We start from the raw sequence: 55,351 nt of genomic DNA, 5'->3' as shown, positions 1-55,351 counted from the left end.
GTGCGGGCGCCGAAGAGCATGGAACAGGACCGTTATCAGTGGTTCGCGAAAAAGGGCGAGGGTGCCTATGACGGTGACACCTCGGACCTGAAGGCCAGCGGCCAGGTGCTGCTGGACTTCATCGACAAGGCTCGGGCCAAGTACTCGACCGACGCGAGCAAGGTCTACCTGGTAGGGTTCAGCCAGGGCGCGATGATGAGTTACGAAGTGGCCTTGCGACACCCAGAAGCCGTCGGTGGCATTGCCGCGATGGGCGGGCGGGTCCTGTCGGTGTTGCGGGCGGAACTGGCCCCCGATGAATCGCGCCGGACACTGGCGGTGTTCATCGGCCATGGCACGGCAGACCCGATCATTCCCTACCACGATGGCACCGAGGCCAACAGCTTCCTGAAGACCCTGGCGCTGGAACCGGAATTCCATGCCTACCCGGGCGTCGGCCACAGCATCAGCGCCCTGGAAGTACAGGACCTGCGGGCCTGGCTGGAGCGGCTCAATCCCTGACCACCGCAAGTCCCTGTGGGCGAAACCCTGTGGGAGCTGAGCTTGCTCGCGATAGCGGTGTATCAGCTTGCATCAAGGTTGGGTGTGCCGACGCCATCGTCGGATCGCCGCCCGGAGCAAGCTCGGCTCCCACATGTTCCGGGGCGCTTATTTACCGCTGGCGATCTGTTTCACCAACGCTTCATGACCGGCCTTGTCGCTGGCCCGGGAGATGACCTGCACCACCGCCATGCGCGTGCCGGAGGCGCCCAGCAAGGTGGTGTCGAGGGTTGGTCCGCCGCCCTGGGTCGCGCTGGTGTCGAGCTGGCGCAGGCCCAGGCCGGTGCCTTTTTGCTTCAGGCTTTTTTCGCTGAGGATCTTGGCGTCCGGCAGGGCCTTGATGCGTTGGGCGGCGAAGTCGGCCATGGTGGTGTCGAGGAATGCACCATCGTCGTCCTTCACATTCGTACCGTTGACGATGGTGTTCTCAGCGGCAATCACCACGGTTCTGCTGGTGGCATTGCTGTACATCGTCCCTGTCGCCCCAGCGGTGCCCTGGGCCACTTCACCGGCGGGTAGCGGCGTCGCCGTGAAGCCCTTGGGCAAGGTGAAGGTGAACTTGCCGCCGAGCATCGACACCTTCTGCGCCGGTGCATCGCCGGCAGGTTTGGCCGGCGCCGCCTGGGCGGGTACCACGATGAGGCTGGCGATGGCCGTCAGCAACAGGGCGGCGGCTTGTTTACTCAGCAATGACATTGAAACGCTCCACAGATGGTCGTGCCTGGAGGCCGATCATCCCATGGGCGTCGCACCTGACTCCAGCGCCCGTGCAGAAGAGACCGTCATTTTGGCGAAAGGTGTGCGGTGTCGCCGGGCGGAGGCCGCACCAGCAGCCGTCGGGTCACCAGCAGCATGGCCATCGACACCGCGACGCCCAAGACAAAAGCCGGCATGCCCAGCAACGGCAGGGCGAGGGCCAGGGTCAGGCAGAAGGCGGCGAAGCAATACATGCCGGTGGCCGTTGCCCGCAGCAGCGCGGCGGTGAAGGCCGGCCCCCGGGTTTGTTGGGAGAACACCGCCATGACACTGCCCAGCACCGGGAACACCGCCAGCAGCCCGCTCCAGCGTTCGCCCACGGTGCTGGCCAGCAGCGTCACCGCCAGGGTCAACAGCGCGCCAGCGATCATGCGCAGCAGCAGTTTGTCGGATTTAGCCGCCGGCCCGTTCATCACCGGCCGGACCGTCGGGAACAGATACGGCGCCGCCAGCAGCGCGGCCAGGGCGATCAGGCTCGACAACGGCAGCGAAGCCGGTAGCCAGGACAGGATCAACGCCACCAAGGCCCAGACGCCTAGCGCGATGCCCAGCGCCCAGGGCCAGTTGCGATGCTGGGCGACCTGGGCGTACACCACGCAGAAGGCAATCATCGCGAACATCGCTGCCAACGCCGCGGTCGCCGACTGTGCGGCAAACAGCTCGCCTTGTTCTATGGCCAGGAACAGCAGAATCGGCCCCACCACGACTGGCAACCCCGAGAGCCAGCCGGCCACACTCGGTCCCCAACGCCTGCCCGCCTGGGAAATCAGCAGCAGGAACGCGGGAATCACCAGCAATTTGAGCAGCAGCACGCGGTCATCCTTGTCAGTCGTCGAGGCGCCACGTTAGCACCGTCCGCATCGCAAACCCACTGTGGAACAAGCTTGCTCGCGATGGTGATCGTACATTTTTCGCGAATATGCCCGCGCACACTTGAACTAGCAGCCGATCGCCTGTGGCGAGGGAGCTTGCTCCCGCTCGGCTGCGCAGCAGTCGCCAAACCGGGCAATGCGGTCTGCCTGAAGGAATGCCGGGGCCTGCTTCGCAGGCCAGCGGGAGCAAGCTCCCTCGCCACGGGGGTGGGGTGTCTGGGCTGACGTCATCGCGAGCGCGGGCACGAAGGATTCCAGGGTTCAACCCCGCGCAGCACTGAAACGCTGCGCCAATCCCTCACGCTCGAAGTGTTCGGTGATGAAGTCGATAAAGGCGCGAGTCTTGGCCGGGATCAGCGTGCGGCTGGGGTAATAGAGGGAAATCACGCCAAGGTCCATGTACCAGTCCGGCAGCAGCCGTACCAGTTCGCCGCGCTCCAGCCAGGGCAGCACGTCCGGCACGGTCAGCAGCGAAATGCCCAGGCCCAGCAAGGTGGCTTCGCGCATGGCGACCGGGTCGTTGAGAATGATGGATTCAGGCAGCCGCAACGCCGACTCGAACCCGGCGGCGTTGCGCATCGTGGCCTGGCGTACCCGCCCGGTGAGGCTGGAGCGCAGCACGATGTTATCGAAGTGGGCCAGGTCTTCCGGGTGTTCGGGGCAGGCGCGTGCGGCCAGGTAGGCCGGGCTGGCTACCGCGACCAGATGTGCCGGCGCCAAGGTTCGCGAGATCACGCCAGGTGTCAGTTCGAAGCCGCCGCCAATCGCCGCGTCGAAACCTTCGGCGATCAGGTCTACCCGTCGGTTCTCGAAATGCCATTGCGGGCGGATCAACGGGTGGAGGGCCAGAAATTGCGGCAGCAACGGCAGCACATGGCCGATGCCGAAGCTTGGCGACAGGCTGAGGCGCAATACCCCGGCCGGCTCGCCACGCTCAGTGGTCACGGCGCCGATGGCGGCCTGCAAGGCTTCGAGATGCGTGCCGATACTGGCCAGGAAGTGTTCGCCGTTCTCGGTCAAGGACAGCTTGCGGGTCGAGCGCTGGAAAAGCCGCACCCCCAGGTTACGCTCCAGCATCGCCACATTGCGGCTCACCGCGGCAGGCGTCAGGGCCAGCAACCTGGCGGCCGCCGAGAAACTGCCGGTTTCGGCGCTGCGGGCAAAGCATTCGAGATTGGCGAGGCTTTCCATCAAAGTGACCTGATAGTAATGCTTGAAAATGATTCAACGTATTACTGGCTAATCATGACGTAATAGCAAGGGCAATATGCACCTCAACGGCGGACATCACCGCCCAGGTTTATCCAACTTTGAGGACATACGACATGAGCAGCATCGACACCATCGACACCATCGACACCATCGACACCATCGACACCATCGGCATCATTGGCGCTGGCGCCATTGGCAGTGCATTTGCCCGGGCCTTGGCCCGCCAGAACATCAACGTCGTGATTGCCAACAGCCGCGGCCCCGAAAGCCTCGCCGAGTTGGTCGCCGAGCTCGGCTCCAACGTACGCGCCGGCACCGTGCAGCAAGCCGCTGCCCAACCCATGGTGCTGGTGGCCGTCAACTGGCCGAAGTTGCCCCAGGCGCTGAATGGCTTGCCGGACTTTGCCGGACGAATCGTGATCGATGCCAACAACGCAATCAAAGTCCCGGAGTTCGAGGCGATTGATCTGCAGGGCCGGGCTTCTACCGAGGTGTTCAGCGAATGGGTGCCGGGGGCACGGGTGGTCAAGGCATTCAACCACATGTTGGCGCGCCTGCTGGAGGCTGATCCGGCGTCCGAAGGCGGCAAGCGCGTGCTATTTCTGACTGGCGACGATGAGCAGGCCCGTGGGGAAGTCGCGCAGTTGATCTATCGGCTGGGATTCTTCGGCGTGGACCTGGGCCCATTGAGCGTTGGCGCACGCTTGACTCAATTCCCGGGCGGGCCATTGCCGGTGCTGAACCTGGTCAAGTTCGACTGAGTACTTCGCGACATACGTAAGGAAGCGCTTGATCAGCGTGGGAACCCGGCCTGAAGCACTCAGTCGGGTTCCACGTCCAATTGCAGGCTGTCATCGGCCAGGCGTTTGGCTCGCCGGACAATGCCGCTGATGCGTCGGCCTTCGGCATTGAATACCACGAGCTGGGCCTTGTGCAGGTCCTTCGGCAGCGGAGGTCGCACGTGCAGCGTGAACCATGGCGGTCTGCCGTCGTCGAGGCGTTTGACGTCGAACTCGCAGCTGACACTTGTGGTATTGCGACCAAACATCGTGTCGAGAGCGTAATCAAGATGAGTGCTGTCGGCAGCAGGGTCGAGGGACATCGGCGGTCTCCTGGGTGGGTACGCACGGCTGATGTTCAAGTGATTCTTCCTGCAATGGAAAATTCCATTGGGTGATCTGTAGAGATTAGCCTCAACCGTCGTGACTCAACATCCCTGTGGCGAGGGAGCTTGCTCCCGCTGGGGCGCGTAGCGGCCCCGGCTTTTTGCGGCTGCTTCGCAGCCGAGCGGGAGCAAGCTCCCTCGCCACAGGAGGCCATTCCAAACAGGAACTCGTCAGATCAAGCGCCAGGCACGCCGTCTTTCCACACCGACCAGTTCTTCACAATGTCCTGCACCAGCGGGTTGCCGGTGCGGAACAGGTTTTCCAGTGCCGGGACGAACGCGCCCTGGTCGGCGTATTTGAGCAGGTTGTCCACTTCGTTGCCGCCGGGCTCGGGGCGGTCGAAGTCGGACCCGGCCCGCAGCACGGCCAGCCGGTTGATGTCCACCCGGCCTTCGCGACTGGCCCGGAGCAAGGCCTCGTAGGTGGAGTTATCTTCCTGTTGGGTGGTGCAGTAGACGCCTTTGTTATCGGTGAGCAGGCGGGTCCAGACTTCGGCGCGCTCGCTCAGGCGCGTTCCGGAAAACCAGGTGTTGCCGGCCAGGGTGTCGCAGCGGGTCACCACCGGCGGCTGGTTGGCCGGGGCGTACGGATACTTCAAGCGCCAGGCCGCCGATTCCTTGCTTTCCGCCAGGGTCACCTTCTGGCTGAGGGCAAAGGCCTTGGCTTGCAGAGCCGGGTTGAGTTCGAAGACTTCCGTTTTGTAGTCCAGCGGCGGCTTTTCATTCGGCCCCTTGGTGTTGATGCCCAGGTAGCCGGTGGGCCAATCCTTGGGCGCATCCCGTGAATCCAACTCCCATTGGGTGCCGAACTCCACCAGGTAATGAGCCCAGGCCGTCGTACCAAGCGTGCCGTGGTGCGGGTTGATGCCGGCGATCCCGGCCACGAGGAAATAGCTTTTGCGCAGGTCGACGGTGGGGGAGAGGGCCAGGGCCAGTGTCGAGGCTGCGGCGTTGGTCTGGCCCATGCCGGTAATCAGCAGGCAGACCCGCTCGGTATTGCAGCGGATCGTCGGGTACTCGGCGGCCAGCCCCGGCACGCGGATTTCAGTCTTGAGTTCGAGGCGATCGATCCAGTTCTGCGCCTCGGGGGCGAACATCGTGATCAGCATGACTTTGGGTTGAAGCGGCGGTGCGGCTCCGGCGGTCGAGCAGAACAGAGCCGTGCAGGCCAGGCCGATTGAAATAGACAGGCGATTGATCATGTATTCGTGACCTCCATGGATTCGAAATGGTGCTTCTACGTTTGCTCAGAATTGATAGCCAACCCCGGCGTAGTATCCCCAGCCGTCGGAGCGGGCGCGGAAGTTGCCGTCGCCAAAGTTAAGCTCACTGCCGTCCTGCCAGTTGCCGCCGTTGTGAAAGTAGCGGCCCACCAGCGTAAAGCGCAGGTGCGTGAAGGAATACAGCAAAACGTTGGTGGCGACCGTGGCGTTGGCGGTGCGGGCGGGGTTGTCCTTGTGCAGGTCCGAACCGAAATCGAAGTTGGTGAAGCCAATGTAAGTCAGGGATGCGCCGTTGCTGAACTGGCTGATCGGCACGATGTATTTGAGCTGGGCGCGGTAGCCATCCCAGGAGTATTCATTGCTGGCGCCATAGTTTTCCCACTGATAACGGCCATAGAAGTTGGCCGAGAGATTGACCCTTGAGTGGGTGTCGATGTCGGTGCCCAGGCCGCTGTACAAGGTGTTCGCGCGATTGGCGCTGTTGCTGCCGTGATCGTAGATCCAGTCGAACGCCACATACCATTCCTTGAACGGTCCGATGGCCAGGCTGCGGCCAGCCAGGTAGTCGATGGAAATACGCGGTTCGTGCTCCATGAACACCGGGGAACCGTGGTCCCACGCACCTTTGTCATGGCTGTTGCCAATGTTGAAGATCTTTGGGATGTCGACGTAGCCATAGAGCTCGAAGGGCCCTTTGCGTCCGAAGTATTCATATTCCAGATAGATATCGTCGACCGGTTGAGGGCCGAAGCTGATGTCCTTGCTGCCGATGAGCGTCAGGTCCTGGTTGTACCAGTCCGACAGGTAGACACCTTTTTTCGAGGGGGTAGCCTCAGGGCTGAGGGCCTCGCCCTGGGCAGACGCCTCGGTGGTTTGGGCTTGGGTAGTGGTGCTGAGTAGTCCGGTAACGGCGGTCAGCAGCAGGGTGGTTGCCAATACGCCAGGTGTAGCGCGACACCGGGAAGTGCAGTGCATGGAAAGTCCTTGTTCGTGCGGGTCGAAGCCCGGGTTCCGTGGTTGAAAAAAAGCCATCGACCCGCTGGGTAGGATCGATTGCGCAAACGTTTGCACATGTCGTACCAGTTTTTTGTATTGGCTTGAAATGCATGGGGTTCAGGCTTTTTTCCTGTCCTGTTGGTCAGGCTCGGTGCACCGAATTCGGCAGCGTCGTATGAAGTGGCACCAACGTGTTGCAGGAGCATGTGCTCGACGCGGCACTGAGTCGGTGGCGTTGCTGGTAGAATCGTCCATCTTGACTGACCAGAGGTATGCCCATGAGCGAGCCGATTCGCCTGACCCAGTACAGCCACGGCGCCGGCTGCGGCTGCAAGATTTCGCCCCAGGTACTGGAAGTGATCCTGGCCGGCAGCGGTGCGCAGAACCTTGATCCCAAGTTGTGGGTCGGCAATGCTTCCCGGGACGATGCGGCGGTGTACGCCATCGACGAGGAGCGCGGGGTGGTCTCGACCACCGACTTCTTCATGCCGATTGTCGATGATCCCTTCGATTTCGGTCGCATCGCCGCCACCAATGCCATCAGCGATATCTACGCCATGGGTGGTGACCCGTTGATGGCCATTGCGATTCTCGGTTGGCCAGTCAACGTATTGGCCCCGGAAATTGCCCGGGACGTGATTCGCGGCGGTCGGTCCGTGTGTGATGAGGCCGGTATCCCCCTGGCCGGTGGGCATTCGATCGACGCGCCCGAGCCGATTTTCGGCCTGGCGGTCACAGGCCTGGTGCAAAAGCGCCACATGAAACGCAACGACACGGCCACCGCCGGTTGCCGCCTGTACCTGACCAAGCCCTTGGGCATCGGCATCCTCACCACGGCGGAAAAGAAAGGCAAGCTGCGCGCCGCCGACGTCGGCCTGGCCCGTGACTGGATGTGCACCCTGAACAAACCTGGCAGCCGCTTCGGCAAGCTCGACGGTGTGACGGCAATGACCGACGTCACCGGTTTCGGCCTGCTTGGGCACCTGGTGGAAATGGCCGACGGCAGCCAACTGACTGCGCGCATCCGCTATGACGCGGTGCCGCGCCTGCCGGGCGTCGAGTACTACCTCGACCTGGGGTGTGTGCCGGGCGGTACGCTGCGCAACTACGACAGCTACGCGAGCAAGGTCGGTCGGGTCCAGGAACTGCACAAGCGCGTGTTGTGCGACCCGCAGACCAGCGGTGGCCTGCTGATTGCCGTCACCCCTGAAGGCGAGATCGAGTTCCTGCGGGTGGCCGCTGAACTCGGGCTGGCGCTGGAACCTATCGGCGAACTGGTCGAGCGACAGAGTTACGCGGTCGAGGTGTCTTGATGAGCCATGACATCACCGATTACCGCGACATCTTCCTCAATGACCGGCCGATGATGGACACGCGCGCCCCGGTCGAATTCATCAAGGGTGCGTTCCCCGGCGTGGTCAATCTGCCGTTGATGACCGACAGCGAACGGCAACGCGTCGGTACCTGCTACAAACAGCAGGGGCAGCAGGCCGCCATTGTCCTGGGGCATCAACTGGTGTCCGGCGAAATCAAGGCCGAACGCATCCAGGCCTGGGCCGAGTTCGCCAAGACCCATCCCGACGGCTTGCTGTATTGCTTTCGCGGCGGTTTGCGTTCGCAGATCGTCCAGCAATGGCTCAAGGACGAAGCGGGCATTGATTACCCCAGGGTCGGCGGTGGCTACAAGGCCATGCGCACGTTTTTGCTGGACACGGTCGAGCAGGCGGTCGCCCAGTGCGACCTGGTGCTGCTGGGCGGCATGACCGGCACCGGCAAGACCGAAGCGTTGGGGCAACTGAGCAATAGCCTGGATCTGGAAGGTTATGCCAACCATCGCGGTTCGAGCTTTGGCAAGCGCGCCACCGGCCAGCCTTCCAACATCGACTTTGAAAACCGCCTGGCCGTGGATGTGCTGAAAAAACGCGCCGCCGGCATCGAACAGTTTGTGCTGGAAGATGAGAGCCGTGCGGTCGGCAGTTGCGCCTTGCCGCTGCCCTTGTACCAGCGCATGCAGCAGGTCCCGATGGTCTGGCTGGAAGACAGCCTGGAGCATCGGGTCGAGCGGATCCTGCAGGATTACGTCATCGACCTGTGCGCGGAATTTGTCGCCGTACATGGCGACGAAGGTTTCTCGTTGTTTTCCGAGCGGTTGCTGGCAAGCCTGGACAACATCCACAAGCGCCTGGGCGGCGACCGTCACCGGCGCTTGATGAACATCCTGGAAGCCGCCCTGGCCGAGCAGGCCAACAGCGGCGCCGTCGACTTGCATCGCGGTTGGATCGAAGGCTTGCTGCGCGAGTATTACGACCCGATGTACGTGTTCCAGCGGGAAAAGAAGGGCTTGCGGATCGAGTTCTCGGGGGAGCAGGCGGCGGTGCTGGAATATCTGCGGGAGCGGGCGGCCCGGGGCGGGTGACCACCGAAAGTCCCCTGTGGGAGCGAGCTTGCTCGCGATGGCGGCGACACAGGCACCATTGATGCAAACTGACCCATAGCTATCGCGAGCAAGCTCGCTCCCACAAAGGGACGTGGCGACTGATCAGGTCGGGCAGGTCTCCTGGCCATTATCCAGGCCTTGCTTGTAGCTCTGACTAGAGAGGCTGGCCTTGCCGTTGTGCCAGGTCAGGGTCAGCACGTACAGCGAATCAAAATCGCCTGACGCCCAGTCATCGGTAATGGTCTGCTTCTTGCCCACGGCCTCTCCGGCGACCTTGTTGATCAACTCCGGCAGGTAGCCATGTGACCAGGCGGTATAGATGGTGGCGTTGTGGTACTTATCGTCCAGCAGTTCATCAGCGAGGTCGCTGGTGTCGTTGGCTGAATAATTGATGTTCACCGGCAACCCGAGCTTGATGGCACTGGGACTGATGGTCATCAGCGGGCGGATATAGCTGTAGGAATTGTCCAGCTCACCCTCTTCGACATTGCGGGTCGGGTTGGCCGCGAACACATAGTCGGCCTTGCCGAATTTTTCCGGCAGCAGGGTGGCCAGGTCGATGGCGCGGTTGAGGCCCTGGCAGTTGAGCTGGCCCAGGCCTCCGGCCGGTTTCTCGGCGTGGCGCAGGAACACCAACGTCTGCACGCCGTCGGCCGGCTGGGCGCGGCTGACGCTGGATTCCAGCGATAGCACCAGGCCACAGACCACAAGCAGCGTCGGCAGCATCAGCCACGAACGGTGTTTGAAGCGTCTGGCGAAATTCAGTGGGTTCATCATCGAATAAATAGTCTTCAGCATGTTTGAGTCAGGCTGACAAACCCTGGCACCGCGAAGCGGTTGGCCTCGGGGGTTTTCCCTGTCATTACGCCGCGTCGAATCCTCGGGGGCATTGCTCAGAGTCTCTTCAAGCCCTTTGGTTCGATCCTGGCTGGTCCCGGTGCACTGTAGCGATCTCCGTCAGGAGATGGGACGAACGTTAACGACAGGATGTTGCGAAATTAAGAAGGGACGACGTGAATTCCGTGACGGGCAGTGATGCCGTCCCGTACATCTTGGATTATCCTCGGGTTTTCCTTCATTTCCGAGCCGACCCCATGCCCGACTTGACCCCATTCCCCATCACCGAGAAATGGCCTGCCCAATACCCGGAGTGGATTCAGCTCTACTCCCTGCCCACCCCCAACGGCGTGAAGGTCTCGATCATGCTGGAAGAGATCGGCCTGCCATACGAGCCCCACAAAGTGGACTTTGGCAGCAACGACCAGCTGTCGCCCGAGTTCCTTTCCCTGAACCCCAACAACAAGATCCCGGCGATTCTCGATCCCCATGGTCCGGGCGACCAGCCGTTGGCGTTGTTCGAGTCGGGGGCGATCCTGATTTACCTGGCGGACAAGAGCGGGCAGTTGCTGGCCCAGGAGTCGGCGGCGCGCTACGAGACGATCCAGTGGCTGATGTTCCAGATGGGCGGGATCGGGCCGATGTTCGGGCAGTTGGGGTTCTTCAACAAGTTCGCCGGCAAGGACTACGAGGACAAGCGGCCGCGCGATCGCTACGTCGAGGAAAGCAAGCGCCTGCTCAAGGTGCTCGATGGGCGTCTGCAAGAGCGCGACTGGATCATGGGCGAGCGCTACACCATCGCTGATATCGCCACGTTCCCCTGGGTGCGCAACTTGATCGGCTTTTACGAGGCCGGTGATTTGGTCGGGATCCAGAACTTCCCCAATGTGACGCGGGTGCTGGAGCGTTTCCTGGCTCGACCGGCTGTGGCGCGTGGGTTGAAGATTCCGGAATGAGTCACCCGACGACTCGCCGATTCGATTACAAGCCACCGGCAGCCTGAATGCCGGGTGACGTGCATCAATGGCTCGCTGACCTTGTAAGTAGATTATTGCCTGGCCGGTAACACGCTGTTTTCCAGTCGACGTTTGTGCCCTGGCCGGCCAGGGCATAAGCTTTGCTCCTTGTGATCGAGCACCCATTTCTGCCCAGGAGTCCCATGTCCAGCCAGTTCCCCGAAGCACGTCCACGCCGTCTGCGTCGCAATGCAAGCCTGCGCAGCCTGTTCCAGGAAACCGAGTTCACCTTGAACGACCTTGTGCTGCCGATTTTCGTCGAAGAGGAAATCAATGATTTTGTGCCGATCAAGAGCATGCCGGGCGTGGTACGCATCCCTGAGTCGAAGCTGGCCGGTGAGATCGAGCGCTACGCCCGTGCCGGCATCAAGTCGGTGATGACCTTTGGCGTGTCCCATCACCTGGACAACGATGGCAGCGACACCTGGAGCGAGCGCGGCCTGGTGTCACGCATGGCCGGGATCTGCAAGGACGCGGTGCCGGAAATGATCGTGATGTCCGACACCTGCTTCTGTGAATACACCGATCATGGTCATTGCGGCGTGCTCCACGGCGATGAAGTGGACAACGACCGGACCCTGGTCAACCTGGGCAAGCAAGCCGTAGCGGCGGCCCGCGCCGGTGCCGATGTGATCGCGCCATCGGCGGCCATGGACGGGCAGGTCCAGGCGATTCGTCGGGCCCTGGATGAAGCCGGTTTCAGTCAGACGGCAATCATGGCCTATTCCACCAAGTTTGCTTCGGCGCTCTATGGCCCGTTCCGCGAGGCCGGAGGTAGCGCGTTGAAAGGCGATCGCAAGAGCTACCAGATGAACCCGATGAACCGCCGCGAAGCATTGCGCGAGTCCTTGCTCGACGAACAGGAAGGTGCCGATGCGTTGATGGTCAAGCCGGCCGGTGCCTACCTCGATATCATCCGCGACATTCGCCAGGCGTCGAACCTGCCGCTGTCGGCTTATCAGGTCAGTGGCGAATACGCGATGATCAAGTTCGCCGCCCAGGCTGGCGCCATCGACGAAGCCCGCGTGGTACGCGAGAGCCTTGGCGCAATCAAGCGGGCGGGGGCAGACCTGATCTTCACCTACTTTGCCATGGACCTGGCGCTGAGCGGGATCTGATCCAGCGCTGCTCCCGGGGTTGGGTGTGAGATCCATCTTCACCGCCATTCCCTTGTGGGAGCGAGCTTGCTCGCGATAGCGCTGGGTCGGCTTGCATCAGTGTTGCCTGTGCCGCCGCCACCGCGAGGCTCGCTCCCACATTGGGCATAGCCCGTATCCACTTTTGATCGTATGGTTGCTCCGGAATAACGAACCCGATGGAGCACCATGCAATTCAACCGATTGATGATCAGCCTTGCTGCGCTGCTGGCCTTGGCTGGTTGCGGCAGCCGTCAGGCGCAGGAGCCTGAGCGTTCGCCTGCTGAGGTCAAGAAGCAGATCGTGCAGTTGTTGCCGGCCAAGACTGTGGATCGCGAAGGCTGGGCGACTGATATCCATGTGGCCTTTGCGGCCCAGCAGATTCCCTCTACGACGCAGAACATCTGTGCTGTCCTGGCGGTGACCGAACAGGAATCGACGTTCCAGTCTGACCCACCGGTGCCGGGGCTGGGCAAGATCGCTCGTCAGGAGATCAACCGTCGTGCGGCGGCGGTGCACATTCCGGAGCTGCTGGTCAGTGGCGCACTTCAGGTGCGTTCGCCCAACGGTAAAAGCTACAGCGATCGGCTCAACGCAGCGCGTAGTGAAAAAGAGTTGAGCGGAATTTTCGATGATTTCATCGGCATGGTGCCGTTGGGCAAGACCCTGTTCGGCGATTTCAATCCGGTGCACACCGGCGGACCGATGCAGGTCAGCATCGCGTTTGCCCAGGCCAATGCGCGCAATTATCCCTATACGGTGGATGGCTCGATTCGTCGCGAAGTGTTCAGTCGTCGTGGCGGGATGTATTTCGGTATCGCGCATTTGTTGGGCTATCCGGTGAGCTACACCGAGCCGCTGTATCGTTTTGCCGATTTCAATGCGGGGTGGTACGCCAGCCGCAACGCGGCTTTCCAGCATGCGGTGAGTGTGGCGTCGGGCATTTCCCTGGCGCTGGACGGTGATCTGATTGCCCATGATTCAATCATGCCAGGCAGCACGGAACTGGCGGTGCGCACGCTGGGCAAGTCGTTGGGAATGCGCAACCCGACCATTCGCAATCAATTGGAGCTGGGTGACAGCCTGGCGTTCGAGGACAGCAAGCTCTACAAGCGTGTGTTCGAACTGGCAGAGCGGGCCGAGGGCAAGGCGTTGCCACGGGCGGTATTGCCGGGAATCGTGCTCAAGAGCCCGAAGATCACGCGCAAGCTGACCACGGCGTGGTTTGCCAAGCGGGTGGATGAGCGTTATCAGCGATGCATGAAGCGGGCGTCGGGGCGTTAGCCAGGCTTGGGGGCATGAAAAAGCCCGGTGGATGAGGCCGGGCTTTTAGGGGGATGGGTTTGGTGCGGGAGCAGTCTCAAGCGGTGTGTCGGGTGGGCTGCGCAGCGGCTTGGTGATTGTTGCGGCCGCTGCGCGCCCGAGCGGGAGCAAGCTCCCTCGCCACGGGGTGTGTTGCCGATCATTTGTTGCGTTCAAGCAACTCATGCGTGGTTTTCGATCAGGCGATCGGAGCCACCTTCAGCGACACGACGTTCCAGCAGGCGTTCGGCACCGCCTTCAGCGACGCGGTTTTCGATCAGGCGGTCGGAGCCACCTTCGGCGACGCGTTTTTCGATCAGGCGGTCGGAGCCACCTTCAGCGACGCGTTTTTCGATCAGGCGGTCGGAGCCACCTTCGGCGACGCGGTTTTCGATCAGGCGGTCGGAGCCACCTTCAGCGACGCGTTTTTCGATCAGGCGGTCGGAGCCACCTTCGGCGACGCGTTTTTCGATCAGGCGGTCAGAGCCACCTTCAGCGACGCGGTTTTCGATCAGGCGGTCAGAGCCACCTTCAGCGACGCGGTTTTCGATCAGGCGATCAGAACCGCCTTCGGCGACGACGGGTTGGGACGAGGCGGCAAATACGTTGGCGGCCAGTACGGAGAAAGCGAGGCTGAGGATGACTTGGCGTTTCATGATGGTGTGCTCCGGGGGTGCAGTGGTTTGTGTGGGGCCATTGTTGTCCCGGGCGATCATCAAGAGAACTTCATTGGCATGATGGTGAACATCGACGGCAGTGATAGCTCGTTGGCCAGCTACCGGTCAGCTTGATGGAACACTGATGGGCTCGCGGGCTCTACCGGCTAACGCTTATGCAGGAGGTAGGTTCATGTATCAGTTATTTGGTTGCAGGCAATCCGGCTCTTCGGCGGTGGAGGTTGCTCTGTGTCTTTGTGAGGTGGCTTATCGGCGGGTCGATGCCTATTCGACGCAAGACAACGATGCGGCGAAAGAACTCGAGGCACTCAACCCTCAGAAGCAGGTGCCGACCCTGCAGTTGCCGGACGGTTCGGTGCTGACCGAAGCGGCGGCGATCCTGATTCACCTCGGCTTGACCTTCCCGGCATCGAAGCTGCTCCCGCAAGACCCGGCCCTGCGTGCGCAAGCCATACGGGGGCTGGTCTATATCGCGGCCAATTGCTACACGCCCATCGGCATTATCGATTTTCCGGAGCGCTGGCTGGACGAGGCGGATGAGGCGACTCGACAGCGCTTGGTATCCGGCACGCAGCAACGGCTGTACCGCAACTGGGCGTTGTTTGCCGACCAGTTCCCGGCCCGACCTTTTCTAGGCGGTGAGGAACCGGGGGCGCTGGATATCCTGGCGGCCGTGATCACGAAGTGGAGAAACACGCGGGAGGCGATGCTGAGCGCCCGTCCGGCGTTCTACGAATTGTTGGAACGCATCGACCGTCATCCACGCGTGGCGCCGGTACTGTCGCTGCACTGGCCTGAATGAATCAGGGGCACGCCTTGCGCGAAGCCGCCTGTTCAACCAGGTCGACAAATTGCCGGACATTCTGCTGATGCGCCGTCACCAGTTCGTCGATACTGGTGCCCGCCGGCGTTTGCAGGCTGCTGCGGCACGTGAGGGGACGTGCGTCGCCGCCCAGGCTGCGCAGGCGCCATTGCACATCCATGCGGGCATAGCGGCCAGGGATCGAGTCAAAGCGTTGCACGTCTACCCGCAGCAATGATTTCGGTGCGCCGGGGTTGCTCAGTTGTTCGTCCAGGCTGCTGTGCAGTTCGTCGGCCAGGCTGGCGCCCCACCATTCGGTTTCCAGGATCGCCAACCCGCTGTTGCCCTGGCGAATGACCATCTGGGTGCGATCCACCTGGGGCGGAACGCTCACCTGTTCGATCTGGATGTCCACGCCGGAGCGCGACAGGCCCGCCGGCTGAGCGGGGCTCAGGGTGTGGTAGTGGATCGGATCGCTGCGGCAGGCGCCGAGCAGCAACGCCACGGCAACCAGGGTGAGTTTCAGCGTCAGTGGCATGGGGCGCGCTCCTGTGATCATTCTTTCACCGGCAATGTGAGGTTCTGCGCCGGTGCGTCCTTGGGACGGCCGCGAAGCAGCGATTCGGGATGGCGGCTCAGGTAGTCCGACAGCTCGCGCAGCGAGCGCGACATGCGCCCCAGGTCGTCCAGGGTCTGGGTCAGTTGTTCGCGCTGCGGTGAATCTTCGGCCAGGGTCGAGTTGGCCGATTGCAGGGTCTTGCTGACGTCCTGCAAGGTGTTTTGCACACTTGGCAGCGTCTTGCTATTGAATTGGGCCAGGCCTTTGCGCAGCTCCACCAGGTTGCCATTCAGGTTGCTGGCGACGCTTTCCAGCGGCAGTTTGTTGATTCGCTCGACCATCGCCTGCAATTGTTCCTGCAATTGTTGGAGGCTACCGGGAATGGTCGGTATGCGCACAGGCCGGGCGGTGGGGTCGAAGGCGACTTTTTCCGCCTTGGGGTAGAAATCCAGCGAGATGTACAACTGCCCGGTCAGCAGGTTGCCGCTGCGGGCCTGGGCACGCAGCCCCCGATCGACAAAGCTGCCCATCAGGCGGGCAGAGGCGGCTTCGTCCTCCGGGTCGTGATTGAGTGCCTTGAGCAGTTTCTCATGGGCCTTGCCCAGGCGCTGTGGGTAGATCACCACGCCGACGTTGACCGGAAAGCTGCGCTGTTTCTCATCGAAATCCAGATTGATGGCCACCACCCTGCCGACCTCCACCCCCAGGAACTCCACCGGCGCACCGACGCGCAAGCCGCGCAGGGCCTGGTCGAACCGCAGGGCCAGGTATTGCGCCTTGCCATCGGGCGGGGCGAGGGCACTCTGCTGGTCGGCAAACAGCTCGTAGGTCTTGTCCTCGCTGGCGGGGACGTCGTTGGGGCTGTACTCCGGCGCCTGAAACGCGATGCCGCCCAGCAGCAGGGCCGAGAGCGATTCGGTCTTGACCGCGAAACCATTGGCACCGACGTTCACGTCCACGCCGCTGACGTTCCAGAACCGGGTGTTTTCGGTGACGTACACATCGTTAGGGGCGTTGACGAATACGTCGATGTTGACGCCTTTGCCCTCGGCGTCCAGGGCGTAGGACACGACCTGTCCCACCGGGATCTTGCGCAGGTACACCGGCGAGCCGATGTCCAGCGAGCCGAGGTCCTGGGAGTGCAGGGTGAAGCGCTTGCCCGGTTCGCCATAGGTGATGGGGGGCGGGTTCTCCAGGCCGGTGAAGGACTTGGCGCGCACTTTCGACTGGCCGGCGTCGGCCCCGATGAAATCCCCGGACAGCAAGGTGTCGATCCCCGAGATACCGCCGGCCCCGATGCGTGGCCGTACGACCCAGAACACCGAGTCTTCGTGAGTGAAGGTGTCGGCTGTCTTGGCGAGCTTGACCGTGGCGGTGACGTTCTTCTGGTCGTGGCTCAGTTGCACGTCGGTGACCTGGCCGATGACCACGTTGCGATACTTCACCTCGGTCTTGTTGGCGGTCAGGCCCTGGCCGGTCTTGAAGGTGATGGTGATGGTCGGGCCTTCCTGCAGCCAGTTGTGGACCACCAGGGAAATGCCCACCAGCACTGCGATGATCGGCACGATCCACACCAGCGACACCGTCCAGCGGCGGGTGGTGACGTGGGCGCGGCCGGGTGCGGGTTGCTGCCCGTCAGTGGCTTGCGACTTCATCCATGACCTCCTCGGATCGTTGAGTGTCCCAGATCAGCCGGGGGTCGAAACTCATGGCCGACAGCATGGTGAACAGCACCACGAGGCCGAAGAACAGGATGCCCGGTCGTGGTTCGATGTCGCTCAATGCCTGGAACTTGACCAGGGCTGCCACCAGGGCCACCACCAGCACATCGAGCATCGACCAGTAGCCGATGACTTCCACCAGCCGGTACAGTTTCGCCCGCTGGACCTGGGCCCAGGTGCTGCGCCGTTGTGCGGTCACCAGCAATAGGGTCAGCACCACGAACTTGATGCCGGGCACCGCGATGCTGGCGATGAAGATAATCAGGGCGATGTCCCAGGCACCGCTTTGCCAGAACTCGATGACGCCGCTGATGATGGTGCTGTCGGCGCCTTCGCCGAGCATCTGGGTATTCATGACCGGCAGCAGGTTGGCCGGGATGTAGAACACCAGCGCGGCCAGCATGTAGGCCCAGGTACGGGTGATGGCATCGGGTTTGCGTCGATGCAAGGGGGCGTCGCAACGCGGGCAGGTTCCGGGTTCGTTGGTCATGTCGCAGGCCAGGCCGCAGCTGTGGCACAGGCACAGGTCCAGGTCGCGGGCCTCTGGCGGGGTGTCCATCGGCTCGCCGTTCACAGGTTGTCCCAAAGGTCGCGGACATCGCGCCCGGCAATGCGGATCATCAGCAGGCTCAAGGCCGCCAGGGCGAACAGGCCGATGCCCGGGAGTACGTCCAGCAAGCCGGCGAGCTTGATCACCGCCACCAGCGCGCCCAGCAGGCACACTTCCAGCATGCTCCAGGGTCGCAGGGTTTCCAGGCTGCGCATGCACAGGTTGAACCCCGGCGCCCGCTGTTGGAGGTGGGCATGGCCCAGCACCCAGATCAGGAGCGCCAGTTGGAAGGCCGGCGCGATAATGATTGCCACCGCCGTCACCAGGGCGATGAAGGTGATCGGCCCATGGCTCAGCGCCACGATGGAATCCCATAACGTCGCGCTGTTGCTCAGGCCCTGGAGGCGGATACTCATGATCGGGTAGATGTTGGCGAAGGCCCACAACACCGCGGCCGTCACGCTCAAGGCCAGGCGCTGCTCGATGGTCAGGCCGTTGTGGCGCTGGATCACCGCGTGGCAGCGCACGCACGAGGCTTTCTGGTGCGCAGCGAGCACCACCGGCTCGTACACCGCATCGCAATGTTCACAAATGATCAATCGGTCGGTGTCGGCCATCGGGATGCTCGCAGGAACAACCCCTTCAATATAGAAGTGCCTTGGGAATGAGCAACCCGTCCGAACGGATCATTCCCCGCGAATGTATTGCTCCAGTTGTCTGATCAGATCGGCCTGTTCGGCGATGGCTTCCTTGACCAGGTCGCCGATGGACAGCAGGCCGACCAGTTTGCCGTCCTCTACCACTGGCAAATGCCGCAGGTGTTTTTCGGTCATGATGCTCAGGCAGGTCTCGACATTCTGGTGCGGGTCGATGGTGATCACGGGGGAGACCATGATGTCACTGACCTTCGTGCCCACCGATGAGCGACCGCGCAAGACCATTTTGCGGGCATAGTCGCGCTCGCTGATGATCCCCAGCACTTCATCGTTCTTCACCACCAGCAAGGCTCCGACGTTCTTCTCGGCCATGCGCATCAGGGCCTGCAATACCATGTCGTCCGGTGAGATGGTGTGCACTTGCTGGTTCTTCTCATCTTTTAGCCGGAGCAACTGCGCGACGGTTTTCATGGGGGAGCCTCAGGTGTTGTTTTTGCTGGTTGTTAAAGCATCGTAGACCCAACGGCGCAGAGCAAGCGGTAAAGCGGCGGCCAGTCGTCCAAAAGCGTCATTGCCGGTGAATTTCCCCCGAACTACGGGTGGGCGCTGTTGTGGCGAGGGAGCTTGCTCCCGCTGGGCTGCGCAGCGGCCCCTTTTTGCGATCGCTGCGCGATCGAGCGGGAGCAAGCTCCCTCGCCACAAAAGCAGTTCGGTGAAGTAACAGTTGGGCAGGTGAAGTTCCCTCGCCACAGGTAGAATCGTCGCTTACGTAGAATTCGAGGTTGCAGCGGTGGATTTACAGCAGGGCTTCGTCCTGACCCGGCATTGGCGCGATACCCCGGCCGGCACCGAAGTCGAGTTCTGGCTGGCGACCGACGCCGGTCCCCGGCGCGTGCGCCTGCCGGTGCAGACGTCGGTGGCCTTTGTGCCGCAGATCCAGCGCGGCCAGCTCGAAGCCTTGCTGCAAGGCGAGAAGGAGGTAGAGCTACGCCCTTTGGACCTGCTGGATTTCGAGCATCGTCCGGTGCTGGGGCTATATTGCCAGCAACATGCCCAACTGATGCGCCTGGACAGCACCTTGCGCCGCGCCGGCGTGGAGGTGTTCGAAGCGGACATCCGGCCGCCGGAGCGCTACCTGATGGAGCGCTTCATCACCGCCCCGGTCTGGTTTGGCGGTACGCCGGCCGCCGATGGCCTGCTGGTCGATGCCCAGATGAAACCGGCGCCCGAATACCGTCCACCGTTGCGCCTGGTGTCCCTGGACATCGAAACCACCGCCCAGGGCGAATTGTATTCCATCGCCCTGGAAGGCTGCGGCGAGCGCCAGGTCTACATGCTCGGGCCAGCCAATGGCGACGACACTGGCGTGGATTTCCAGTTGGAATACTGCGAATCGCGCACGGTACTGCTGAAAAAACTCAACGACTGGCTCGCCCGTTTCGACCCTGACGCGATCATTGGTTGGAACCTGGTGCAGTTCGACCTGCGGGTGCTGCATGAACACGCCCGGCGCCTGGCCGTGCCGTTGCGCCTGGGGCGTGGTGGCGAAGAGATGCAATGGCGCGAGCACGGCGCGCGCAAGAATCACTTCTTCGCCTCGGCCGCTGGCCGGTTGCTCATCGACGGTATCGAGTCCCTGCGTTCGGCGACCTGGAGTTTCCCCTCGTTCAGCCTGGAAAACGTTGCCCAGACGCTCTTGGGGGAGGGCAAGTCCATCGATAACCCGTACCAGCGCATGGACGAGATCAATCGCATGTTCGCCGAGGACAAGCCGGCCCTGGCCCGCTACAACCTCAAGGACTGTGAACTGGTGACGCGGATCTTCGCCAAGACCGAATTGCTCACGTTTCTCTTGGAGCGGGCCAGCGTCACCGGTCTGCCGGCGGACCGCAGCGGGGGCTCGGTGGCGGCCTTCACGCACCTGTACATGCCGCTGATGCATCGCCAAGGGTTTGTTGCACCCAACCTGGGCCAGCGCCCGCCCGAGGCCAGCCCGGGTGGGTTTGTCATGGATTCCCAGCCGGGGCTCTACGAGTCGGTGTTGGTGCTGGACTACAAGAGCCTGTATCCATCGATCATCCGCACCTTCCTGATTGACCCGGTGGGCTTGATCGAAGGGCTGCGCCACCCGGATGATCAGGAATCGGTGCCAGGCTTTCGCGGGGCGCGCTTCTCCCGTACTCGACATTGCCTGCCGGCCATCGTGGCGCGGATCTCCGAAGGCCGGGAGACCGCCAAGCGCGAGCACAATGCGCCGCTGTCCCAAGCGTTGAAAATCATCATGAACGCCTTTTATGGCGTGCTCGGTTCCAGTGGCTGCCGTTTCTTCGATACGCGCCTGGCCTCGTCCATCACCCTGCGTGGCCACCAGATCATGCAGCACACCCGCCAGTTGATCGAAGCCCAGGGGCATGTGGTGATCTATGGCGATACCGATTCCACGTTCGTCTGGCTGCGCCGGGCCCATGGCCAGGAGGAAGCGGCCAGGATCGGTCGCGAGTTGGTGGCCCACGTCAACCAATGGTGGCGGGGGCAGGTGCGCGATGAATTCGGGTTGGAGAGTGCGCTGGAGCTGCAGTTCGAAACGCATTTCAAGCGTTTTCTGATGCCGACCATCCGCGGCGCCGAGGAGGGCAGCAAGAAACGCTATGCCGGGCTGGTGACTCGCGCCGACGGCAGCGACGAAATTGTCTACAAGGGCCTGGAAACCGTGCGCACCGACTGGTCGCCGCTGGCCCGGCAATTCCAGCAGGAGCTGTACGGGCGGATCTTCCACCGCAAGCCCTATCAGGATTATGTGCGCGATTATGTGCAGCAGACCCTGTCCGGTGCGTTCGATGAACGGTTGGTCTACCGCAAGCGTCTGCGTCGGCCTCTGGAAGACTACGAACGCAACGTTCCACCCCATGTGCGGGCCGCGCGGCTGGCCGATGAGTTCAACCAGCGCCAGGGCCGCCCGCGGCAATACCAGAATGGTGGCTGGATCAGCTACGTCATCACCGTTGCCGGCCCCGAACCGCTGGAAATCCGCAGCGCGTCAATCGATTACGACCACTACGTGACCAAACAGCTACAGCCGGTGGCGGATGCGATCCTGCCGTTTGTGGATGATGATTTTTCGACGTTGGTGGGGGGGCAGATGGGGTTGTTCTAATGGCTGTCGTTTGCGAGGCGCAGGACTGCTTTTGTGGCGAGGGAGCTTGCTCCCGCTCGATTGCGCAGCGATCGCAAGGATAATGGGGCCGCTACGCGACCCAGCGGGAGCAAGCTCCCTCGCCACAAAAAGCGTTTGATTTGCGAGGACTACACCATCGCCAACCGCTGCTTGCCCTGGGGCTGGGGAAAGATCAGGTCGAGGGCGGCCAGGTCCTGGGGCTCGAGCCTGAGGTTGGCTGCTTCGGCATTCAAGCGCACATGTTCAGGTTTCACGGCCTTGGGAATGGCAATCACATTGTCCTGGCGCAGCAGCCAGGACAGTGCGATCTGCGCCGGTGTGGCGCGATGGCGTTCGGCGATTTGTCCCAGGGTGTGATCCTTGAGCAGGTGCCCGCCCTGGCCGACCGGGCAGTAAGCCATGATCGGCATGCGCTGTTGTTGGCACCAGGGCAGCAGGTCGAATTCGATGCCGCGTTCCTGCAGGTTGTACAGCACCTGGTTGGTTGCACAGCCCGGCGCGGTCAGTTCTTCAAGGTCCGCCACATCGAAGTTCGACACGCCCCAACGGCCGATCTTGCCTTCTTCGCGCAGACGCTCGAAGGCCTCGACGGTTTCGTCCAGCGGGTACTGCCCACGCCAGTGCAGCAGATAAAGGTCGATGTAATCGGTGTCGAGCCGCCGCAAACTGCGTTCGCAGGCCAGGGGAATACCTTTGCGACTGGCGTTGTGAGGGTAGACTTTGCTCACCAGGAAAACCTGGTCGCGCAGGCCGGTGATCGCTTCGCCAACGACGGTTTCGGCACCGCCTTCGGCATACATCTCCGCCGTGTCTATCAGGGTCATGCCCAATTCGATTCCCAACCGCAGGGCGGCCACTTCTTTCTTGTGATCAGACGGTTCCTCACCCATGCGCCAGGTGCCCTGGCCAATGACCGGTACGGACACACCCGCCAATTCCAGCGTCCTCATGCCTTTCTCCTGTTTTTGAGCTTTGACGTGTGGCAGCAGGATAGACCAAGTGTTCCCGCATGGATCGTTCCCATGCGTGGGAACGATCCGGCGGGGGAGTTATTTTGCGGAGAACTTCAACACCATGGTCTGGGTGTAGGTCTGGCCCGGATCAAGCCGCGTCGAGGGGAAGTTCGGCTGGTTGGGCGAGTCGGGGTAGTGCTGGGTTTCCAGGGTGAACGCGCCCCAATGCGGATAGACCTTGCCTTGCTTGCCCTTGACGGTGCCGTCGAGGAAGTTGCTGGTATAGAACTGCACGCCAGGTTCGGTGGTGTAGAGCTGCAGGCGTCGTCCAGATTCCGTGTCATACACCTCGGCGGCCAGTTTGTTCACGTCGCCTTTGGCGTCCAGCGCCCAGTTGAAATCGAAGCCGCCTTGTTTCGGTTCGGCGAATTTGAGTTGTGGGTGATCGGCTTTGATGTGGGTGCCGATGGCGGTGGGTTGGGTGAAGTCCATCGGCGTACCAGCCACGGGGGCCAGTTCGCCGGTGGGAATGAGCTTGCCGGTGACCGGCGTGTAGTGGGCCGCGTGCAGGGTCGCGAGCTGCTCGAGTATGTCGCCGTTGCCTGCGCCGGCCAGGTTGAAATAGCTGTGGTTGGTCAGGTTCAGTACTGTGGGCTTGTCGGTGGTGGCTTTGTACTCGATCCGCAACTCGTTCTGTTCGTTGAGGCTGTAGGTGACGTCGGTCTTCAGCGCACCGGGAAAGCCCATCTCGCCATCGGGTGACAGGTAGGTCAGGGTGACGCCCACCGAGTCCTTGGCATTGTGCGGCTGAGCCTTCCAGACGCGCTTGTCGAACCCTTGCGGCCCGCCGTGCAGGGAGTTGCCATGGTCGTTCTGCGGCACTTGGTAACGCTTGCCGTCCAGCTCGAAGGCGCCGTCGGCCAGGCGATTGCCGAAGCGGCCGATGGTCGCGCCGAAATACACGCTGCCGTTCTTCTGGTAACCCTGCACGTCGTCGAAGCCGAGCACGATGTCGGCGACCTTGCCGTTTTTGTCCGGCACGCTCAATGACTGGAGGATGCCGCCGTAGGTGATGACCGTGGCCTCCACGCCGTGACTGTTGCGCAGCACGAATTTTTCCACCGCCGTGCCGTCGTCGGTCTTGCCGAACGCAGCGCGTTCGTTGGTCAGGCCGGTAGCCTGGGAAGCCGAGGTGGCGATCATCAGGGACACTCCGAGAGCCGTGAGCAGTTGTCTGGATTCAAGCATGGTATGACCTTCCTTCCTGTTGTTTTGTTGTTGTTTTGAACGCGGGGCGAGTCCGTTACTGGTCGGACAGCGCTGAAGGTTTTTCTGGTTAGTAGTCTTTCTATTTGATGGGCGAGAAGGGATTTATAGCCATAAATAGAGAATTATCAATTAAAAAGTAAGACTAATTAGGCTGAGGAGGCGTTGCGATAGATTGAGGTTTTCTTCCAACACTGCACTTTTGCGTTTTTTGCTGCTCTATCCATGGGCCTGGAGGCGACGACTCCCATCGCTTCCCCATGCCCAGACCGAGACTCGATGGCCGGTGTTTTTTATTCTGTGACGAGATTGCGCCGCTGCTGCCTGGCGTTGTTGGTTGGTGTGTCGATGCTGTTCAGCGGCGGCTGCAGTCATCAGCAGGGGCAGGACATGGTCACGCAGTTCAGCAACGCCAGGCCCCAGGAGTTCTTGCAGACCAGCGTCGATCGCATGGCCACGTTGTCGATGCATGACAACCTGCAAAGCCTCTATCTGCTGATGAGCAAGCTTTACCTGCGCAACCCCGAAGAACTGCGCAAGTCCGGCTTTCTCGACGCCCGCACTGCGGAAAAACAGGTGCGCCTGGCCATCGAGCAGCAACAGCCCTTGCCAACCCTGGGTGGCAAGAAGGACCTGGCGGCCCTGAGCTATGCCATGAGCCCGGAATTTCTCGGCGATCGGGTCGGGGCGTTCATCTATGCCATCGGCAGCATGCTGGTCACCGCTCACGGCAATCGCCTCGAGTTCTACATGACCGACACCATCGACCCGCGTTTTGTCAGCAACGCGGCGCGCAATATCGAAAAAGCCACCTGGCTGCTGAGCCAGCGGCAGAACAAGGACGGTAAGCTGTTGCTGTTTTCCAATGAGATTTCGGAGGAGGGCAGCAACCTGAGTTTCGCCGTGGAGTTTGGAAAAATCGTCGCCCGATTGGACCTGCTGACCCAGATGCTCGATGAGCGCTACCGGCGGATCGGCTTGAATTACGCCCAGAGCCTGCTGTTCCTCAACTTCTTGCCGGTTCAGTGAAGTGATGGAAAAGGAATAAAGATAGATCACATCGATATAGGGGGTTATAAGAAAAATCGCTATGCTCGCGGCCAGATTTTTCACGCGGTCGTGCTGAGACGGGTTTAATGGATTTCGGTAATGTCGGTTTAGTCGTTGCAGGTCTGGTGGTCGGCTTCATCGTCGGGATGACCGGCGTCGGCGGGGGTTCGCTGATGACCCCGATCCTGTTGTGGTTTGGTATCAACCCTGCGACGGCGGTAGGTACGGACCTGCTGTACGCGGCCATTACCAAGTCTGGTGGTGTCCTGGTTCATGCAAAAAATCGCAACATCGACTGGGCGATCACCGGCTGGCTGACGTTGGGCAGCGTGCCGGCGGTCGGCTTGACGCTGTGGTTCCTCAGCAGCCTGCACAGCTCCCCCGACGCCATGAACGCGGTGATCAAGCAAGCCTTGGGCTTCGTGTTGTTCGCCACCGCCCTGGCGATCCTGTTCAAAAAGCGCCTGCTGCAATTCGCCCACGACCGCGCTGGCGGCCACTACAACCCCTCCGGTGTCCGCCTCAATGTGCTGACGGTCATCACCGGCCTCGTGCTGGGTACGATGGTCGCGTTGACCTCGATCGGCGCTGGCGCCCTGGGTACTGTCGCGCTGTTCATCCTCTACCCGTTCCTGGTCACCAAGCGCCTGGTGGGCACCGAGATCGCCCACGCCGTGCCGCTGACCCTGGTGGCTGGCCTGGGTCATGCGAGCATGGGCAACATGGATTGGCACATCCTGGGTTTCCTGCTGATCGGTTCGTTGCCGGGGATCTACCTGGGCAGTCATTTGTCGGGCCGCATCTCCGATGAACTGCTGCGCCCGTGCCTGGCGGTGATGCTGGCGATGATCGGGTTCAAGCTGGCGTTCTAGAACGGTCAGCTCAAGTTCAATAGTGTGGGAGCGAGCTTGCTCGCGATAACGGTGTGTCAGTCGACTCGATGTTGGTCGTCATGACGCTACCGCGAGTAAGCTCGCTCCCACAATTAGTCTCTCCCGACTTCAGCGCTCTCCTTGCGGTTGCGCAATGAACCCCCTCGCCTAAGCTTCAAGTCAGGCAGGCGCAGTATTGGGTGACGCACGCGGAACAATCGCCGCCCTGTGTACTCAGTACAGCGTAAATATCAAAAGGAGAGGCGCATGCTCATTCGGTCGTTGACCTTCGCTACCTTGCTGGCCATTGCCGGCCCTCTGTTCGCTGCCGATGGCGACTCGCCCCTGTTGGCGGATGCAGGCAAGTCACGTCCCCTTGTGGTCATCGCGCCCAGTACGGTCGACCCTGCCTGGGTGAGCCTGAAAAAGGCCTTGGATGAGCCGGCAGGCAAGCAGGGCTTTTCCGAGCGCAACATGGTGCTCTATACGGTGCTCAATACCATTGGGCAGCGCGATGGCAAGGACCTGGACCCGCAAAGCACCATGGCGTTGATTCGCTCGCTCAAGCTGGGAGCCGGTGCACAGACCAAGATCATCCTGGTGGGCAAGGACGGGGAAAAGAAGCTTGAGCATTCCGGGGCGATCGAGTTGAAAGACCTCTTCGACACCGTCGATAAACTGCCTGCGGCAGAAAAAGAGGCGACACCTCCAGCCCCACCTCCCGCGCCGGAGCCTGCACCGGCCAAGGATGCGAAAGGCGCCAAGGCTGGCAAGGCCGCCAAGCCGGCGGCACCGCCGAAGCCGCTGGAGGATTGATCCCCGCTAGCGCCGAGGGCCTTGTGGCGAGGGAGCTTGCTCCCGCTGGGCTGCGCAGCAGCCCTATGCTTTTTTTCAATGGATGATCGAATGACCGGTTTGGGGTCGCTGCGCGACCCAGCGGGAGCAAGCTCCCTCGCCACAGGGAAACTCATCACCCCGAGGCGTCATGAGTTATTGACCATCCAACGCCATCAGGATCCGATGTGCCGCTTTCACCCGTTCTTCGATCGGGTAGTTTCTGTTCGCTAGCATGACGATCCCCATGTCCTTTCCGGGCACGAACGCCGCGTACGCGCCGAAACCGTTGGTGGATCCTGTCTTGTTGATCCAGGTGCCGTCCGGCGCCGGGCGGGGCGGGTTGAGAGCTTCGGCTTTTTGTGGGGTCAGGGCCATCTGCGGTGTGTTGCCCGCGAGCAGGTCATCCAAGGTGAACGGAGCGGGGTAGAACTCCCAGCCCAGCCCCTGATTCATCCCACCAACCTTGTAGAAACCTGTATGCGTCGTGGCAATCGCTTGCTTCATATCCGCGTCCAGTTTTTCAGGTCGCAGGTTGGCCTCGAGGAAACTAATCAGATCCGATGAGCTGGTTTTCACCCCATAAGCCTCGGAATCCAGGGCACCTGGCCCGACCCGGACGGGCTTGCCGTCTTTGGCATAGCCTTGGGCGTATCGGCCCAACTGATCCTGCGGCACCCGCACATAGCTGTGCTTGAGCCCCAGTCCTGGCATCAGCGTGCGTTCCATCACCTCGTCAAACGACCGCCCCAGGCTGCGGGCTGCCAGATAGCCGTACAGGCCGATGCTCGGGTTTGAATAGAGCCGCTGGGTGCCGACCGGGTAGAGCGGCTTCCAGGTTGTGTAATAACCAAACATCCGGTCCGGATGGTCCGCCTCGTCGGGAAACTGCAACGGCAGGCCTCCGGCGGTATAGGTGGCGAGATTGAGCAGGCTGATGCCCTCGAAGGCGCTGCCGCGCAGCTCGGGGGCGAAGCGACTGGCCGGGTCGGCCAGGGACAGCTTGCCCTGGGCCTGTGCATAGGCGCCGAGGGTGGCGGTGAAGGTCTTGCTGACGGAGCCGATTTCGAAGAGGGTCCGGTCGTTGACCGGCTTTTTCGTGTCCTTGGAGGCCACGCCGTAGTTGAAGTAATGGCGTTGACCGTTGTAGGTGACCGCCACGGCCATGCCGGCGATGTCCTGTTGCTTCATCAACGGTTGGATGACGGCATTGACTGTGTCTTCAATGCGCTCCTGGGCAAAGCCTGCGGGCGTCCCGCAGACCAGGAAAAAAGTCCCGGCGAGTATCGATCTGGCAATTTGCATGGTGCAGCGTTCTCGTTGGCCTTCCTAGAGTGGGGCAATCTAGGGCGTTTTTGGCTGCCCGGCAATCCGAGGCTATCGGGCGGAGGCATGTTTCTGAGCGGTCTGACAGGGCTGCGGGAACCTTCCCACAAAACGGCCCGGTTTCCCGGCGCGACCGGACCTCAAGCCAAACCACACAAAGCGGCAGCCGCCGGGTAAACTTGCGCTCTTTCTAAAGGAGTTCATATGAGTTACTACCAGCCCGGCATTCTCGCCACCCCTGTTCCGCCTCAGGCCCGTCATATGTTTTTTGCCTTGGAATCGGTCGAGGCACTGCCGGCTGCGATAGATAAACTCCTGTTGCTGCTCGATGGCCGGGCCGTGGTCGGCTTTGGCGAATCGCTGGTCCAGGCGCTGGGGGCCCAGGTCGAAGGCCTGCGGGCCTTTCCTGCCTTGACCGGAGTGGGCGTGGACAACCCGTCGACCCAACACGCGCTGTGGTGCTGGTTGCACGGCGAAGACCGCGGCGAGCTGATGCACCGCAGTCGCGCCATCGAGGCGGCGCTGGCCCCGGCGCTGCGCCTGGTGCAGATGAACGAAACCTTCCGCCACATGACCGGCCATGACCTGACCGGCTACGAAGACGGCACCGAAAACCCTCACGACGAAGCGGCCATCGCCGCCGCCCTGGCCCAAGGTGCCGACGGGGTGCGCGGTGGCAGTTTCGCTGCGATCCAACAATGGCAGCACGATCTTGATGGCTTCGCGGCGATGCAACCCCATGAGCGCGACAACATCATGGGCCGTCGCCTGAGCGATAACGAAGAACTCGACGACGCGCCGGAGTCGGCCCATGTCAAGCGCACCGCCCAGGAAAGCTTCGCCCCGGAGGCGTTCGTGGTGCGTCGCTCCATGCCGTGGATCGAAGGCGACCGTGCGGGGCTGATGTTCCTGGCGTTCGGTTTCTCCCTCGATGCCTTCGAGGCACAACTGCGCCGCATGAGCGGCCTGGAAGACGGCATTACCGATGGCCTGTATCGCATGAGCCGGCCAATCACCGGCGGCTATTACTGGTGCCCGCCGCTGTTGGATGGACGCCTGGATCTGCGCGCCCTGGCCCGGTAAGCGCAGCGGTTTGTGCAAAGCGTGACGTGAACGCTATTCTTGGCAGCGCACGTCTATCCGTGGAATGGGGGAAGCAAACGTGGATAAAGTCATCGTCATCACCGGTGGCGGCCGCGGAATCGGGGCGGCCACGGCGCTGTTGGCTGCCGAGTTGGGCTATCGGATCTGCATCAATTACCAGTCCGATGAGAGTGCCGCGCAGGAGGTGCTCGAACAGGTCCGGGCCAAGGGCGCGCAGGCGATTGCCGTGCGGGCCGACGTGAGCATCGAAGACGAAGTGATCGGCCTGTTCGACCGGGTCGACGCCGAGCTGGGCCGTGTCACTGCCCTGGTGAACAACGCCGGCACGGTCGCGCACAAGTCCCGGCTCGATGAAATGTCCGAATTCCGCATTCTCAAGATCATGAAGACCAACGTGCTGGGGCCGATTCTTTGCGCCAAACACGCGGTGCTGCGCATGTCGCCCAGGCATGGCGGGCAGGGCGGCAGCATCGTCAACGTCTCGTCGGTGGCCGCGCGCCTGGGCGCCCCGGGGGAGTACGTCGATTACGCAGCCTCCAAGGGCGCGCTGGACACCTTCACCATCGGCTTGTCCAAGGAAGTGGCCGGCGAAGGCATTCGCGTCAACGCGGTGCGCCCCGGCTACATCTACACCGATTTCCATGCCCTGAGCGGCGATCCGGACCGGGTCAGCAAGCTGGAATCAGCGATCCCCATGGCCCGGGGCGGGCGTCCGGATGAAGTGGCCGAAGCGATTATCTGGTTGTTGTCGGACAAGGCTTCGTATGCGACCGGGACGTTTGTGGATTTGGGGGGCGGGCGCTGAGTCCTGGGGTGTCTGTTTTGGCCCTATCGCGAGCAAGCTTTGCTCCCACAGGGGGCAGCGTTCCAATGTGGGAGCAAAGCTTGCTCGCGATGGCGGCCCGACAGGCAACCCAAATATCAAAACGATCGAATAATCCGCCCCAACGTCTCCATGGCCTTTTCCGAGGCCTCGGTCCACGGGCTGCCATAGTTCAAGCGGATGCAATTCCTGAAACGCCGGGTCGGTGAAAAGATCGGTCCCGGCGCGATGCTGATGCCCTGGGCCAGGGCCATCTGGAACAATTTCAGTGAATCCATCTGCTCCGGCAACTCCAGCCACAGGAAGTAGCCCCCCGCTGGCTGGCTGACTCGGGTCTGGGCCGGAAAATAGCGGGCGATGGCGGCGAGCATCGCGCTTTGCTGTTCTTCCAGGGCGTAGCGCAGTTTGCGCAGGTGACGGTCGTAGCCGCCGTGTTGCAGGTAGTCGGCGATGGCAGCCTGGGCCGGCATCGAGGCGCACAGCGAGGTCATGAGCTTGAGCCGTTCGATCTTCTGCGCGTAGCGCCCGGCGGCGACCCAGCCGATGCGATAACCCGGTGCCAGGCTCTTGGCGAACGAGCCGCAATGCATCACCAGCCCTTCGGTGTCGAACGCCTTGGCGGGCTTGGGGGCCTGCTGGCCGTAGTAGAGTTCGGCGTAGACGTCGTCCTCGATCAGCGGCACCTGATGGCGGCGCAGCAACTCGACCAGCGCCTGTTTGCGTTCCTCGGGCATGGTCGCGCCCATGGGGTTCTGGAAACTGGTCATGCACCAGCAGGCTTTGATCGGATGGCGCTCCAGTGTCTGCGCCAGCACGTCCAGGTCGATGCCGTCGCGCGGGTGGACGGGAATTTCCACGGCCTTGAGCTTCAGGCGCTCCAGTACCTGGAGACTGGCGTAGAACGCTGGCGCTTCGATCGCCACCAGGTCGCCGGGCTCGGTCACGGCTTGCAGGCACAGGTTCAAGGCTTCCAGGGCGCCGTTGGTGACCAGCAGTTCCTCCATGGGCAGCATCAATCCGCCGACCATGTAGCGCAGGGCGATCTGTCGGCGCAAGTGTGGATTGCCCGGCGACATGTCCGTGACCACCATTCGCGGGTCCATGTCCCGTGTTGCACTGGACAGCGAACGGGACAGCCGTTGCAGTGGGAACAGCGTCGGGCTGGGGAATGCCGAGCCGAACGGTACGGTGGCCGGGTCCTTGATCGAGTCGAGGACCGAAAATACCAGTTCACTGACGTCGACTTCGGTGGACTCGTGCACCTGGCTGCTGATCGCAGGCTCCGAAAACGGGCTCGGCGCATGGGTGTTGACGAAGTAGCCGGAGCGCGGCCGGGCCCGGATCATGCCGCGTCGTTCCAGCAGGTAATAGGCCTGGAATACGGTGGACGGGCTGACACCGTAGGTCTGGCTGGCGTAGCGTACCGACGGCACGCGCTGACCTGGCCCCAGCATGCCCGAGCGGATCAGTTCAGCGATGTCGTCGGCAAATTTCTCGTAGCGTTTCATGGTGGGGCCCAGTAGTGGATAACGCGTGGTTTGCGTTTCTTAAACTGTGGGAGCGAGCGTGTGGGAGCAAAGCTTGCTCGCGATACAGGCGACACAAATCAACAGTAAGGTCGTGTCATCGTTCTTCGCGAGCAAGCTTTGCTCCCACAGGCTTGCCCTCACAGGCTCGCTCCCACAGGTGTCCGGCATCTTAAAGCTTCAACGATTCATCGGTGCGACAAAACGGCTCTTGGCGATGCTGTAGATGCCCGGCTCGTCACTGTCGGCGACCTTGAACGTCATTTCCTGGGAGCCTTTACCGGGCCGTTCGCTGAGCATCGCCACCGACACCGGCACATCGACGATTTCCCCCGGGGCCAGGCTCAGTTGGGTCTTGCCTTGCAGGATGAAGCCGTCGCCGTCCACCAGGGACAGGTGATAATCCTGGCGCTGTTGGGTCTTGTTGATGATTTTCAGGCTGTAGATGTTCTCGATCTGGCCTGCGCTGTTTTCGCGGAACAGGCCACGGTCCTTGCTGACATCCAGCGACACCATGGGCCGTTGCATCAGCGCCACGACCAGCGCGCCGATCATCACCAGCAGCACGGCGCTATAGCCAATCAGCCGAGGCCTGAGCAGGTGAGTCTTGCCGCCCTGCAACTGATGTTCGGAGGTGTATTTGATCAGGCCGCGGGCGTAACCCATCTTGTCCATGATCGAGTCGCAGGCATCGATGCAGGCCGCGCAGCCGATGCATTCCATCTGCAGGCCGTCGCGGATGTCGATGCCGGTCGGGCAGACCTGCACGCACATCTGGCAGTCGATGCAGTCGCCCAGGCCAATATTGGCCGGGTTTGCCTCGCGTTTGCGTGGGCCGCGGATCTCACCACGGGCCGCATCGTAGGAAATGGTCAGTGTGTCCTTGTCGAACATCACGCTCTGAAAGCGTGCATAGGGGCACATGTGCATGCACACCGCTTCACGCAGCCAGCCGGCGTTGAGGTAGGTGGCGGCGGTAAAGAAAAGCACCCAGAACAGGCTCGCGCCGGCCATTTGCAGGGTCAGCAGTTCCTCGGCCAATGGGCGGATCGGCGTGAAGTACCCCACGAACGTCAGGCCGGTGAGCAGACTGATGGCCAGCCACAAGGTGTGCTTGGCTGAGCGGCGCAAGAGTTTGTTCAGGCCCCAGGGCGCGGCCTGCAGCTTGATCCGCTGGTTGCGTTCGCCTTCGGTGATTTTCTCGCACCACATGAAGATCCAGGTCCAGGAACTCTGCGGGCAGGTGTAGCCGCACCACACGCGACCGGCAAACACGGTGATCGCAAACAGGCCGAAGGCGGCAATGATCAGCAAGGCCGACAGCAGGATGAAATCCTGGGGCCAGAAGGTCGCGCCAAAGATGTGGAACTTGCTTTCGGAAAGGTCCCAGAGCACCGCCTGGCGGCCGCCCCAGTTCAACCACACCGTGCCGAAGAACAGCAGGAACAGAACCCCCGCACCGCTGATGCGCAGGGTACGAAACAAACCGGTGAAGCTGCGGGTGTGGATCAGGTTGTCGGTGCTCCTGGCCTTTATCTTCGTTGGCGCAGGTTCGAACGTCTGTATCAACTGGACGGGGATTCTATCGCTCATGGTCGGTCGCTCATCAGCCTCTATCTGGCCGGCGCACTATGACCATGGAACTGTTTGCATAACAGACTCAGGTGTTTCGATAAAAACCGGATCAGATGCCATGAAACCCAGGCGCTGCGACACTTTGATGCACCCACGGATGGACGAACAACACCTTATGGCTGACGCACCGGCAGTTGGGCGAACAATACCTTGTGGCGAGGGAGCTTGCTCCCGCTGGGTTGCGAAGCGACCCTAAAGAATCGCGACGCGGTCGTCCTGATACACCGGTTGCGATGTGTTGGGGCTGCTTCGCAGCCCAGCGGGAGCAAGCTCCCTCGCCACAGGGGCTGCATTGCTCTGGCAGATAGGCTCAGATCGCCGAGCCGCTGTCCGTGGCCTTGAGGTGCTTGCGCCCGTCGACCGCGCCGGCCACGGTCAGTGCATCGGCCTCGGCCTCGGTGATGTAGACCCGGTCGCCATTGAGCTCCACGATGGACATGGCCTTGTCCGGGTCGGTGATGATGGTCAGCTCGCTGGCGGGGCGCTGTTCGGTGCCGTTGGGGGTTTCGAAATGGCAGGTCTGGTTGTCATCGATACGGACAGTCATGGTGTTGCTCCTTCTGGGGTCATGAACGTTAGGTCGCGCGGCCAAGCCAGGGTTCGTGGCGGCTGATCAGCGGTCAGGCGCACCTCTGGCGTCGCCTGCGGTCCATCGTTTATCGACTGGAAAAGAGGACGGTCCATGGACGCCTGGTGGCATGAAGTCTGGGTAACCCTGCAGGCGGAATTCGCCGACATCACCGATGCCCAGCAGATGACCCGGGTCACGGTGCGCCTGCTCATGGCCGCGCTGCTGGGTGGCATCCTGGGTTTCGAGCGCGAACACAAGGGCAAGGCTGCCGGCGTACGAACCCACATGCTCGTGGCCCTGGGGGCGGCGCTGTTCGTATTGGTGCCACAGATGTCCGGGTCCCAGGCCGACGCGATGAGCCGGGTGATACAAGGCGTGGTCGCCGGCATCGGCTTTCTCGGCGCTGGCACCATCCTGAAGAACACCGACGGCGACGAAGGTCACGTCAAGGGCCTGACCACCGCCGCCGGCCTCTGGATGACCGCGGCCATTGGCGTCGCCGCCGGGTTGGGGCGAGAGGCGACGGCGGTGCTCAGCACGGTGCTGGCGCTGGCGATCTTCAGTGTGATGCCGGTGATCGTCCGGGCGTTGGAGAAGGGCGACAAGCCATAGCCTGAGCATAAGACTTGAACATTGGACTTGTGGGAGCGAGCTTGCTCGCGATGGCGGAGGATCAGCCAGCCACTATGCTGATTGCCAGTCCGCTATCGCGAGCAAGCTCGCTCCCACAGGGATTAGCTCCAAATCGTTGACTCAAACCCGCTCCGGCGGCGCCTCGCTTGGCGGGTCGCCCAGCGGCGGTTGCGGGTCCAGCGGCGGGTCTTTCTCTGGAATCGGTTCCGGATCAGGGCCGGGCGGGGGCAAGGTGGGGTCGTCGATGTTCGGATCGGGTGTTTCGGCCGGGATGGGAATATTCATCGGGACGTGTCTCCGTGACGCACATGGCTTGAGTCGTGCTTATTGTTGTTGACCTCCTTGCACCGGCTTTGATCCCCGGATGCATCGGGGTAAATCCCTCTGAACTTTTAGTCGGTGATTCGGTTCGGAGTTTAAGTGAGTTTTTTCAGGGACCCGTTGGGCCTTTACCGCCACAAGCGCGTCCATGGGGCGTAAAAGGAGCGATGCTCGATGACTGCCGAACACCCGACTGAACTGGCCTGCAACCCGCATTTGCCGCTGTCCCAAGCCTTGCTGTTGCCGCGTATCGCGATTGAAAACACCATGCCGGTGATCGACGGTGGACAATTCGCCGCCAAGGCCGTGGCTGGGCAGGACGTGACAGTGACCAGCAAAGTCTTCGCCGATGGTCATGACAAGCTGGCCGTGCGCATTCGCTGGCGTGCGCTGCAGGATGAAGTGTGGAACAGCGAGGTCATGAGTGACCTGGGCAACAACGGCTGGCAGGGCCAGTTCAACGTGCCGGAACAAGGTCGCTATGTGTTTTGTATCGAGGCCTGGATCGATCAGTTCGCCAGTTTTCGCTACGAGCTGGAGAAGAAATTCGGCGCAGGGGTGCCGATCAGCCTGGAGTTGCAGGAAGGGCGCAACCAAGTGCAAATGGCCGTCGAGCGCAGCACCGGTGACCTGAGCGAGCAACTGGCGGCCTTGCACCATGAACTCTCAGGCCTGTTGCCGACCGAGCAGGTAGCGCTGTTCCTGGCACCGCGCAGTGCCGATCTGATGTCCCGGGCCGATCATCGCCCGTACTTGAGTATCAGCCCCGAGTATCCGCTGGATGTGGAGCGCCAGCTGGCCGAGTTTGCCAGCTGGTATGAGCTGTTTCCCCGCTCGATCACCGACGATCCCCAGCGCCACGGCACTTTCAACGACGTGCATTCGCGCCTGGCGATGATCCAGGACATGGGCTTCGACGTGCTGTACTTCCCGCCGATCCATCCCATCGGTCGCAGTTTCCGCAAAGGCCCGAACAACTCCCTCACCGCCGGTCCCGACGACCCAGGCAGCCCGTATGCCATTGGCAGCGAGGAGGGTGGGCACGAGGCCATTCACCCGCAGTTGGGGAGCCGTGAGGACTTCCGGCGCCTGGTGGCGGCGGCCGCTGACCACGGCCTGGAGATTGCCCTGGACTTCGCGATCCAGTGTTCCCAGGATCACCCTTGGCTCAAGCAGCACCCGGGCTGGTTCAGCTGGCGGCCGGACGGCACGATCAAATACGCGGAAAACCCGCCGAAGAAATACCAGGACATCGTCAACGTTGACTTCTACGCGTCCGATGCGATTCCCAGCCTGTGGGTGGAGCTGCGGGACATCGTGGTGGGCTGGGTCAAGGAAGGTGTGAAGATATTCCGCGTCGACAACCCTCACACCAAGCCACTGCCGTTCTGGCAATGGCTGATCGCCGATGTCCGGGCGCAATACCCTGAGGTGATATTCCTCGCGGAAGCGTTCACCACCCCGGCGATGATGGCGCGGCTGGGCAAGGTCGGTTACTCCCAGAGCTACACCTATTTCACCTGGCGCAACACCAAGGCTGAACTGGCGACCTACTTCAGCGAACTCAATGAATCGCCGTGGCGTGAATGCTACCGGCCGAATTTTTTCGTCAACACGCCAGACATCAACCCGGCCTTTCTTCATGAGTCGGGGCGTGCCGGCTTTTTGATCCGTGCGGCCCTGGCAACCATGGGCTCGGGCCTGTGGGGCATGTATTCGGGCTTCGAATTGTGCGAATCGGCACCGGTGCCGGGCAAGGAGGAATACCTCGATTCGGAGAAATACGAGATCCGCCCCCGGGACTTCACCGCGCCGGGCAACATCGTTGCCGAGATCGCCCAGCTCAACCGCATCCGCCGGCAGAACCCGGCGCTGCATACGCACCTGGGCCTGAAAATCTACAACGCCTGGAACGACAACATTCTTTATTTCGGCAAGCGCACCGCCGACGGCAGCAATTTCATCCTGGTGGCGGTGAGCCTTGATCCGCACAACCCGCAGGAAGCCAGTTTCGAGTTGCCGCTCTGGGAGATGGGCCTGCCCGACGACGCCCAGACCCAGGGCGAGGATCTGATGAACGGACATCGTTGGAGCTGGTACGGCAAGTACCAGTTCATGCGGATTGACCCGGCGTACCAGCCGTTCGGGATTTGGCGGATCAGCGTGGCGTGATGCGCAAGGATGGCTTTTGTGGCGAGGGAGCTTGCTCCCGCTCGGCTGCGCAGCAGTCGTGATTTCAAGGGGCCGCTTCGCGCCCAGCGGGAGCAAGCTCCCTCGCCACAAAAAGATCTCGCCACATAACAAGACCTCACAAGCCTGTCTCCCGCGGCTTTAATGAATTATCAGGAGTTGCAAATGGCGAAGAAACCCCGGTCTGCCACCTTCATCAAAGATCCGCTCTGGTACAAGGACGCGGTGATTTACCAGGTCCACGTAAAATCCTATTTCGACTCCAATAACGACGGGATCGGTGACTTTCCCGGCCTGATCGAAAAGCTCGACTACATCGCCGATCTGGGCGTCAATACCATCTGGCTGCTGCCGTTCTATCCATCCCCCCGGCGCGACGACGGTTATGACATTGCCGAATACCGTGGCGTCAGCGCCGACTACGGCACCATGGCCGATGCGCGGCGGTTCATTGCCGAAGCCCACAAGCGCAACCTGCGGGTGATCACCGAGCTGGTCATCAACCACACCTCGGACCAGCACCCCTGGTTCCAGCGCGCGCGCAAGGCCAAGCCGGGTTCGAAGGCGCGGGACTTCTACGTCTGGTCCGATGACGACCACAAGTACGACGGCACGCGAATCATCTTCCTCGACACCGAGAAGTCCAACTGGACCTGGGATCCGGTGGCGGGCCAATACTTCTGGCACCGCTTCTACTCCCACCAGCCCGACCTCAACTTCGATAACCCGCAGGTCATCAAGGCCGTGTTGTCGGTGATGCGCTACTGGCTCGACATGGGCATCGACGGCCTGCGCCTGGACGCCATCCCGTACCTCATCGAGCGTGACGGCACCAACAACGAAAACCTGCCCGAGACCCATGATGTCCTGAAGCTGATCCGCGCCGAGATCGATGCCAACTACCCCGACCGCATGTTGCTGGCCGAAGCCAACCAGTGGCCGGAAGACACCCAGTTGTACTTCGGCGATGTCGACGCCCAAGGGATGAACGGTGACGAATGCCACATGGCCTTCCACTTCCCGCTGATGCCGCGCATGTACATGGCGCTGGCCCAGGAAGATCGCTTCCCTATCACCGACATCCTGCGCCAGACCCCGGAGATCCCCGCCAATTGCCAGTGGGCGATTTTCCTGCGCAACCACGATGAGTTGACCCTGGAGATGGTCACCGACAAGGAACGTGACTACCTGTGGAACTACTACGCCGCCGACCGTCGGGCGCGCATCAACCTGGGTATTCGTCGGCGCCTGGCGCCGTTGGTGGAGCGCGACCGTCGTCGCGTTGAGCTGCTCAACAGTCTGCTGCTGTCGATGCCCGGCACGCCGACGTTGTACTACGGCGATGAAATCGGCATGGGCGACAACATCTACCTGGGCGACCGCGATGGTGTGCGTACGCCGATGCAATGGTCCATCGACCGCAACGGCGGTTTCTCCCGTGCCGACCCGGCCAGCCTGGTGCTGCCGCCGATCATGGACCCGCAATACGGCTACCAGTCGGTCAACGTCGAGACCCAGGCGGGCGACCCGCACTCGCTGCTCAACTGGACGCGGCGGATGCTGGCGGTGCGCAAGCAGTCCAAGGCCTTCGGCCGGGGCACGTTGAAGATGCTCTCACCGAGCAACCGTCGGATCCTGGCTTATACCCGCGAATACACCGGGCCCGACGGCAAGCACGAAATCATCCTCTGCGTGGCCAACGTGTCCCGCAGCGCCCAGGCTGCCGAACTGGATCTGTCGACCTACGCCGGCATGGTCCCGGTGGAGATGCTCGGCGGCAATGCCTTCCCACCCATTGGCCAGTTGAATTTCCTGCTGACCCTGGCGCCTTACGGCTTCTACTGGTTCGCCCTGGCAACCGAGAACCAGATGCCGAGCTGGCACGTGGAACCGGCCCAGAGCTTGCCGGACTTCACCACCCTGGTGCTGAAAAAACGCCTGGAAGAATTACTCGAAGCGCCATCGCGCACCACGCTGGAGCAAACCATCCTGCCAAGCTGGCTGCAGAACCGGCGCTGGTTCGCCGGCAAGGACAGTGCGATCGAGAAGGTCGACATTGTTTATGGCGTGCGCTTCGGTGATCCACAGCACCCCGTGCTGCTCAGCGAAATCGATGTCACCAGTGGCGGTCAGACCCTGCGTTACCAACTGCCGTTCGGTCTGCTTGCCGAAGACCAGGTCGGTGCGGCGTTGCCGCAGCAACTGGCGTTGTCGCGGGTACGTCGGGTGCGTCAGGTGGGATTGATCACCGATGCATTCAGCCTGGAAAGCTTCGTGCGCGCCGTGCTGCACAGCATGCAGGCCGCCACGGTGCTGCCGTTCGCCGAAGGTGAGCTGCGCTTCGAACCCACCGAAGGCCTGGCCGCGCTGAACCTGGGGGATGAGCCAGAGGTGCGTTACCTGTCCGCCGAACAGTCCAACAGTTCGGTGGTGGTGGGCAGCAGCCTGGTGCTCAAGCTGATTCGCAAGGTCGCCTCGGGTGTGCACCCGGAACTGGAAATGAGCGCCTACCTGACCGCTGCCGGTTTCAGCAACATTTCACCGCTGCTGGGTTCGGTGGTTCGCCGCGACGCCCAGGGTGAAGATGCGCTGCTGATGATTGCCCAGGGCTACTTGAGCAATCAGGGCGACGCCTGGGAATGGACCCAGAACAACCTCGAACGCGCTCTGCGCGACGAGCTGGCGGACGCGGTCTCCGAGCAGGAGCAGCATTACAACGCCCTGGGCGAACTGAAGGATTTTGCCGGCATGCTCGGCCAGCGCCTGGGGGAAATGCACCAGGTATTGGCCCAGGCCACCGACGACCCGGACTTCGCGCCCCAGGCTACCAACGCCAAGCAAGCCCAGGCCATCGGCAAGGACGTGGCCGCCCAAGTGGAAAACGCCTTGCGCCTGCTCAAGCAGAACCAGGGCCAATTGAACCCCGCGGACCAGGCCATGGTCGCACGCTTGCTGGAGCACAAGAAAACCGTCCTGGCCCATGTCCAGACGCTGGCCGGCAAGGCTGAGGGCGGCTTGCGCATTCGCGTCCACGGTGACCTGCACCTGGGGCAGGTGCTGGTGATCAAGGGCGACGCCTACCTGATCGACTTCGAAGGTGAGCCGGCGCGACCATTGCATGAACGACGGGGCAAGCACAGCCCCTATAAGGACGTCAGTGGTGTGCTGCGTTCCTTCGATTATGCGGCAGCCATGGCGATTCACTTGCACACCGTCGACAGCACGGCCGATGCCGATGCGGCGCGGCAACGGGTCGCCGATCGTTATTTGAAAGAGGCTCGCCAGGCATTTGTCGAGGCATATCGGCTGGCGGCAGCTAGTCTTGCCCATGAGTGGAAGGATGCTGAAGGCGAAGACGCCGCGCTGGCGTTGTTCGGCCTGGAGAAGGCGGCCTATGAAGTGGCCTATGAAGCCGAGAATCGCCCCACCTGGCTGCCCGTGCCGTTGCACGGTCTGGTCGGGTTATTGAGTGGGCTGCAACCCTTTTCCGACGTAGCCGGACCGATTTAGTGGAGAGAATCATGAGTGTCTCGAACAAAGAACCACAGGGGCAGGCCAAAGAGTCGTTGCTGCCGGCCCCCCATGACATCGACGCGCTGGTGCGCGCCGAACACCACGACCCGTTTTCCATCCTGGGGCCTCATGGCGACGACGCCGGCGGCCAATTCATTCGTGCGTATCTGCCCGGAGCCCTGAGCGTGCATGTGCTGGCCCGCGATGGCGGCGAAGAGCTGGGGGAACTGCAACCCACCGCAACCCCAGGGCTGTTCGTCGGCCATTTCGACCGTGCCCAGGCGTATTTGCTGCGCACCCGTTGGGCCGGCGGCGAGCAGGTTGCCGAAGACCCCTACAGCTTCGGTCCGTTGCTGGGGGAGATGGACCTTTACCTGTTTGGCGAGGGCAATCACCGCGATCTCAGTTCCTGCCTCGGTGCGCAACTGAGCACCGTCGATGGCATCGACGGCGTGCGGTTCGCGGTCTGGGCGCCGAATGCCCGGCGCGTTTCGGTGGTCGGGGATTTCAACGTCTGGGACGGGCGTCGGCATCCGATGCGCATCCGTTATCCGTCCGGCGTGTGGGAGATATTCATCCCCAGGCTGGGTGCCGGTGAGGGTTACAAGTATGAAATCCTCGGCGCCCACGGCATCCTGCCGCTCAAGGCCGACCCGGTGGCCCTGGCCACGCAGATGCCGCCAGACACGGCGTCGAGAGTCGCCTCCCCCCTGAAGATCGAGTGGCAGGACGACGAATGGATGCAGCACCGTCGCGAGCGGCATCTCCCGGGTGCGCCGCTGTCGATCTATGAATTGCACGCCGGTTCCTGGCAGTGCGAAATCGACGAGGCGGGGGAGGTGGCCCGGCAATACAACTGGCATGAAATGGCCGAGCGGCTGATCCCGTATGTCCAGGACCTGGGCTTCACCCACATCGAGCTGATGCCGATCATGGAGCACCCGTTCGGCGGTTCCTGGGGCTATCAGCCGCTGTCGCAGTTCGCGCCGACGGCACGCTTCGGTTCGCCGGACGATTTCGCGGCGTTCGTCAACGCCTGCCACCAGGCCAATATCGGTGTCATCCTCGACTGGGTACCGGCGCATTTCCCCACCGACACCCACGGCCTGGCTCAGTTCGACGGCACCGCGCTGTACGAATACGGCAACCCGCTGGAAGGCTTCCACCAGGATTGGGACACGCTGATCTACAACCTGGGCCGCACCGAAGTGCACGGCTTCATGCTGGCGTCGGCGCTGCACTGGCTCAAGCATTTCCACGTCGATGGCCTGCGGGTGGATGCCGTGGCCTCGATGTTGTACCGCGACTATTCGCGCAAGGCCGGCGAGTGGGTGCCCAACCGCCATGGCGGTCGGGAAAACCTCGAAGCCATCGATTTCCTGCGGCACCTCAACGATGTGGTGGCGCTGGAAACCCCCGGTGCGCTGGTCATCGCCGAAGAGTCCACAGCATGGCCGGGCGTCAGCCAGAGCACCCAGCAGGGCGGCCTGGGCTTCGCCTACAAATGGAACATGGGCTGGATGCACGATTCGCTGCACTACATCCAGCAAGACCCGGTGTACCGTGCCCATCACCATAACGAACTGAGCTTTGGCCTGGTGTATGCCTGGTCCGAGCGCTTCGTTCTGCCGATTTCCCATGACGAAGTGGTTCATGGCAAACGCTCGCTGATCGACAAGATGCCCGGTGACCGCTGGCAGAAATTCGCCAACCTGAGGGCCTACCTCAGCTTCATGTGGGGCCATCCCGGCAAGAAGCTGTTGTTCATGGGCTGTGAGTTCGGCCAATGGCGCGAGTGGAACCACGACCAGCAATTGGACTGGTACCTGCTGCAATACCCTGAGCACCGTGGCGTGCAGAAACTGGTGAGTGACCTGAACCGGCTCTATCGCGAAGAACCGGCGCTGCATGACCAGGATGATGCGCCCCAGGGGTTCCAGTGGTTGATTGGCGACGATGCGCTCAACAGCGTCTACGCCTGGCTGCGCTGGAGCAAAGAGGGCCGGCCGGTGCTGGTGGTCGCCAACTTCACACCGGTGCCGCGCGAGGCCTACCGGGTCGGCGTGCCGTTCGGCGGGCGCTGGGTCGAATTGCTCAACAGCGATGCCGACACCTACGCCGGCTCCAACTATGGCAATGGCGGCGGTGCCTCCACCGAAGAAGTGCCCAGCCATGGCCAGGCCCTGTCGCTGGAACTCAACTTGCCGCCGTTGGCGGTATTGATCCTGCGGCCGGAGGGTTAACGTTCACCAGGTTCGACTGCCAAAGGCTGAGCTGATAACTGAAGGGGAATGATGACTGTGGCGCTCATAAAATCAAAGGCCACCACAGATCCAAATGTGGGAGCGAGCTTGCTCGCGATGGCGGTGGATCAGTCACCTGGATAGAGGCTGACACTGCGCAATCGCGAGCAAGCTCGCTCCCACAAGGGATATTGCTCGCTTCAGCGAACCAGGCACGGCCGCTTGTTGTTGAACGTCCAACCTGGAATCAGGAACTGCATCGCCACCGCATCGTCCCGCGCGCCAAGACCCATGCCCTTGTACAGCTCATGGGCCTTGGCCAGTTGGTCGGTGTCCAGCTCAATCCCCAGCCCCGGTTTTTTCGGCACCTGCACGCAGCCGCCCTGGATCTGCAAGGGTGATTTGGTCAGCCGCTGACCGTCCTGCCAGATCCAATGGGTGTCGATGGCCGTGATGTCGCCCGGTGCGGCGGCGGCCACGTGGGTGAACATCGCCAGGGAAATGTCGAAGTGGTTGTTGGAGTGCGAGCCCCAGGTCAGGCCCCATTCATTGCACATTTGCGCCACCCGTACCGAGCCCTGCATGGTCCAGAAGTGCGGGTCTGCCAGGGGAATGTCCACGGACTGCAAGGTGATGGCGTGGCCCATCTCGCGCCAGTCGGTGGCGATCATGTTGGTGGCGGTCTTCAGGCCCGTGGCGCGGCGGAACTCGGCCATGACCTCGCGGCCCGAATAGCCGTTCTCGGCACCGCAAGGGTCTTCGGCATAGGCCAGTACTTTGTGCTGGTCGCGGCACAAACGGATCGCTTCCTTGAGTGACCAGGCGCCGTTCGGGTCCAGGGTGATGCGTGCCTGGGGAAAGCGCTCGGCCAGCGCCGTGACCGCTTCGATCTCTGCGTCGCCCTGGAGCACGCCGCCCTTGAGCTTGAAGTCCTGGAAGCCATAGTGGGCGTGGGCGGCTTCGGCCAGGCGGACCACGGCGTCGGCGTCCAGGGCTTTTTCGTGGCGCACGCGAAACCAGTCGTTGTCGGCGTCCGGTTCGCTGCGATAGGGCAGGTCGGTCTGCTGGCGATCGCCGAGGTAAAACAGATAGCCAAGCATCTTCACTTCATCACGTTGCTGGCCTTCGCCAAGCAGGGCAGCGACCGGTACGTCCAGGTGTTGGCCGAGCAGGTCCAGCAGTGCCGCTTCCAGGCCGGTCACCGCGTGGATGGTGATGCGCAGGTCGAAGGTCTGCAGGCCACGACCGCCGGCATCGCGGTCGGCAAAGGCGTGGCGCACGGTGTTGAGGATCTTCTGGTACGTGCCGATGGGGCTGCCGACCACCAGCGAGCGGGCGTCTTCGAGGGTCTGGCGAATACGCTCGCCACCGGGTACTTCGCCCACGCCGGTGTGGCCGGCGTTGTCCTTGAGGATGACGATATTGCGGGTGAAGAACGGGCCATGGGCGCCGCTGAGGTTCAGCAGCATGCCGTCGTGGCCGGCTACGGGCACGACTTGCATGCTGGTGATGATCGGGGCTTTGCTGATGTCTTGGGTATGCATAATTGTCCCACTCGTTGTTTTTATACGGGCATCGTATGGCAGTGACGTTGATAGACATCATACAACCTGAATTTTTTATCTTACAAGCGTCCTTTGATGTTTTAGGCCGTGTTCTCATCTTGGTTTTTTGTTAATTGACTGATTTTGTTCGGATTTATAAAAAAATCTTAAAGATTTGATCGATCTGCACCGGTCTGGCGGAACTGCTGGATGGATGCCATGATTGAGGTTGTCATACAAGGTGCCGGCCGATCTGGTTTTTTATCCGCCTTTCAGACTGCCCTTTCAAGGATCCGCGACCATGCAGCCAAACACCGAAATGCCTGCCCGCAAGCGCACCCACAATCTGGCCTATGACCTGGTGGAGAAGTTGAGTCAGAGCATTCTGCTGGGGCAACTGAAACCAGGGGAGAAGCTGCCCTCCGAAGGGGCTATCGTGCAGGCCCATGGCGTCAGCCGGACGGTGGTGCGCGAGGCGATTTCCAAGTTGCAGGCTTCGGGGTTGGTGGAGACCCGCCATGGCATCGGCACCTTTGTGCTGGCGCAAACCGGCGAGGCGGGGTTGCGGCTCAATGTCGACACCGCGGCGGGTGTGCGGGCAATCCTGGAGCTGCGCCTGGGCCTGGAAACCCAGGCAGTCGCCTTGGCGGCCCAGCGCCGCAGCGAACACCAATTGCAGCAGATGCGCCAGGCGCTGGATGACTATCAGCGGTTGTCCGATAGCAACGACAGCTGTGTCGAAGCCGACCGGCGTTTCCATCTGCTCATCGCCGAAGCCACGGACAATGCCTGTTTTGTCGAAATCATGCAGCACCTGGGCAGTGCGATGATCCCCAGGACCCGAGTGAACGTGGCCGAACGCGGCCAGGCGGACCTGGGCAAGCTGGCACAGTTGGCCAACCTGGAGCACGAAGCTATCTTCAACGCCATCAAGCGCCAGGACCCGGACGTCGCCCGCGCCGCCATGTGGCTGCACCTGACCAACAGCCGCGACCGGTTTGGCGCAGGTTCCTGACGGCTCATCGTCGCCTGACTCACCGCTTTCGCGAGCAGGCTCGCTCCCACAGTGGATTAGTGGTGCTCTGGGATTCTGTGCCCACCGCCAATCCTCTGTGGGAGCGAGCCTGCTCGCGATGAGGCCGGCAGGCCAAGCTCAAAACCAACAGGCAAAAAAACCGGCGCAACCGAGGTTGCGCCGGTGGTGGTGCCAGTGGTTGTGCGGATATTCGTGGGTCCGCGCAACCACCGTTGAACCTGTGTCGGTTATGTCCGTTCCAGCGCCAGGGCCACGCCTTGGCCGCCGCCGATGCACAGTGTCGCGAGGCCTTTCTTGGCGTCGCGCTTGATCATTTCATGCAGCAGCGACACCAGGACTCGGCACCCCGATGCGCCAATAGGATGGCCCAGGGCGATGGCGCCGCCGTTGACGTTGACCTTGTCCATGTCCCATTTCAATTCCCGGGCCACGGCCAGCGACTGGGCGGCGAAGGCTTCGTTGGCTTCGACCAGGTCCAGTTGATCCAGCGACCAGCCAGCCTTGTCCAGGCAGCGGCGGGTGGCCGAGACCGGGCCAATGCCCATGATGGCCGGGTCGACGCCGGCATTGGCGTAGGCACTGATTTTCGCCAGCACGGGCAGGCCCAGGGCCTTGGCTTTTTCCGCGCTCATCAGGATCACCGCGGCGGCGCCATCGTTGAGCGAGGACGCATTGCCCGCGGTGACGCTGCCGTCCTTCTTGAAGGCAGGCTTGAGCTTGCCCAAGGATTCGGCGGTGGTGCCGGCACGCGGCTGTTCGTCGGTGGCGAACGCCACAGGATCGCCTTTGCGCTGGGGAATCAGGATCGGCGTGATCTCATCGGCGAACCGACCGCCCTCGATGGCGGCGACGGCCTTCTGTTGGGACGCGGCAGCGAAAGCGTCTTGCTCCTCGCGGCTGATGCCGTACTGGTCCACCAGGTTCTCGGCGGTGATGCCCATGTGGTAATCGTTGAAGGCGTCCCACAGGCCGTCGGTGATCATGCTGTCGATCATCTTCGCGTGGCCCATGCGCAGGCCGGTGCGGGCGGCCGGCAACACGTACGGGGCCAGGCTCATGTTCTCCATGCCGCCGGCGATGATGACGTCGGCGTCGCCACAGCGGATCGCCTGGGCGCCCAGGTGCAACGCCTTGAGTCCCGAACCGCAGACCTTGTTCAGGGTCAACGCCGGCACCGCATGAGGCAGGCCGGCCAGAATCGCCGCCTGGCGAGCCGGATTTTGCCCGGATCCTGCGGTCAGCACCTGGCCAAGAATCACTTCATCGACCTGTTCGCCCGACAAACCGGTCTGTTCCAGCAGGCGACGAATCACCGCGGCACCGAGTTCCGGCGCGGGAATGGCAGCCAGCGAACCCTGGAAACTGCCGATGGCGGTACGGGTAGCGGCGACAATCACGACTTCTTGCATCGAATCTCTCCTCACTGGGCAGCGAACTGCATTTCAGGCACATGGTCCGGCACGATCAATTTGCCGGCGGTCTTGGCGACGATTTCCTCGACGCTGACGCCCGGGGCGCGTTCTTTGAGGATGAAGGCGCCGTCCTGGATTTCCAGGTAGGCGAGGTCGGTCAGCACCCGCTTGATGCAACCGGCGCCGGTCAGCGGCAGGCTGCAACGCGGCAGCAGCTTCGATTCGCCGTCCTTGGACGCATGGGTCATGGTGACGATGATGTTCTCGGCACCGGCCACCAGGTCCATCGCGCCGCCCATGCCCTTGACCAGCTTGCCGGGGATCATCCACGAGGCGATGTTGCCTTCGACATCCACCTCGAACGCGCCCAGCACGGTCAGGTCGATATGGCCGCCACGGATCATGGCAAACGATTCGGCCGAAGAGAAGATCGACGCGCCGATGCGCGCGGTGACCGTCTGTTTGCCGGCGTTGATCATGTCGGCATCGACTTCGGCTTCGGTGGGAAATGCGCCCATGCCGAGCAGGCCGTTTTCCGATTGCAGCATGACTTCCATGCCTTCGGGAATGTAGTTGGCGACCAGGGTTGGAATGCCGATGCCCAGGTTCACGTAGTAGCCGTCCTGCATTTCGCGGGCGACGCGTTGAGCCATTTGTTCGCGGGAAAGTGCCATGTTGTTATTCCTTCATTCGGGCCGGGGGCAGGGGATCACTTACGCACGGTGCGCTGTTCGATGCGTTTTTCGAACGTGCCGCAAATGACCCGGTCGACGTAGATGCCAGGGGTGTGGATCTGCGTCGGGTCCAGCTCGCCGGGCTCGACGATTTCTTCGACTTCCACCACCGTGATCTTGCCCGCCGTGGCGGCCAGCGGGTTGAAGTTCTGCGCGGTGTGGCGATAGATCACGTTGCCGAAATGGTCGGCCTTCCAGCCTTTGACGATGGCGAAGTCGCCGGTGATGGATTCTTCCATCAGGTATTGGCGGCCATGGAATTCACGCACTTCCTTGCCTTCGGCCACTGGGGTGCCGACGCCGGTGGCGGTGAAAAACGCCGGGATGCCTGCGCCACCGGCGCGCATTTTTTCGGCGAGGGTGCCTTGGGGGGTAAGTACGACTTCGATTTCGCCGCTGAGCAGTTGCTTCTCGAACAGGGCATTTTCGCCCACGTAGGAGGCGACCACCTTGCGGATCTGCCGGTCTTCCAGCAGCACGCCGAGGCCGAAACCGTCGACGCCGCAGTTGTTGGACACCACGGTGAGGTCGCGGATGCCCTTGCGCTTGATCTCGGCGATCAGGTTTTCCGGGATACCGCACAGGCCAAAGCCGCCGGCAATGACGGTCATGCCGTCCTTCAAGCCTTCCAGCGCTTCTTCATAGGAGCTCACGCGTTTGTCGAAACCTGCCATAGACACCTCTTTTATTCTTGATGGGGTCGCAATGGGATGCAGTGTTGCGCCAAGTCATATATTTGTTAAGTTGATTTTTAGGTTGGATTGATTGATAAAACTCAACAATAGACCTTGGAGCGTAGCGAGCATGACCCTCAAGCAAATCCGCGCCTTCCTCGCCGTGGCCCAGAGCCTGAGCTTTGCCGTGGCCTGCGAGCGGCTGCACCTGTCCCAGTCGGCCCTGAGCCTGACCATCAAGGCCCTGGAAGAAGGCCTCGGCGGTCGCTTGTTCAGCCGCAATACCCGGAACGTGGCGCTGACCCCCGAAGGCGAATCCTTGTTGCCACTGGCCCGACGGCTGATTGCCGACTGGGACAACGCCGAGGACGAAATGCGCCAGCGCTTTACCTTGCAGCGCGGCCGTGTGACGTTGGCGGCGATGCCGTCGTTTGCCGGCAACCTGCTGCCGCCGATCCTCAAGACCTTCCGCGCCCGCTATCCGAATGTCAATGTCACGGTCAATGACGTGATCAACGAGCAAGTGCTGGAAATGGTGCGTGATCGTCATGTCGAATTGGGCGTGGCGTTCGAGCCGATGCAGGGTTCGTCATTGGCGTTCACACCCTTGTATCTCGATCGTTTCGTCGCGGTGGTGCCGCTGGACTCACCGCTTGCCCAGCGCGACGAAATCCACTGGGAAACCCTGCTGGAGCAGCCCTTCATCACGCTGCAACGACCCTCCACCGTACGGGTGATGCTGGAGGAGCATCTGCAGGCCCGGGGCATGAAACTGCCTGTGGAGTTCGAGAGCCACCAGTTGGCGACCGTCGGGCGGATGGTCGCCAGCGGGCTGGGTGTGAGTGCCGTGCCGGCGCTGTGCGTCGGGCAGATGCATGAACTGGGTGCCCGCTGCATCACCTTGAGCGATCCGGTGATCGAACGGGCCATCGGGGTGCTGACCAAGCCGGGGCATGAACTGTCGGCGGCGGCGCAGGCGTTGTTCGATACGCTCAGGGATCAGGATTTGGGCACATTGACCGCAGGCTATCACTGATCCTGTGGGAGCGTGGTGTCAGATCAACAGTGGCAACAGTTGCTCACACGGCGCTTCCAGCTTGAGGTCCAGCAGCTCATCGGCCCGGGTCTTGCCTCGGTTGATCGCCAGCAGCGGCTTGCCCTGGTCCTTGATGGCTCGGCACAGGCGAAACGCCGAATACGCCATCAGCGACGAGCCCACTACCAGCAGGCCTTCCGCTTGCTCGACGGCTTGCATGGCGCGGGACGCGGTAGGGGGGGCGACGTTCTCGCCGAAAAACACCACGTCGGGTTTCAACCGCTCGCCGCCGCAGTGAGGGCAGCGGGGCACCTGGAAGCGCGCTTCGAAGGCCGGGTCGAGCAGGGTGTCGCCATCGGGCGCTTGCACCGCATCGACACCGGCCAGGTAAGGGTTTTCGGTTTCCATCAACTGTTGAATCTGCTGTCGTTCGCTGCGCTGGCCGCAATCCAGGCACAGCACGCGATGCAGGCTGCCGTGCAGTTCGATGACGTCCTGGCTGCCGGCCTGGTCATGCAGCGTGTCGACATTCTGGGTAATCAGGCCGGTGATGCGTTGCTGTGCCTGCAACTCGGCCAAGGCTTCGTGAGCCACGTTCGGCCTGGCCTGTCTCACCCGTGGCCAGCCCAGCATCGCCCGAGCCCAGTAGCGCCGTCGTGCCTCGGCCTGGGCGAGGAACTCCTGGTACATCATCGGCTGTCGACCCCGGCGTACACCGTCGCTGTCGCGGTAGTCGGGGATGCCCGAAGGGGTGCTGATGCCGGCACCGGTGAGCACCAGGAAACGGCGTCCGGCCAGGTACGCCTGCAACTGATCGAGCGGTTCGCGATGGAAATCGTCCGGCATGGGGTTTTCTCTGTGGGCCTGGATTGGTTGAGGGTAGCACTGTCGAGCACGGGGCCTGCGTCACGCCTTTCGTCGCTCAGCGGCGCTGTTCTGCAAACTTTCCTTGCAGGAGGGGCCTCCACACTTATGTGCGAAAGAGCAATCGGGTTGTTTCGGTCGCTCTGAACCTGTCGCAGAGGAGGCTTATGAAGCAGACCACCGGTGAAGTACGGGCCATCAATCGACCGCGCGCAATGGTGGGTGTGTACGTGGAGCAGGAGCACAGCCATACCGTGCTCGTGCTGCGTTCGGCCAATGACATCGATATTGGCGACATCCTGGAGTGGGACAGCGGCACGGCCTTGGGCACTCAGTCCTATCACAACCAGACCAAGGGCTGGACCGCCGATGTGTATGTGGCAAACCACGGTGTGGCGACGGCCAACCTTGAGGTCCAGTTGATGGTGGGCTCTTCCTGACGGTGCCTTCGAGACCGCTGCAACGGGGGCCGGCGCGACATGGCCCCATGTGGGAGCGAGCTTGCTGGATGAAGTTTCGGTGTTCAGGGCGGCAAATCGATCCCTGCTTGTTTAGTAGCCTGTTGCAATAAGGGCCGAGGCAGCAGGGATGTAAATAACGGCATTGACCACTCGTCGCCGTTTGCAGACTTCTCTTAAAACCTTGTCGGCGTCATGTTTTCCGAATAAGACGAGCCGGCAAGGCTCGTTGATATCAACTAAACGAGGTGAATGAAATGGCTAATACAGGAAATAAAAATCCTGGCAATTTCGCTAACGATCGTGAAAAGGCATCGGCAGCCGGGAAAAAGGGCGGCCATGCATCAGGTGGTAACTTCGCCAATAATCCTGAGCGTGCATCCGAGGCCGGGCGCAAGGGAGGGCAGGCCTCGGGTGGTAATTTTGCCAACGACCCTGGGCGTGCCGCAGAAGCCGGCCGCAAAGGCGGGCAAGCCTCGGGCGGTAATTTTGCCAACGACCCTGAGCGGGCTTCGGAAGCCGGCCGCAAAGGTGGCCAGGCCTCGGGCGGCAACTTTGCCAACGACCGGGAGAAAGCTTCCGAAGCGGGTAGAAAAGGCGGTGAGAACAGCCGCGGCGGCGATTCATAATGCCCGCTGACATGGTGAGCCCCGTGCCCATGGCATGGGGCCCCAATGGGTTTATATAGCGGAGTTTGCCGGGTTTAAACTACCACCGGGTTTACAGCTTTTCCGCTTTATTCGTTAAAAGATATTGGTTGATCGTTGAGTCAATCACCATTGGTCTCGTTTGTTGAATAAAAGATAAATCATCCTGTTACTTCCTCCGACTATAAAAAAACGGCGAGGGCAGCGCTTCCTTGCCTGGATATTACGTTTGATCGTTGCCACCGTTTAGGCGCACGATCAGCCATGTTTTGGTCAAGACCCGTAAGGACCTTCGATGGACCAGCCCACCTCCCGGATTCGATCCCCTTGGCGCACCTGGCTCAACCCCGTGCAAGACAACCTGTTGCTGGGGCTGACGTTCTGGCTCGGGCTGGCGTTGGTGACTGCATTGCTGCTTTACAGCGGCTACAACGCCCTGGTCGGCGCCGACCGTCAGAACCTGGGTTACGCGGTGCTGGGCGGTACCTCGGGTTTTGCCGCTACCGCCCTGGGGGCGTTGATGGCTGTGGTGTTGCGCGATATCGCCTCGCGGACCCAGGACATCATGCTCGGTTTTGCCGCCGGCATGATGCTCGCCGCCAGTTCTTTCTCGTTGATCCTGCCAGGTATCGAGGCGGCACAAATCATCTGTGGCAACCAGTTGCTTGCCGCGTTTGTCGTCGTGGTCGGCCTGGGCTTGGGGGTCGCCCTGATGATCGGCCTGGACCGTTTCGTGCCGCACGAGCACGAACTCAGTGGCCGACGTGGGCCCCAGGCCGAGCGCATCAATCGCGTTTGGCTGTTCGTGCTTGCCATCACCTTGCACAACTTGCCGGAAGGCATGGCCATCGGCGTCAGTTTTGCCGACGGCGACTTCAAGGTCGGCTTGCCCCTGACCACCGCCATCGCCATCCAGGACATCCCCGAGGGCCTGGCCATTGCCATGGCGCTGCGCGTCACCGGTATCAGCGCCTTGCGTGCCGCGCTCATCGCGGTCGGTTCGGGGTTGATGGAGCCGCTGGGCGCGGTGATCGGCCTGGGCATGTCGTCGGGCGTCGCCGTCGCTTACCCCATCAGCCTGGGGTTGGCGGCGGGGGCGATGATCTTCGTGGTGTCCCACGAGGTGATTCCCGAAACCCACCGCAATGGCCATGAAACCCCGGCCACCCTGGGCTTGATGATGGGGTTTGCGGTGATGATGTTTCTCGACACGGCGCTGGGTTGAAGGCCCTGCCAAAGACCTGTTGGATCAGATCCTGTGGGAGCGAGCTTGCTCGCGATAGTGGTGGATCAGTTGATATCAATGCTGCTGACCCACCGCAATCGCGAGCAAGCTCGCTCCCACATTGGTTTTTGGTTTAGGCCGGGATCCCTGTTTCTCGCGACCTATACTCAACCCCGTGGATGACCTGAATCCGGGGTGGCGCGACTGTGCTGCGTTCGCTGATGTTGGCCGTTATGCTCGTTCTGGCGGGGTGCGCCACGTCACAGCGCGGCCAACCGGTCGCCACGGTAGTGATAGCCCAGGATACTTGGCGACAGGTGGACCAGCAGATCATCGCGGCGTCGAAAAGCGCTATCGAACAGGCGGCCCTCTACGCGCGCGGGTCGATGGAGCACTGGCGCGTGTTGGTCTATGAACGCACCGAGGCTGAGTTCATTCCCTGGTTCAGCAGCTATTGGACCCAGGAGTGGCTGGCGGTGAAGGTCAGTTGGTACGCCGCCAGCGCCGAGGGTGAGGCGGATTCCTCGGCCAGGCGCCTGGCGGTCTACCTGCAAGAACAATATCGTGAACAGGTGCTGGAACCGGTGGCGGTGGAAATTGATCCCGAGGCGATCAGGGCCAACGCGACGGGCTATTACCTACGTCTGCTCAATCAGCAGGTCCAGGTCATTGGCCTGCGCCATCGCATCCCGAACGAATTGATGAACCGGCGCCTGCACGGCATTCCTGCCGTCCGCCTGGGGCCGCCGCCGGCGCGTGATGCTTCGTTGTACGAGATGGTTCACACCGAGCCGCTGAACACCCTGCCGGCTTATGCGGCCCTGATCGATCACGTCAACAAGGCCGCTGACACAGGGGCTGGGCCATCGGAGGCGGTGATCGCAACGGTGGCGCAACGCACCAGCGAAAAAATCGAGGCGCAATTTGCCACGCGTGGGGCGACCGGCGCGGCGGCGGCCGTGGCCGGGAAGGCGGCCGGGGCGTTGATCTCGGTGGGCGTGGCGGGCATTCGCGCGATCATCCACGAGGGCGAGCGGCCGGAAATGGAGGCGCAGATCCGCAAAAGCCTGAGCGCTGCGTTCGATGAGGCGTGGTTCAAGTCGCTCAAGCATCCCCTCAGCGGGGTGATGGCCCCGGTGTATTACCTGGACGAGGAAATTAAAGGCGACCTGGTGGAGGCGGACCTGGCCAATCGAGCGGTGGCATTGCCGGACATCAAGCCGTGACGGGCCGACTCATTCTGACCCGAGGGTGACGCGACAACCCTTGCGATGGCGGATCTGCTCGTCCGATGGGCGTTCCTTGATGAATTCGAAGCGCGGCTCGCCTTCGCTGTAGATCACCAGCCAGCCCCATTCCAGCTCGCTTTCATCCTGTCCGGGCTTGGGCGGCGAGGCCCACCAGGGTTCTTTTTGCATGACCTGACGCATCGTCTACTCCTGCCGATTGATCCTTTGAACTATAGACCGCTCGATTCGACGACCAGCGCCCATGAAAACGCTTGCTCCCACAAAGTCTGCCCCACAGAGCCCCTTGCCACAGGTGTGTGTGCCTGAAGTTTGATAATCAGTGTGCTCTGCTCCCGCCCACCAGCGTCTAGCGTCTGTATCCCCGCACTCGAACGGGGAATGACTGGACCCCGCGCATATGCAAGCACTGTTGAACGAGATCCTCGATGCGGTTCGCCCCCTGATTGGTCAGGGCAAGGTGGCCGACTACATTCCGGCCCTGGGCACTGTGGCGCCCAACCAGTTGGGCATTGCCGTGTATGGCAACGACGGCGAGTTGTATTGCGCCGGCGACGCCGAAACAGCGTTTTCGGTGCAGAGTATTTCCAAAGTGTTCAGCCTGGTGCAGGCCATCGGGCATTCCGGCGAGGCGATCTGGGAGCGCTTGGGCCATGAGCCGTCTGGCCAACCGTTCAATTCCCTGGTGCAACTGGAATTCGAACGTGGTCGACCGCGCAACCCGTTCATCAATGCCGGCGCGTTGGTGATCTGCGATATCAATCAGTCGCGTTTCGCCGCCCCGGCGTTGTCGATGCGCGATTTCGTACGCCGTCTGTCGGGTAATCCACAGGTGATGGTGGACGGCAAGGTCGCCGAATCGGAATACCAGCACCGCGCCCGCAACGCGGCGATGGCGTACCTGATGCAATCGTTCGGCAATTTCCATAACGATGTGGAAGCGGTACTGCGCAGTTACTTCAGCCACTGCGCCCTGCGGATGAGCTGTGTCGACCTGGCGCGAGCGTTCTGCTTCCTGGCCAACGACGGGTTCTGCAAGCACAGCGGCGAACAGATACTCACCGCCCGGCAAACCCAGCAAGTCAACTCCATCATGGCCACCAGCGGCTTGTACGATGAGGCCGGCAATTTCGCTTATCGCGTCGGCCTGCCGGGCAAGAGCGGGGTCGGCGGCGGGATTGTCGCCGTGGTGCCGGGGCGGTTCACGGTGTGCGTCTGGTCGCCTGAGCTCAACGTCGCCGGCAACTCCCTGGCCGGCATGGCGGCGCTGGAGTTGATGAGCCAGCGGATCGGTTGGTCGGTGTTCTAGAGCCTGCCTCACAAAAAAAGGCCCGCTCCTGATCCAGGAGCGGGCCTTTTTGTTGAGTGGTGATCAGCAGAGGCGGTCGATGACCCGAACCTCAGAAGTGCTCTGCATCGACTGCCAGGCCTGGGTCAGCGTTTGCAACACGCGGCCGATGAAGTCTTTGTCTGCTGCAGCCTTCTTGCCAACGTAGCCCTGGCCACGGCGGTACATCTTCAGCCGGGCACCCAGCTCTTGCGTGTTCTTTTCGAACTCGTCTTCGCGGGTGTAGGGCGACAGGCAGTCCATATGCACCTGGCCAGTCTTGCTGATCCACAGGATATGGTTGTCGAGCGTGTCCTTGTGTGCTGCGAATATGCGAGCCAGTTCATCAATAGATGGTTGATTATTCAGATTCATGTGTAAGCCCCTTGACCATTTGGTTGATCTGTCTGGTGGTTCGCAAAAACTTCGCTATTCGGTAAGTACCTGCCTGCTATCGAAACCAGGCCGTCAGCATTCTTCCGTCGAACTTCGACAGGGTCGTGCATCGGTTGTGTAGTGTTATCGAAGGGCTGCTACGCAGATGCGCTACAACGAAGAGAAACAGCGAAGAATCTTCAGGCAGTGTCAACTTTCGAGGGTTGAACCACGCGCGTCATGAGGATCTTCACCGACGTTTCTCGTCCTTGTTACCGGA

The 55,351-nt window shown here is 61.8% G+C and carries 52 protein-coding genes (1 of these 52 only partly in view); 25 read left to right on the top strand and 27 right to left on the bottom strand.

Translation table 11 applies throughout. The features are described 5' to 3' along the window. A protein-coding gene (locus tag Q7F16_RS21840; RefSeq protein ID WP_409556783.1) for an alpha/beta hydrolase crosses the window boundary here: on the top strand, positions 1 to 501 show its 3' portion. It extends 216 nt beyond the left edge of the window; 501 of the gene's 717 nt are visible here — the last part of the coding sequence; the start codon falls outside the window, past its left edge; it ends in the stop codon at positions 499 to 501. Between the two features lie 147 nt (positions 502 to 648). On the opposite strand, the gene Q7F16_RS21835 is transcribed toward Q7F16_RS21840, so the two are convergent. From Q7F16_RS21835 to Q7F16_RS21825, 3 genes are all read right to left on the bottom strand, one after another. Beyond that, positions 649 to 1,236 (bottom strand): hypothetical protein, encoded by a 588-nt coding sequence (locus tag Q7F16_RS21835; protein WP_014339254.1) that lies wholly within the window; start codon positions 1,234 to 1,236, stop codon positions 649 to 651. A gap of 86 nt (positions 1,237 to 1,322) precedes the next feature. Further along, entirely contained in the window at positions 1,323 to 2,108 is a 786-nt protein-coding gene (locus Q7F16_RS21830; protein ID WP_046064792.1) for a hypothetical protein, read from the bottom strand. A 321-nt stretch (positions 2,109 to 2,429) separates the two neighbouring features. Further along, the gene (locus tag Q7F16_RS21825) at positions 2,430 to 3,359 is read right to left on the bottom strand and encodes a LysR family transcriptional regulator (RefSeq protein ID WP_409556784.1); all 930 of its coding nucleotides are present in this window, start codon (positions 3,357 to 3,359) and stop codon (positions 2,430 to 2,432) included. Between the two features lie 179 nt (positions 3,360 to 3,538). Between Q7F16_RS21825 and Q7F16_RS21820 the strand changes: the two genes are divergently transcribed. Further along, the gene (locus tag Q7F16_RS21820) at positions 3,539 to 4,141 is read left to right on the top strand and encodes an NADPH-dependent F420 reductase (protein WP_409556846.1); all 603 of its coding nucleotides are present in this window, start codon (positions 3,539 to 3,541) and stop codon (positions 4,139 to 4,141) included. Between the two features lie 59 nt (positions 4,142 to 4,200). On the opposite strand, the gene Q7F16_RS21815 is transcribed toward Q7F16_RS21820, so the two are convergent. The 3 genes from Q7F16_RS21815 to Q7F16_RS21805 form a co-directional block, all read right to left on the bottom strand. Next, positions 4,201 to 4,482: a hypothetical protein gene (locus tag Q7F16_RS21815; RefSeq protein ID WP_003200045.1), complete on the bottom strand. Its 282-nt coding sequence runs from the start codon at positions 4,480 to 4,482 to the stop codon at positions 4,201 to 4,203. Between the two features lie 239 nt (positions 4,483 to 4,721). Continuing rightward, positions 4,722 to 5,747, bottom strand: coding sequence for a purine-nucleoside phosphorylase (locus tag Q7F16_RS21810; protein WP_046065876.1), 1,026 nt, complete (start codon positions 5,745 to 5,747; stop codon positions 4,722 to 4,724). Between the two features lie 45 nt (positions 5,748 to 5,792). Next, positions 5,793 to 6,743, bottom strand: a complete 951-nt coding sequence (locus tag Q7F16_RS21805) for a nucleoside-specific channel-forming protein Tsx (protein WP_409556785.1) — start codon at positions 6,741 to 6,743, stop codon at positions 5,793 to 5,795. A 299-nt stretch (positions 6,744 to 7,042) separates the two neighbouring features. On the opposite strand from Q7F16_RS21805, the gene selD reads away from it, so the two are divergent. Both selD and mnmH read left to right on the top strand, forming a co-directional pair. Next, a complete protein-coding gene (gene selD, locus Q7F16_RS21800; protein ID WP_024618015.1) occupies positions 7,043 to 8,077 on the top strand; it encodes a selenide, water dikinase SelD in 1,035 nt (344 codons plus the stop codon). After that, entirely contained in the window at positions 8,077 to 9,180 is a 1,104-nt protein-coding gene (gene mnmH / locus Q7F16_RS21795) for a tRNA 2-selenouridine(34) synthase MnmH (protein WP_204126492.1), read from the top strand. The genes selD and mnmH overlap by 1 nt, the downstream gene beginning before the upstream one ends. A gap of 123 nt (positions 9,181 to 9,303) precedes the next feature. On the opposite strand, the gene Q7F16_RS21790 is transcribed toward mnmH, so the two are convergent. After that, on the bottom strand, positions 9,304 to 9,999 hold the full coding sequence (locus Q7F16_RS21790; protein ID WP_409556786.1) for a histidine phosphatase family protein: 696 nt from the start codon (positions 9,997 to 9,999) through the stop codon (positions 9,304 to 9,306). Positions 10,000 to 10,295: 296 nt separating this feature from the next. On the opposite strand from Q7F16_RS21790, the gene Q7F16_RS21785 reads away from it, so the two are divergent. The 3 genes from Q7F16_RS21785 (at position 10,296) to Q7F16_RS21775 (ending at position 13,474) form a co-directional block, all read left to right on the top strand. Then, complete coding sequence (locus tag Q7F16_RS21785) at positions 10,296 to 10,994, top strand: glutathione binding-like protein (protein ID WP_046065879.1); 699 nt, start codon at positions 10,296 to 10,298, stop codon at positions 10,992 to 10,994. A 203-nt stretch (positions 10,995 to 11,197) separates the two neighbouring features. After that, a complete protein-coding gene (hemB, locus tag Q7F16_RS21780; protein WP_018611454.1) occupies positions 11,198 to 12,172 on the top strand; it encodes a porphobilinogen synthase in 975 nt (324 codons plus the stop codon). Positions 12,173 to 12,379: 207 nt separating this feature from the next. Then, on the top strand, positions 12,380 to 13,474 hold the full coding sequence (locus Q7F16_RS21775) for a DUF1615 domain-containing protein (protein ID WP_186650627.1): 1,095 nt from the start codon (positions 12,380 to 12,382) through the stop codon (positions 13,472 to 13,474). 200 nt (positions 13,475 to 13,674) lie between these two features. On the opposite strand, the gene Q7F16_RS21770 is transcribed toward Q7F16_RS21775, so the two are convergent. After that, entirely contained in the window at positions 13,675 to 14,148 is a 474-nt protein-coding gene (locus Q7F16_RS21770; RefSeq protein ID WP_409556787.1) for a phage infection protein, read from the bottom strand. A gap of 193 nt (positions 14,149 to 14,341) precedes the next feature. Here Q7F16_RS21770 and Q7F16_RS21765 point away from each other — a divergent pair, with 193 nt between their 5' ends. Beyond that, positions 14,342 to 14,971, top strand: a complete 630-nt coding sequence (locus Q7F16_RS21765) for a glutathione S-transferase family protein (protein WP_046065881.1) — start codon at positions 14,342 to 14,344, stop codon at positions 14,969 to 14,971. Between the two features lies 1 nt (position 14,972). Here Q7F16_RS21765 and Q7F16_RS21760 read toward each other — a convergent pair whose 3' ends face one another. The 5 genes from Q7F16_RS21760 to Q7F16_RS21740 all read right to left on the bottom strand — a co-directional run bounded on the left by Q7F16_RS21760 (position 14,973) and on the right by Q7F16_RS21740 (position 18,928). Then, positions 14,973 to 15,509, bottom strand: a complete 537-nt coding sequence (locus Q7F16_RS21760; protein WP_046065882.1) for a PqiC family protein — start codon at positions 15,507 to 15,509, stop codon at positions 14,973 to 14,975. A gap of 17 nt (positions 15,510 to 15,526) precedes the next feature. Next, positions 15,527 to 17,185, bottom strand: a complete 1,659-nt coding sequence (locus tag Q7F16_RS21755) for a PqiB family protein (RefSeq protein WP_409556788.1) — start codon at positions 17,183 to 17,185, stop codon at positions 15,527 to 15,529. After that, positions 17,166 to 17,810 (bottom strand): paraquat-inducible protein A, encoded by a 645-nt coding sequence (locus Q7F16_RS21750; RefSeq protein WP_046065884.1) that lies wholly within the window; start codon positions 17,808 to 17,810, stop codon positions 17,166 to 17,168. The genes Q7F16_RS21755 and Q7F16_RS21750 overlap by 20 nt, the downstream gene beginning before the upstream one ends. 11 nt (positions 17,811 to 17,821) lie before the next feature. Then, positions 17,822 to 18,418: a paraquat-inducible protein A gene (locus Q7F16_RS21745; RefSeq protein ID WP_046065885.1), complete on the bottom strand. Its 597-nt coding sequence runs from the start codon at positions 18,416 to 18,418 to the stop codon at positions 17,822 to 17,824. Positions 18,419 to 18,487: 69 nt separating this feature from the next. Then, on the bottom strand, positions 18,488 to 18,928 hold the full coding sequence (locus Q7F16_RS21740; protein ID WP_046065886.1) for a CBS domain-containing protein: 441 nt from the start codon (positions 18,926 to 18,928) through the stop codon (positions 18,488 to 18,490). A gap of 319 nt (positions 18,929 to 19,247) precedes the next feature. On the opposite strand from Q7F16_RS21740, the gene Q7F16_RS21735 reads away from it, so the two are divergent. Next, on the top strand, positions 19,248 to 21,611 hold the full coding sequence (locus Q7F16_RS21735; RefSeq protein ID WP_409556789.1) for a DNA polymerase II: 2,364 nt from the start codon (positions 19,248 to 19,250) through the stop codon (positions 21,609 to 21,611). A gap of 149 nt (positions 21,612 to 21,760) precedes the next feature. On the opposite strand, the gene Q7F16_RS21730 is transcribed toward Q7F16_RS21735, so the two are convergent. Both Q7F16_RS21730 and Q7F16_RS21725 read right to left on the bottom strand, forming a co-directional pair. After that, complete coding sequence (locus tag Q7F16_RS21730) at positions 21,761 to 22,582, bottom strand: aldo/keto reductase (RefSeq protein WP_409556790.1); 822 nt, start codon at positions 22,580 to 22,582, stop codon at positions 21,761 to 21,763. A gap of 99 nt (positions 22,583 to 22,681) precedes the next feature. Beyond that, the gene (locus Q7F16_RS21725; protein WP_409556791.1) at positions 22,682 to 23,833 is read right to left on the bottom strand and encodes an aldose epimerase family protein; all 1,152 of its coding nucleotides are present in this window, start codon (positions 23,831 to 23,833) and stop codon (positions 22,682 to 22,684) included. 297 nt (positions 23,834 to 24,130) lie between these two features. Here Q7F16_RS21725 and Q7F16_RS21720 point away from each other — a divergent pair, with 297 nt between their 5' ends. The 3 genes from Q7F16_RS21720 to Q7F16_RS21710 all read left to right on the top strand — a co-directional run bounded on the left by Q7F16_RS21720 (position 24,131) and on the right by Q7F16_RS21710 (position 26,589). Next, positions 24,131 to 24,880 (top strand): hypothetical protein, encoded by a 750-nt coding sequence (locus Q7F16_RS21720; protein WP_046062092.1) that lies wholly within the window; start codon positions 24,131 to 24,133, stop codon positions 24,878 to 24,880. A 107-nt stretch (positions 24,881 to 24,987) separates the two neighbouring features. Then, entirely contained in the window at positions 24,988 to 25,773 is a 786-nt protein-coding gene (locus tag Q7F16_RS21715) for a sulfite exporter TauE/SafE family protein (protein ID WP_014339233.1), read from the top strand. 267 nt (positions 25,774 to 26,040) lie between these two features. Further along, positions 26,041 to 26,589: a DUF4174 domain-containing protein gene (locus tag Q7F16_RS21710; RefSeq protein ID WP_409556792.1), complete on the top strand. Its 549-nt coding sequence runs from the start codon at positions 26,041 to 26,043 to the stop codon at positions 26,587 to 26,589. 174 nt (positions 26,590 to 26,763) lie between these two features. Here Q7F16_RS21710 and ampC read toward each other — a convergent pair whose 3' ends face one another. Continuing rightward, positions 26,764 to 27,912 (bottom strand): class C beta-lactamase, encoded by a 1,149-nt coding sequence (gene ampC, locus Q7F16_RS21705; RefSeq protein WP_409556793.1) that lies wholly within the window; start codon positions 27,910 to 27,912, stop codon positions 26,764 to 26,766. A gap of 225 nt (positions 27,913 to 28,137) precedes the next feature. On the opposite strand from ampC, the gene Q7F16_RS21700 reads away from it, so the two are divergent. After that, positions 28,138 to 29,016 carry a Dyp-type peroxidase gene (locus tag Q7F16_RS21700; RefSeq protein ID WP_046062089.1) on the top strand — a complete coding sequence of 293 codons (879 nt, stop codon included), beginning with the start codon at positions 28,138 to 28,140 and terminating at the stop codon, positions 29,014 to 29,016. A 79-nt stretch (positions 29,017 to 29,095) separates the two neighbouring features. Then, complete coding sequence (locus tag Q7F16_RS21695) at positions 29,096 to 29,842, top strand: SDR family oxidoreductase (protein ID WP_079302514.1); 747 nt, start codon at positions 29,096 to 29,098, stop codon at positions 29,840 to 29,842. 116 nt (positions 29,843 to 29,958) lie between these two features. On the opposite strand, the gene mapR is transcribed toward Q7F16_RS21695, so the two are convergent. The 3 genes from mapR to Q7F16_RS21680 form a co-directional block, all read right to left on the bottom strand. After that, positions 29,959 to 31,368 (bottom strand): GntR family transcriptional regulator MpaR, encoded by a 1,410-nt coding sequence (gene mapR, locus Q7F16_RS21690; protein WP_014338630.1) that lies wholly within the window; start codon positions 31,366 to 31,368, stop codon positions 29,959 to 29,961. 198 nt (positions 31,369 to 31,566) lie between these two features. Next, positions 31,567 to 32,979 (bottom strand): cytochrome c oxidase accessory protein CcoG, encoded by a 1,413-nt coding sequence (gene ccoG, locus Q7F16_RS21685; protein WP_046062088.1) that lies wholly within the window; start codon positions 32,977 to 32,979, stop codon positions 31,567 to 31,569. Between the two features lie 352 nt (positions 32,980 to 33,331). Beyond that, positions 33,332 to 33,568 (bottom strand): DUF3203 family protein, encoded by a 237-nt coding sequence (locus tag Q7F16_RS21680; RefSeq protein WP_046062087.1) that lies wholly within the window; start codon positions 33,566 to 33,568, stop codon positions 33,332 to 33,334. 135 nt (positions 33,569 to 33,703) lie between these two features. Here Q7F16_RS21680 and Q7F16_RS21675 point away from each other — a divergent pair, with 135 nt between their 5' ends. Further along, positions 33,704 to 34,204, top strand: coding sequence for an MgtC/SapB family protein (locus tag Q7F16_RS21675; protein WP_014338633.1), 501 nt, complete (start codon positions 33,704 to 33,706; stop codon positions 34,202 to 34,204). 141 nt (positions 34,205 to 34,345) lie between these two features. On the opposite strand, the gene Q7F16_RS21670 is transcribed toward Q7F16_RS21675, so the two are convergent. Then, positions 34,346 to 34,510: a hypothetical protein gene (locus Q7F16_RS21670; protein WP_013692690.1), complete on the bottom strand. Its 165-nt coding sequence runs from the start codon at positions 34,508 to 34,510 to the stop codon at positions 34,346 to 34,348. A gap of 210 nt (positions 34,511 to 34,720) precedes the next feature. Between Q7F16_RS21670 and Q7F16_RS21665 the strand changes: the two genes are divergently transcribed. The 3 genes from Q7F16_RS21665 (at position 34,721) to glgB (ending at position 42,492) form a co-directional block, all read left to right on the top strand. After that, positions 34,721 to 36,718 (top strand): alpha-1,4-glucan--maltose-1-phosphate maltosyltransferase, encoded by a 1,998-nt coding sequence (locus Q7F16_RS21665; protein WP_046062085.1) that lies wholly within the window; start codon positions 34,721 to 34,723, stop codon positions 36,716 to 36,718. A gap of 183 nt (positions 36,719 to 36,901) precedes the next feature. Next, the gene (gene treS / locus Q7F16_RS21660; RefSeq protein ID WP_079302457.1) at positions 36,902 to 40,246 is read left to right on the top strand and encodes a maltose alpha-D-glucosyltransferase; all 3,345 of its coding nucleotides are present in this window, start codon (positions 36,902 to 36,904) and stop codon (positions 40,244 to 40,246) included. A gap of 11 nt (positions 40,247 to 40,257) precedes the next feature. After that, the gene (gene glgB, locus Q7F16_RS21655; RefSeq protein ID WP_409556794.1) at positions 40,258 to 42,492 is read left to right on the top strand and encodes a 1,4-alpha-glucan branching protein GlgB; all 2,235 of its coding nucleotides are present in this window, start codon (positions 40,258 to 40,260) and stop codon (positions 42,490 to 42,492) included. Between the two features lie 200 nt (positions 42,493 to 42,692). On the opposite strand, the gene gudD is transcribed toward glgB, so the two are convergent. After that, positions 42,693 to 44,036, bottom strand: coding sequence for a glucarate dehydratase (gene gudD, locus Q7F16_RS21650; RefSeq protein ID WP_046062082.1), 1,344 nt, complete (start codon positions 44,034 to 44,036; stop codon positions 42,693 to 42,695). A gap of 301 nt (positions 44,037 to 44,337) precedes the next feature. Here gudD and Q7F16_RS21645 point away from each other — a divergent pair, with 301 nt between their 5' ends. Continuing rightward, on the top strand, positions 44,338 to 45,051 hold the full coding sequence (locus Q7F16_RS21645) for a FadR/GntR family transcriptional regulator (protein WP_409556795.1): 714 nt from the start codon (positions 44,338 to 44,340) through the stop codon (positions 45,049 to 45,051). Between the two features lie 248 nt (positions 45,052 to 45,299). On the opposite strand, the gene Q7F16_RS21640 is transcribed toward Q7F16_RS21645, so the two are convergent. From Q7F16_RS21640 to Q7F16_RS21630, 3 genes are read right to left on the bottom strand one after another with little or no spacing between them, the layout of a single operon-like run. Further along, on the bottom strand, positions 45,300 to 46,481 hold the full coding sequence (locus tag Q7F16_RS21640; protein ID WP_046062080.1) for an acetyl-CoA C-acetyltransferase: 1,182 nt from the start codon (positions 46,479 to 46,481) through the stop codon (positions 45,300 to 45,302). A gap of 11 nt (positions 46,482 to 46,492) precedes the next feature. Then, positions 46,493 to 47,158 (bottom strand): CoA transferase subunit B, encoded by a 666-nt coding sequence (locus Q7F16_RS21635; protein ID WP_003180355.1) that lies wholly within the window; start codon positions 47,156 to 47,158, stop codon positions 46,493 to 46,495. Between the two features lie 35 nt (positions 47,159 to 47,193). Next, entirely contained in the window at positions 47,194 to 47,892 is a 699-nt protein-coding gene (locus Q7F16_RS21630; RefSeq protein ID WP_003200117.1) for a CoA transferase subunit A, read from the bottom strand. A gap of 130 nt (positions 47,893 to 48,022) precedes the next feature. Here Q7F16_RS21630 and Q7F16_RS21625 point away from each other — a divergent pair, with 130 nt between their 5' ends. Continuing rightward, the gene (locus Q7F16_RS21625) at positions 48,023 to 48,928 is read left to right on the top strand and encodes a LysR family transcriptional regulator (protein ID WP_014338641.1); all 906 of its coding nucleotides are present in this window, start codon (positions 48,023 to 48,025) and stop codon (positions 48,926 to 48,928) included. A gap of 18 nt (positions 48,929 to 48,946) precedes the next feature. On the opposite strand, the gene Q7F16_RS21620 is transcribed toward Q7F16_RS21625, so the two are convergent. Continuing rightward, on the bottom strand, positions 48,947 to 49,774 hold the full coding sequence (locus tag Q7F16_RS21620; protein ID WP_409556796.1) for an NAD-dependent protein deacetylase: 828 nt from the start codon (positions 49,772 to 49,774) through the stop codon (positions 48,947 to 48,949). Between the two features lie 185 nt (positions 49,775 to 49,959). Between Q7F16_RS21620 and Q7F16_RS21615 the strand changes: the two genes are divergently transcribed. From Q7F16_RS21615 to Q7F16_RS21600, 4 genes are all read left to right on the top strand, one after another. Continuing rightward, positions 49,960 to 50,232, top strand: a complete 273-nt coding sequence (locus Q7F16_RS21615) for a hypothetical protein (RefSeq protein ID WP_409556797.1) — start codon at positions 49,960 to 49,962, stop codon at positions 50,230 to 50,232. 275 nt (positions 50,233 to 50,507) lie between these two features. After that, a complete protein-coding gene (locus Q7F16_RS21610; protein ID WP_046062078.1) occupies positions 50,508 to 50,879 on the top strand; it encodes a general stress protein in 372 nt (123 codons plus the stop codon). A 313-nt stretch (positions 50,880 to 51,192) separates the two neighbouring features. Further along, positions 51,193 to 52,122, top strand: a complete 930-nt coding sequence (locus Q7F16_RS21605) for a ZIP family metal transporter (protein ID WP_409556798.1) — start codon at positions 51,193 to 51,195, stop codon at positions 52,120 to 52,122. A gap of 206 nt (positions 52,123 to 52,328) precedes the next feature. Further along, positions 52,329 to 53,348, top strand: a complete 1,020-nt coding sequence (locus Q7F16_RS21600) for a hypothetical protein (protein WP_052719925.1) — start codon at positions 52,329 to 52,331, stop codon at positions 53,346 to 53,348. 9 nt (positions 53,349 to 53,357) lie between these two features. On the opposite strand, the gene Q7F16_RS21595 is transcribed toward Q7F16_RS21600, so the two are convergent. Beyond that, on the bottom strand, positions 53,358 to 53,552 hold the full coding sequence (locus Q7F16_RS21595; RefSeq protein ID WP_014338646.1) for a hypothetical protein: 195 nt from the start codon (positions 53,550 to 53,552) through the stop codon (positions 53,358 to 53,360). A 217-nt stretch (positions 53,553 to 53,769) separates the two neighbouring features. On the opposite strand from Q7F16_RS21595, the gene glsB reads away from it, so the two are divergent. Continuing rightward, positions 53,770 to 54,678, top strand: coding sequence for a glutaminase B (gene glsB / locus Q7F16_RS21590; RefSeq protein WP_253473296.1), 909 nt, complete (start codon positions 53,770 to 53,772; stop codon positions 54,676 to 54,678). 63 nt (positions 54,679 to 54,741) lie between these two features. Here glsB and Q7F16_RS21585 read toward each other — a convergent pair whose 3' ends face one another. Continuing rightward, positions 54,742 to 55,071: a hypothetical protein gene (locus tag Q7F16_RS21585; RefSeq protein ID WP_014338648.1), complete on the bottom strand. Its 330-nt coding sequence runs from the start codon at positions 55,069 to 55,071 to the stop codon at positions 54,742 to 54,744. Between the last annotated feature and the right edge of the window lie 280 nt (positions 55,072 to 55,351).

The organism is Pseudomonas sp. Lb2C2 (assembly GCF_052112205.1).
GTDB lineage: Bacteria > Pseudomonadota > Gammaproteobacteria > Pseudomonadales > Pseudomonadaceae > Aquipseudomonas > Aquipseudomonas kilonensis.
This window is presented reverse-complemented; position numbering and strand designations above follow the sequence as displayed.

What these genes read in the sequence shown, in the direction of transcription:
- Q7F16_RS21725 (WP_409556791.1), bottom strand. Translation starts at nt 23,833, where the DNA reads ATGCTTGAATCCAGACAACTGCTCACGGCTCTCGGAGTGTCCCTGATG.
- Q7F16_RS21645 (WP_409556795.1), top strand. Translation starts at nt 44,338, where the DNA reads ATGCAGCCAAACACCGAAATGCCTGCCCGCAAGCGCACCCACAATCTG.
- Q7F16_RS21610 (WP_046062078.1), top strand. Translation starts at nt 50,508, where the DNA reads ATGGCTAATACAGGAAATAAAAATCCTGGCAATTTCGCTAACGATCGT.
- Q7F16_RS21770 (WP_409556787.1), bottom strand. Translation starts at nt 14,148, where the DNA reads ATGAAACGCCAAGTCATCCTCAGCCTCGCTTTCTCCGTACTGGCCGCC.
- Q7F16_RS21730 (WP_409556790.1), bottom strand. Translation starts at nt 22,582, where the DNA reads ATGAGGACGCTGGAATTGGCGGGTGTGTCCGTACCGGTCATTGGCCAG.
- ampC (WP_409556793.1), bottom strand. Translation starts at nt 27,912, where the DNA reads ATGCAAATTGCCAGATCGATACTCGCCGGGACTTTTTTCCTGGTCTGC.
- Q7F16_RS21585 (WP_014338648.1), bottom strand. Translation starts at nt 55,071, where the DNA reads ATGAATCTGAATAATCAACCATCTATTGATGAACTGGCTCGCATATTC.
- Q7F16_RS21775 (WP_186650627.1), top strand. Translation starts at nt 12,380, where the DNA reads ATGCAATTCAACCGATTGATGATCAGCCTTGCTGCGCTGCTGGCCTTG.
- Q7F16_RS21670 (WP_013692690.1), bottom strand. Translation starts at nt 34,510, where the DNA reads ATGAATATTCCCATCCCGGCCGAAACACCCGATCCGAACATCGACGAC.
- Q7F16_RS21740 (WP_046065886.1), bottom strand. Translation starts at nt 18,928, where the DNA reads ATGAAAACCGTCGCGCAGTTGCTCCGGCTAAAAGATGAGAAGAACCAG.
- Q7F16_RS21640 (WP_046062080.1), bottom strand. Translation starts at nt 46,481, where the DNA reads ATGCAAGAAGTCGTGATTGTCGCCGCTACCCGTACCGCCATCGGCAGT.
- Q7F16_RS21765 (WP_046065881.1), top strand. Translation starts at nt 14,342, where the DNA reads ATGTATCAGTTATTTGGTTGCAGGCAATCCGGCTCTTCGGCGGTGGAG.
- ccoG (WP_046062088.1), bottom strand. Translation starts at nt 32,979, where the DNA reads ATGAGCGATAGAATCCCCGTCCAGTTGATACAGACGTTCGAACCTGCG.
- glsB (WP_253473296.1), top strand. Translation starts at nt 53,770, where the DNA reads ATGCAAGCACTGTTGAACGAGATCCTCGATGCGGTTCGCCCCCTGATT.
- mapR (WP_014338630.1), bottom strand. Translation starts at nt 31,368, where the DNA reads ATGAAACGCTACGAGAAATTTGCCGACGACATCGCTGAACTGATCCGC.
- glgB (WP_409556794.1), top strand. Translation starts at nt 40,258, where the DNA reads ATGAGTGTCTCGAACAAAGAACCACAGGGGCAGGCCAAAGAGTCGTTG.
- Q7F16_RS21835 (WP_014339254.1), bottom strand. Translation starts at nt 1,236, where the DNA reads ATGTCATTGCTGAGTAAACAAGCCGCCGCCCTGTTGCTGACGGCCATC.
- Q7F16_RS21675 (WP_014338633.1), top strand. Translation starts at nt 33,704, where the DNA reads ATGGACGCCTGGTGGCATGAAGTCTGGGTAACCCTGCAGGCGGAATTC.
- Q7F16_RS21625 (WP_014338641.1), top strand. Translation starts at nt 48,023, where the DNA reads ATGACCCTCAAGCAAATCCGCGCCTTCCTCGCCGTGGCCCAGAGCCTG.
- Q7F16_RS21760 (WP_046065882.1), bottom strand. Translation starts at nt 15,509, where the DNA reads ATGCCACTGACGCTGAAACTCACCCTGGTTGCCGTGGCGTTGCTGCTC.
- hemB (WP_018611454.1), top strand. Translation starts at nt 11,198, where the DNA reads ATGTCCAGCCAGTTCCCCGAAGCACGTCCACGCCGTCTGCGTCGCAAT.
- Q7F16_RS21595 (WP_014338646.1), bottom strand. Translation starts at nt 53,552, where the DNA reads ATGCGTCAGGTCATGCAAAAAGAACCCTGGTGGGCCTCGCCGCCCAAG.
- Q7F16_RS21755 (WP_409556788.1), bottom strand. Translation starts at nt 17,185, where the DNA reads ATGAAGTCGCAAGCCACTGACGGGCAGCAACCCGCACCCGGCCGCGCC.
- Q7F16_RS21815 (WP_003200045.1), bottom strand. Translation starts at nt 4,482, where the DNA reads ATGTCCCTCGACCCTGCTGCCGACAGCACTCATCTTGATTACGCTCTC.
- Q7F16_RS21605 (WP_409556798.1), top strand. Translation starts at nt 51,193, where the DNA reads ATGGACCAGCCCACCTCCCGGATTCGATCCCCTTGGCGCACCTGGCTC.
- Q7F16_RS21750 (WP_046065884.1), bottom strand. Translation starts at nt 17,810, where the DNA reads ATGGACACCCCGCCAGAGGCCCGCGACCTGGACCTGTGCCTGTGCCAC.
- Q7F16_RS21630 (WP_003200117.1), bottom strand. Translation starts at nt 47,892, where the DNA reads ATGGCAGGTTTCGACAAACGCGTGAGCTCCTATGAAGAAGCGCTGGAA.
- Q7F16_RS21665 (WP_046062085.1), top strand. Translation starts at nt 34,721, where the DNA reads ATGACTGCCGAACACCCGACTGAACTGGCCTGCAACCCGCATTTGCCG.
- Q7F16_RS21635 (WP_003180355.1), bottom strand. Translation starts at nt 47,158, where the DNA reads ATGGCACTTTCCCGCGAACAAATGGCTCAACGCGTCGCCCGCGAAATG.
- Q7F16_RS21825 (WP_409556784.1), bottom strand. Translation starts at nt 3,359, where the DNA reads ATGGAAAGCCTCGCCAATCTCGAATGCTTTGCCCGCAGCGCCGAAACC.
- Q7F16_RS21680 (WP_046062087.1), bottom strand. Translation starts at nt 33,568, where the DNA reads ATGACTGTCCGTATCGATGACAACCAGACCTGCCATTTCGAAACCCCC.
- Q7F16_RS21700 (WP_046062089.1), top strand. Translation starts at nt 28,138, where the DNA reads ATGAGTTACTACCAGCCCGGCATTCTCGCCACCCCTGTTCCGCCTCAG.
- Q7F16_RS21785 (WP_046065879.1), top strand. Translation starts at nt 10,296, where the DNA reads ATGCCCGACTTGACCCCATTCCCCATCACCGAGAAATGGCCTGCCCAA.
- Q7F16_RS21745 (WP_046065885.1), bottom strand. Translation starts at nt 18,418, where the DNA reads ATGGCCGACACCGACCGATTGATCATTTGTGAACATTGCGATGCGGTG.
- Q7F16_RS21710 (WP_409556792.1), top strand. Translation starts at nt 26,041, where the DNA reads ATGCTCATTCGGTCGTTGACCTTCGCTACCTTGCTGGCCATTGCCGGC.
- Q7F16_RS21615 (WP_409556797.1), top strand. Translation starts at nt 49,960, where the DNA reads ATGAAGCAGACCACCGGTGAAGTACGGGCCATCAATCGACCGCGCGCA.
- Q7F16_RS21805 (WP_409556785.1), bottom strand. Translation starts at nt 6,743, where the DNA reads ATGCACTGCACTTCCCGGTGTCGCGCTACACCTGGCGTATTGGCAACC.
- gudD (WP_046062082.1), bottom strand. Translation starts at nt 44,036, where the DNA reads ATGCATACCCAAGACATCAGCAAAGCCCCGATCATCACCAGCATGCAA.
- Q7F16_RS21620 (WP_409556796.1), bottom strand. Translation starts at nt 49,774, where the DNA reads ATGCCGGACGATTTCCATCGCGAACCGCTCGATCAGTTGCAGGCGTAC.
- Q7F16_RS21715 (WP_014339233.1), top strand. Translation starts at nt 24,988, where the DNA reads ATGGATTTCGGTAATGTCGGTTTAGTCGTTGCAGGTCTGGTGGTCGGC.
- Q7F16_RS21720 (WP_046062092.1), top strand. Translation starts at nt 24,131, where the DNA reads ATGGCCGGTGTTTTTTATTCTGTGACGAGATTGCGCCGCTGCTGCCTG.
- mnmH (WP_204126492.1), top strand. Translation starts at nt 8,077, where the DNA reads ATGAGCCATGACATCACCGATTACCGCGACATCTTCCTCAATGACCGG.
- Q7F16_RS21810 (WP_046065876.1), bottom strand. Translation starts at nt 5,747, where the DNA reads ATGATCAATCGCCTGTCTATTTCAATCGGCCTGGCCTGCACGGCTCTG.
- selD (WP_024618015.1), top strand. Translation starts at nt 7,043, where the DNA reads ATGAGCGAGCCGATTCGCCTGACCCAGTACAGCCACGGCGCCGGCTGC.
- treS (WP_079302457.1), top strand. Translation starts at nt 36,902, where the DNA reads ATGGCGAAGAAACCCCGGTCTGCCACCTTCATCAAAGATCCGCTCTGG.
- Q7F16_RS21790 (WP_409556786.1), bottom strand. Translation starts at nt 9,999, where the DNA reads ATGCTGAAGACTATTTATTCGATGATGAACCCACTGAATTTCGCCAGA.